The 44463-nt window shown below is 71.7% G+C and carries 40 protein-coding genes and 1 riboswitch; of the genes, 15 read left to right on the top strand and 25 right to left on the bottom strand.

Annotated features, from left to right (window positions below):
- Positions 1–226: 226 nt before the first annotated feature.
- From AB0912_RS22630 to AB0912_RS22610, 5 genes are all read right to left on the bottom strand, one after another.
- A complete protein-coding gene (locus tag AB0912_RS22630; protein WP_366702489.1) occupies positions 227–1426 on the bottom strand; it encodes a hypothetical protein in 1200 nt (399 codons plus the stop codon).
- Positions 1427–1558: 132 nt separating this feature from the next.
- Entirely contained in the window at positions 1559–2581 is a 1023-nt protein-coding gene (locus tag AB0912_RS22625) for an NlpC/P60 family protein (RefSeq protein ID WP_366702487.1), read from the bottom strand.
- Between the two features lie 240 nt (positions 2582–2821).
- Entirely contained in the window at positions 2822–3856 is a 1035-nt protein-coding gene (locus tag AB0912_RS22620; protein ID WP_366702485.1) for an NlpC/P60 family protein, read from the bottom strand.
- Positions 3857–4176: 320 nt separating this feature from the next.
- A complete protein-coding gene (locus tag AB0912_RS22615) occupies positions 4177–5526 on the bottom strand; it encodes an NYN domain-containing protein (RefSeq protein WP_366702483.1) in 1350 nt (449 codons plus the stop codon).
- Between the two features lie 34 nt (positions 5527–5560).
- Positions 5561–5800, bottom strand: a complete 240-nt coding sequence (locus tag AB0912_RS22610; RefSeq protein WP_366702481.1) for a hypothetical protein — start codon at positions 5798–5800, stop codon at positions 5561–5563.
- Positions 5801–5950: 150 nt separating this feature from the next.
- Here AB0912_RS22610 and AB0912_RS22605 point away from each other — a divergent pair, with 150 nt between their 5' ends.
- Entirely contained in the window at positions 5951–6706 is a 756-nt protein-coding gene (locus AB0912_RS22605; protein ID WP_366702479.1) for a rhomboid family intramembrane serine protease, read from the top strand.
- A 43-nt stretch (positions 6707–6749) separates the two neighbouring features.
- Positions 6750–7031 (top strand): Lrp/AsnC ligand binding domain-containing protein, encoded by a 282-nt coding sequence (locus AB0912_RS22600; protein ID WP_366702477.1) that lies wholly within the window; start codon positions 6750–6752, stop codon positions 7029–7031.
- 45 nt (positions 7032–7076) lie between these two features.
- Here AB0912_RS22600 and AB0912_RS22595 read toward each other — a convergent pair whose 3' ends face one another.
- The 6 genes from AB0912_RS22595 to AB0912_RS22570 form a co-directional block, all read right to left on the bottom strand.
- Positions 7077–8441 carry an aminotransferase class V-fold PLP-dependent enzyme gene (locus AB0912_RS22595; RefSeq protein WP_366702475.1) on the bottom strand — a complete coding sequence of 455 codons (1365 nt, stop codon included), beginning with the start codon at positions 8439–8441 and terminating at the stop codon, positions 7077–7079.
- A 188-nt stretch (positions 8442–8629) separates the two neighbouring features.
- Positions 8630–8746, bottom strand: a riboswitch (SAM riboswitch).
- 84 nt (positions 8747–8830) lie between these two features.
- Positions 8831–9895 carry an anthranilate phosphoribosyltransferase gene (gene trpD / locus AB0912_RS22590; protein ID WP_366702473.1) on the bottom strand — a complete coding sequence of 355 codons (1065 nt, stop codon included), beginning with the start codon at positions 9893–9895 and terminating at the stop codon, positions 8831–8833.
- 150 nt (positions 9896–10045) lie between these two features.
- Positions 10046–11683, bottom strand: coding sequence for a ubiquinol-cytochrome c reductase cytochrome b subunit (locus AB0912_RS22585; protein WP_366702471.1), 1638 nt, complete (start codon positions 11681–11683; stop codon positions 10046–10048).
- Positions 11680–12756, bottom strand: a complete 1077-nt coding sequence (locus AB0912_RS22580; protein WP_366702469.1) for a Rieske 2Fe-2S domain-containing protein — start codon at positions 12754–12756, stop codon at positions 11680–11682. Before AB0912_RS22580 ends, AB0912_RS22585 begins: the two co-directional genes overlap by 4 nt.
- Positions 12753–13562: a cytochrome c gene (locus tag AB0912_RS22575; RefSeq protein ID WP_366702467.1), complete on the bottom strand. Its 810-nt coding sequence runs from the start codon at positions 13560–13562 to the stop codon at positions 12753–12755. Before AB0912_RS22575 ends, AB0912_RS22580 begins: the two co-directional genes overlap by 4 nt.
- A gap of 64 nt (positions 13563–13626) precedes the next feature.
- Complete coding sequence (locus AB0912_RS22570) at positions 13627–14247, bottom strand: heme-copper oxidase subunit III (RefSeq protein WP_081216795.1); 621 nt, start codon at positions 14245–14247, stop codon at positions 13627–13629.
- A gap of 202 nt (positions 14248–14449) precedes the next feature.
- Between AB0912_RS22570 and AB0912_RS22565 the strand changes: the two genes are divergently transcribed.
- Positions 14450–14851: a hypothetical protein gene (locus AB0912_RS22565; protein WP_366702465.1), complete on the top strand. Its 402-nt coding sequence runs from the start codon at positions 14450–14452 to the stop codon at positions 14849–14851.
- A gap of 28 nt (positions 14852–14879) precedes the next feature.
- On the opposite strand, the gene AB0912_RS22560 is transcribed toward AB0912_RS22565, so the two are convergent.
- The 4 genes from AB0912_RS22560 to coxB form a co-directional block, all read right to left on the bottom strand.
- The gene (locus AB0912_RS22560; protein WP_366702463.1) at positions 14880–16151 is read right to left on the bottom strand and encodes an Ig-like domain-containing protein; all 1272 of its coding nucleotides are present in this window, start codon (positions 16149–16151) and stop codon (positions 14880–14882) included.
- A gap of 130 nt (positions 16152–16281) precedes the next feature.
- Complete coding sequence (locus AB0912_RS22555; protein ID WP_366702461.1) at positions 16282–16680, bottom strand: cytochrome c oxidase subunit 4; 399 nt, start codon at positions 16678–16680, stop codon at positions 16282–16284.
- Entirely contained in the window at positions 16677–18413 is a 1737-nt protein-coding gene (gene ctaD, locus AB0912_RS22550; protein WP_366702460.1) for a cytochrome c oxidase subunit I, read from the bottom strand. The genes AB0912_RS22555 and ctaD overlap by 4 nt, the downstream gene beginning before the upstream one ends.
- Complete coding sequence (coxB, locus tag AB0912_RS22545; protein ID WP_366702585.1) at positions 18410–19336, bottom strand: cytochrome c oxidase subunit II; 927 nt, start codon at positions 19334–19336, stop codon at positions 18410–18412. Before coxB ends, ctaD begins: the two co-directional genes overlap by 4 nt.
- Before the next feature lie 342 nt (positions 19337–19678).
- Between coxB and AB0912_RS22540 the strand changes: the two genes are divergently transcribed.
- Positions 19679–21076: an aminotransferase class V-fold PLP-dependent enzyme gene (locus AB0912_RS22540; protein ID WP_366702458.1), complete on the top strand. Its 1398-nt coding sequence runs from the start codon at positions 19679–19681 to the stop codon at positions 21074–21076.
- Positions 21077–21085: 9 nt separating this feature from the next.
- Here the strand turns inward: AB0912_RS22540 and AB0912_RS22535 are convergent, their stop codons facing one another.
- Entirely contained in the window at positions 21086–22060 is a 975-nt protein-coding gene (locus AB0912_RS22535; RefSeq protein ID WP_366702456.1) for a carbohydrate kinase family protein, read from the bottom strand.
- 133 nt (positions 22061–22193) lie between these two features.
- On the opposite strand from AB0912_RS22535, the gene AB0912_RS22530 reads away from it, so the two are divergent.
- Complete coding sequence (locus AB0912_RS22530) at positions 22194–22415, top strand: hypothetical protein (protein ID WP_366702454.1); 222 nt, start codon at positions 22194–22196, stop codon at positions 22413–22415.
- A 428-nt stretch (positions 22416–22843) separates the two neighbouring features.
- Positions 22844–24328 carry a hypothetical protein gene (locus AB0912_RS22525; protein ID WP_366702583.1) on the top strand — a complete coding sequence of 495 codons (1485 nt, stop codon included), beginning with the start codon at positions 22844–22846 and terminating at the stop codon, positions 24326–24328.
- Positions 24329–24602: 274 nt separating this feature from the next.
- Here AB0912_RS22525 and AB0912_RS22520 read toward each other — a convergent pair whose 3' ends face one another.
- Positions 24603–24959 carry an iron-sulfur cluster assembly accessory protein gene (locus AB0912_RS22520; protein WP_161305473.1) on the bottom strand — a complete coding sequence of 119 codons (357 nt, stop codon included), beginning with the start codon at positions 24957–24959 and terminating at the stop codon, positions 24603–24605.
- Between the two features lie 337 nt (positions 24960–25296).
- On the opposite strand from AB0912_RS22520, the gene nadA reads away from it, so the two are divergent.
- Positions 25297–26481, top strand: a complete 1185-nt coding sequence (gene nadA / locus AB0912_RS22515) for a quinolinate synthase NadA (protein WP_366702452.1) — start codon at positions 25297–25299, stop codon at positions 26479–26481.
- Between the two features lie 124 nt (positions 26482–26605).
- Here nadA and AB0912_RS22510 read toward each other — a convergent pair whose 3' ends face one another.
- The 5 genes from AB0912_RS22510 to AB0912_RS22490 form a co-directional block, all read right to left on the bottom strand.
- Positions 26606–29737 carry an efflux RND transporter permease subunit gene (locus AB0912_RS22510; protein WP_366702450.1) on the bottom strand — a complete coding sequence of 1044 codons (3132 nt, stop codon included), beginning with the start codon at positions 29735–29737 and terminating at the stop codon, positions 26606–26608.
- A gap of 154 nt (positions 29738–29891) precedes the next feature.
- Entirely contained in the window at positions 29892–30575 is a 684-nt protein-coding gene (locus AB0912_RS22505; protein ID WP_366702448.1) for a response regulator transcription factor, read from the bottom strand.
- Positions 30572–31792 (bottom strand): sensor histidine kinase, encoded by a 1221-nt coding sequence (locus AB0912_RS22500; protein ID WP_366702445.1) that lies wholly within the window; start codon positions 31790–31792, stop codon positions 30572–30574. Before AB0912_RS22500 ends, AB0912_RS22505 begins: the two co-directional genes overlap by 4 nt.
- Before the next feature lie 278 nt (positions 31793–32070).
- Complete coding sequence (locus AB0912_RS22495; RefSeq protein ID WP_366702444.1) at positions 32071–32349, bottom strand: hypothetical protein; 279 nt, start codon at positions 32347–32349, stop codon at positions 32071–32073.
- Positions 32350–32379: 30 nt separating this feature from the next.
- A complete protein-coding gene (locus tag AB0912_RS22490; RefSeq protein WP_366702442.1) occupies positions 32380–33177 on the bottom strand; it encodes a PspA/IM30 family protein in 798 nt (265 codons plus the stop codon).
- Between the two features lie 266 nt (positions 33178–33443).
- Here AB0912_RS22490 and AB0912_RS22485 point away from each other — a divergent pair, with 266 nt between their 5' ends.
- The 3 genes from AB0912_RS22485 (at position 33444) to AB0912_RS22475 (ending at position 36228) form a co-directional block, all read left to right on the top strand.
- On the top strand, positions 33444–34070 hold the full coding sequence (locus AB0912_RS22485; protein WP_366702440.1) for a DUF3043 domain-containing protein: 627 nt from the start codon (positions 33444–33446) through the stop codon (positions 34068–34070).
- Positions 34071–34153: 83 nt separating this feature from the next.
- Entirely contained in the window at positions 34154–34855 is a 702-nt protein-coding gene (locus AB0912_RS22480; protein WP_366702438.1) for a methyltransferase domain-containing protein, read from the top strand.
- 236 nt (positions 34856–35091) lie between these two features.
- Positions 35092–36228, top strand: coding sequence for a trypsin-like peptidase domain-containing protein (locus AB0912_RS22475; RefSeq protein WP_366702436.1), 1137 nt, complete (start codon positions 35092–35094; stop codon positions 36226–36228).
- 97 nt (positions 36229–36325) lie between these two features.
- Here AB0912_RS22475 and AB0912_RS22470 read toward each other — a convergent pair whose 3' ends face one another.
- Entirely contained in the window at positions 36326–36538 is a 213-nt protein-coding gene (locus tag AB0912_RS22470; RefSeq protein ID WP_366702434.1) for a hypothetical protein, read from the bottom strand.
- Between the two features lie 113 nt (positions 36539–36651).
- Between AB0912_RS22470 and AB0912_RS22465 the strand changes: the two genes are divergently transcribed.
- Positions 36652–37851 carry a bifunctional adenosylcobinamide kinase/adenosylcobinamide-phosphate guanylyltransferase gene (locus tag AB0912_RS22465; protein ID WP_366702432.1) on the top strand — a complete coding sequence of 400 codons (1200 nt, stop codon included), beginning with the start codon at positions 36652–36654 and terminating at the stop codon, positions 37849–37851.
- Positions 37852–38006: 155 nt separating this feature from the next.
- On the opposite strand, the gene AB0912_RS22460 is transcribed toward AB0912_RS22465, so the two are convergent.
- Positions 38007–39074 carry a class I SAM-dependent methyltransferase gene (locus AB0912_RS22460; RefSeq protein WP_366702430.1) on the bottom strand — a complete coding sequence of 356 codons (1068 nt, stop codon included), beginning with the start codon at positions 39072–39074 and terminating at the stop codon, positions 38007–38009.
- A 122-nt stretch (positions 39075–39196) separates the two neighbouring features.
- Here AB0912_RS22460 and cobT point away from each other — a divergent pair, with 122 nt between their 5' ends.
- The 3 genes from cobT to AB0912_RS22445 all read left to right on the top strand — a co-directional run bounded on the left by cobT (position 39197) and on the right by AB0912_RS22445 (position 43153).
- Positions 39197–40327 (top strand): nicotinate-nucleotide--dimethylbenzimidazole phosphoribosyltransferase, encoded by a 1131-nt coding sequence (gene cobT, locus AB0912_RS22455; RefSeq protein WP_366702428.1) that lies wholly within the window; start codon positions 39197–39199, stop codon positions 40325–40327.
- A 284-nt stretch (positions 40328–40611) separates the two neighbouring features.
- A complete protein-coding gene (locus tag AB0912_RS22450; RefSeq protein WP_366702426.1) occupies positions 40612–42408 on the top strand; it encodes a phosphatidylglycerol lysyltransferase domain-containing protein in 1797 nt (598 codons plus the stop codon).
- A gap of 43 nt (positions 42409–42451) precedes the next feature.
- Positions 42452–43153, top strand: coding sequence for a hypothetical protein (locus tag AB0912_RS22445; RefSeq protein ID WP_366702424.1), 702 nt, complete (start codon positions 42452–42454; stop codon positions 43151–43153).
- On the opposite strand, the gene AB0912_RS22440 is transcribed toward AB0912_RS22445, so the two are convergent.
- The gene (locus AB0912_RS22440; protein ID WP_366702422.1) at positions 43090–43857 is read right to left on the bottom strand and encodes a hypothetical protein; all 768 of its coding nucleotides are present in this window, start codon (positions 43855–43857) and stop codon (positions 43090–43092) included. The two genes, AB0912_RS22445 and AB0912_RS22440, sit on opposite strands and share 64 nt — an antisense overlap.
- Positions 43858–43938: 81 nt before the next feature.
- Between AB0912_RS22440 and AB0912_RS22435 the strand changes: the two genes are divergently transcribed.
- Positions 43939–44463, top strand: a 525-nt coding sequence (locus tag AB0912_RS22435; RefSeq protein ID WP_366702420.1) for an adenosylcobinamide-GDP ribazoletransferase, incomplete at its 3' end; no start/stop codon positions are given.

Genomic DNA, 44463 nt, shown 5'->3' with positions numbered 1-44463 from the left:
CGGCCCTCTGAGCGGGTCGACACGTCGCCCGCCGAGCCGGTCAGCCCAGTTGACCGCGTCGACCCCCTGAGCCGGTCGACCCGTCGGCTCCCGAGCCGGTCAGCCCAGTCGCCCCGTCGCCCCCGACCCGGCCAGCCCAGTCGCCCCGTCGCCCCCGACCCGGCCAGCCCAGTCGACCCGTCGCCCCTGACCCCGCTCAGCTCGCCCCCCTCAACCCCCGCCCCCCTCACCCCAGTTGCTCCCTGAGGTAGTCCCGCCACCGTTCGGTGAACTTCTCCGGCGTCGTGTGCAGCACGTCCCGCAGCGCCTCCTCGACGGCGCCGGGCCGTTCGCGGTGGTCGCCGACGGCCCGGTAGAAGGCGTTCAGCCGGTCCTCGCCCCAGTGCCCCGCGATCAGCCGGCAGGCCAGCCAGCCGCTCTCGTAGGCCTGCGCCAGCGCGGTCGCGTCGCCGGTGAACCCGAAGTCCTTGTCGTCGGGCAGCGCGGCCGGCACCTGGCCGTCGGCCACGGCGCGCCGGAGTTCGGAGGCGATCTGTCCGGGCGCCCGGCCGCCGCCCCGGTAGCCGACCCAGTCCGCGTACCCCTCGGAGAGCCACAGGGGCGTGGCGGCCGTGGTGTGGGCGCGGGTCGCGACATGGGTGCTCTCGTGGGTGAGCACCACCTGTTTGCCGAAGTCCCCGAGGACGCCGTACGCGTCGGGGTTGACGATGATCCGGTCCGCGGGCGCCTTCGCCGAACCGCCCACCTCCCCGGTGGTGACCGCGGCGATCCCCCGGTACCCGGCCGCCGGCGCCCCGAGCAGCCCCGCCATCCCCTCCAGCGAATTCGGTACGAGGACGACGACGTGCCCGGGCCAGTCCGTGCCCCAGGCCCGCGTCACGGCGGGCACCGCGTGGTCCGCGAGGGCGGCGAAGGACCGCAGCCGCTCCCCCGGCTGCCCGACCCCGAGAACGAGGCTGTGCCGCCCCCGTACGACGGTGACGGCGCCCTGTTCCCAGAGCTGGTGCGCGCCGGTGCCGGCGGGCTCGTCCGAGGTCACCCGCCAGCTCCCGGCGGTGCGGGTCAGGCCCACGGTGCGGTCGGCGGTGACCGGCGCGGTGTCGTAGCCCTCTACGCGGTAGCGCAACCGGACCCGGGCGGTGGCCCGGTCGCCGGAGACGGTCAGCCGGTCCAGGCGGTAGGCCCAGTCCGCGAGCGGCACCTCGCGCAGGTTGGCGAACTCGTCGGAGGCGGCGGCCGGGTCGCCGGTGGCGCGGTACGCGGACACGTCCCGGTGCAGGACGGCGGCGGCGCGCCGGTCCAGGACGCGGCGGACCTCGGCCGAGGACGCGGTGCCGGAGGACGGGCCGCCGGAGCAGCCGACGAGCACGGCGAGCAGCAGCACCAGAACGAGCCCCGCCCGCGACACACGCCTTCGACCAGCCACGTTCACGATCGTACGGTGCGCGGGCCGGTCGGCCGGAGGTCCGTGCCGGCGGCCGGCTCCGGGCGGCGTCCTCGGAGTTCCTCGGAGCCCCTTGGCCTTCCCGGGAGTTCCCCGGAGTGCGCCGCGCGGCCGTCAGGGCCGGGTGACGGAGGAGATCGGCATCATCCCGACGGGGTCGTAGCGCACCGGGGCCCCGGGGTAGGGGGCGTGGATCACCTGGCCGTTGCCCACGTACATGGCGACATGGCTGGCGTCGGACCGGTAGGTGACCAGGTCGCCGGGGCGTGCCTGGGAGAGCGGAATCCGCCGGCCCGCGTACCGCTGGGCCTGCGAGGTGCGCGGCAGGCCGACGCCGGCATGCGCGTAGGACCACTGCATGAGGCCCGAACAGTCGAAGCCGCCGGGCCCGTTGGCGCCCCAGACGTAGGGGCGGCCGAGGGCGGAGCGGGCGGCGGCGACGGCCGCGGCGGCGCGGCCCGAGGCGGGCACGTCGCTGCCGAAGTCGGGCAGGTCCCCGCGGGCCGAGCGCGAGGCGCGGTCGTAGGCGGCGCGGTCGGCGGCGGGCAGCGAGTTGAGCAGGTGGCGGGCCTTGGCGAGTTTGCGCTCGACGGCGCGCTTGTTCCGGGCGACCGCCTTGCGGCTGCTCTCCAGCTCGGCGAGTTTCCCGGTCGCCTCCTCGCGCTTCTGGGAGAGGTCGCGCAGGGCGAGCTGGAGGTCGCGGAGTTCACCGGCCTGGTGCGCGGTGATGCGGTCCAGGGCGGCGGCCTTGTCGAGGTAGTCGGCCGGGTCGTCGGAGAAGAGCAGCGCGAGGGAGGGGTCGATGCCGCCGGAGCGGTACTGGGCGCCGGCGAGTGAACCGAGCGTCTCCCGCATGGTGTTGACGCGCTCCTGCTGGCGGGCGATCTCGTCCTGCGCGGTGCCGACCTGCCGGCGCAGCGTGTCGGCGCGCTCGTCGGCCTTGTTGTACGCCTCGGTCGCCTTCTCCGCCTGCGTGTACAGGCGGTCCACCTCGGCCCGGGTGTCCTCCCGCGGTGCCGCGGAGGCGGGCAGCGTGCCGAGCGCGGCTGCCGCGGCGGACATCACGCAGGCGGCGATGCCGAAGGCGCCGGCGCCCCGGTCGAAGCCGGTCGGTGCAAGGCGGCGATGGAACCCCACGAGTGGCCGCTCCCTTCCGCTGACGGTCCCCCGCCGTCGGGGGGAAACGCGGCAGACAGTAGCCGTGCGACCAGGCACCGGCCAAAGACCTCCGCGGGCACGCACAGTGACGCCCCGCCGGAGACGCAGGTCACCGACGGGGCGTGGGGTCAGCGGGAGTTGTCGCAATTCGCCCGTTTGGGCGGCGTGGCGGACGGTCCCCTCAGGCGGCGGAGCGAGGCTCCGCGACGCCGGTCCGGATCAGATCCGGACGCCGAACTGGAAGGGCATGTTGCCGATCGACTCGTAGCGGACGACGGCGCCGGTGTGCGGGGCGTGCAGCACCTGGCCGTTGCCCGCGTAGAGACCGACGTGGTGGAAGTCGCCGTAGAAGATGACCAGGTCGCCGACCTGGAGGCCGCTCTGCGAGTAGATCCGGGTGCCGGCGTTGGCCTGCGCCTCGGAGGTGCGCGGTATGGAGACGCCGGCCTGGGCGTAGGCCCAGGAGGTGAGGCCGGAGCAGTCGAAGGAGCTGGGGCCGGAGGCGCCGTAGACGTACGGCGATCCGATGGCGCGCTGGGCGGCGGCGAACGCGGCGCCGGCGCGGCCGGAGGCGGCCTTGGTGGTGCCGAGGTCGACGCGCTCGCTGGCGCGGGTGGCGCGCTCCTGCTCCTTGGCGGCGAGCGCGGCCTTCTCCTTGGCGGTCAGCGAGTTCAGGAGCCGCTGGGCCTCGCCCAGCTTGCCCTGGACTTCCTTCTTCTTCTTGGCCAGTTCGGCCCGGGTGTCGGCGAGGTCCTTGAGCTTCTCGGAGGCCTCGGCGCGCTGCTGGGCGAGCGAACGCTGCTTCTCCTGGACCTTCTTGAGCGACTCGACCTGCTGGGCGCTGAGCTGGTCCATGGCCGAGGCCTTGTCCAGGTAGCTGTCCGGGTCGGAGGAGAGGAAGAGCGCCACGGACGGGTCGATGCCGCCGGTGCGGTACTGGGCGCTGGCCATCGAACCGAGGCCGTCCCGCAGGTCGTTCAGCTCTTCCTGGCCGCGGGCGACGTTGTCCTGGAGGGAGCTGATCTCCTTCTGGAGCTTCTGCTGCTTCTCCTTGGCGCCGTCGAGCTTCTCCGTGGCCTGCTCGGCCTGCTCGTAGAGCTTGTCGACCTTGGCCTTGACCTCGTCCTTGCCGGGCTTCTCGGACGGCGCGGCATTGGCGACGTTGGCACTGAGGGCAACGGCGGCAGCGGCTGCGGTGGTGAGCACGGTCACGCGGGTGCGGCTCGGCTGCTTGGGTCGACGGTGGGACGCCACGAAGGCGAGCTCCTTCTTCCTCCAGCCGCCTGCCGCTTGACGCCGACGGGCGGTGCCCCTCCACCGTCACTCCCGATGAGTGATCACCCTAGTTGGAGGTTCGAGCCCTGACCCTAGTGACCTTCTTGTGATCAGTTCAAATCCAAACCTGAAAATTCTTTGTCACGGAGCGCATTCTTTGCACTCAACTCACGTGCAGTGATGTCCGCTTGACACTACGTCGCGTGAACACCGGGCCAATTCGGGCATCAGGCCCAGAGGTTACGCATGGTGCGTAGGTTGCCGATGCGACGTACGGCCCAGATCGCCGGGGCGCGGACTCAGCCGCGGGTGAAGCGCTTGAGGAGGACGGCGGAGGCCACCGGGCGGGCGCCCGCCTTGGCGATGCCGTCGGCCACCTCGCGGTCGGTCGAGGCGACGATGACCGGCCGGCCCGGCGGTTCGGCGCGCACGAGCTGGCGGATCAGCTCGTCCGCGGTGACCCCGGGCTTGGAGAACAGCACCCGCACCCCGCGCGGGGGTGCGAGCAGCACCGGCGCGGCCAGCTCGGCCCCGTCGAAGACACAGGTGACCTCGGCGCCGGTCTGCGCGGCGAGCTGGGAGAGCTGCCCGAGCAGCCGGAGCCGCTGCTTCTCCAGGGGCATCTGGGGATAGCCGGTCTTGGTGACGTTGTAGCCGTCGACGACCAGATGCGCCTGGGGCAGCGCGAGGAGTTGGTCCAGGATCGCGGGGTCGTTCTCCGACAGGGCGCGAGCGGCGATGTCCTTGGGCGTCATCCGGCCGGGTTCGACCGCCTCCACGGTCTCCGCGGGCCGCACCGAGACGGGCGGCAGCGCCAGCTCGCGGCGCAGCCCCTGAGCCGCGTCCAGAACGGTGTCCAGGAGCAGGCGCACCCGCATGTCCTCGACGCTGCGGCCCTCGCGGGCGGCCTTGCGGGAGGCCTCCAGGGCCGCTTCCGCCTCGGCCAGGCGCGCCTTGAGGCGGCGGCTCTCGCTCTCGGCGGCGGAGACCTGGGCCTGGCTCTCCGCCCGCACCACGTCCGTCTCGCCCTGCAGCTTGCGCAGCGCGGCCTCGCCGCGCTTCACGTCACTGAGGGCCCCGCGCAGCTTGCGGTGAAGCGATTCCGCCTCCTTGCGCGCCGCGTCCAGTTCGGTGCGCAGCCGCTCGGTCTCGGACCGGACCTGACCGCGCGCCGCCGCGAGTTCCGCGCGCAGCCGCTCCAGCTCGGCCCGGTTCTCCTCCTCGGCGCGCTCGGCGTCCGCCCGCTGCGCCTCCTCGCCGGCGGCGGTCACCAGCTTCACCCAGCCCGCGGGGCGCAGTACGTAGGCCGCGGCCGCCACATCGAGCGGGTCCGCGGCCGGGGGCGGCGTCGCCGAGTCGAGGGCGCCGCTGAGCTCGGGCTGCGTCTCTCTCAGCTTCTCGGCGATGCGCTGTCTGAACAGCGGGTCCGTCTCCAGCGCGGCGGCCATGGCGTTGCCGGCGAACTTGGCCCGCCGGTTCGGCGCGAAGCGCGCGTACTGCCGTAGCTGCGTGGGCAGTTCGGCCACCGTCAGGCCGCCGAAGCCGTCCGAGACGATCTGCACCACGCGCCGGCGCACGCCGTCGGGCAGCGGACGATCGAGCAGCTCGGCGGTGCCGTCGTCCGGCTCCCCGCCCGCGGTCTCCATCATCCGTCACCCCAATATCCGTGCGGGGCCCGCTCCCTCAGGAGCCGGCACCCGGCCTGTCCACGAGTTCGACCTGATCCACCGCGTTGCACCAGCGGCACCGCACCGACTCGATGGTCTCACTGACCACCTCGCGCTCCTCGACCTTCGGGTCACCGGCGAGGTCGAGGTGCACGTACTCGACGACCTTCGACGAGCGCGTCACGTCGAACCGCGTGAGGTTGCCGCAGAGCGAGCAGCGCCAGCGGGTCTTGGCGTCCGGCAGGGGAACCGTCATGTGGCAGTCGCTTTCCTTCTAGTGTCCGTCCGGCACCGGTCCCGGTGCATGTGGCTCGTAACCCTACGGCCTGGCGGGTAGTCGACGCTCGGCCGTCCACGGCGGCGAGGCTGTCCGTACCGATCCGTCCGGTACGTCATGCTCTGTACCATGATCGGCAATTGGAGTACGGCAGTCGGCAGAGCGGTGCGGTCCCAGGCGGCACCGGTGACGTACGGGCTGCTCGTCCTGTGCTGTCTGGTCTTCGTGATCGGCCCGGCCTCGGGCCTCAGTCCCGCGTACGGGACGGGGGACGAGCTGCTGGCGGTCCAGCGGGCGTACTTCCGGCGCTGGGGCGTGGTGCCGGCCGATCTGTTCGACGGGCCGGCGCGCGAGGTGCTCACCCCGGCGACGGCCCTGTTCATCCACGGAAGCTGGCTCCACCTCCTGGGCAACATGCTCTTCTTCTACGTCTTCGGGCTGCTGACCGAGGAGCGCATGGGCCATGTGGAGTTCTGCCTGTTCTACCTGGGCTGCGGCTACCTGGCCCTGCTCGGCTACGCGGCGGCCAACGCGTCCTCGGAACAGTCCCTGGTCGGGGCGTCCGGGGCGATCTCCGCGGTGCTCGGCGCGTTCCTGTACCTGTTCCCCAAGGCCAGGGTGACCAGTCTCTTCCCGTTCCTGTTCTTCCTGCCGCTCAGGTTCCCGGCCTGGGTGGTGCTGCCGTTCTGGTTCACCCTCCAGTGGCTGGCGGCGGGCCAGAGCGAGTCCGGCCCCGGGGTGGCCTATCTGGCGCATCTGGTCGGCTTCTCGCTGGGCTTCCTCTACGCGTGGGCGCGGTTCGGCCGGCGCGGCGCTCCCGCGCCCCTCGCGGGGGCACCGGACCGGGGCCCGTCCGAGAGCCGGCGGCCGGCGGAGCGCGAGTAGGGTGAGATCCCCCAGCAGTGGCCCCCGAGGGAGAGAACCAGCCGTGATCACCGCGATCGTCCTCATCAAGACCAGCGTGGACCGGATCCCCGAGATCGCCGAGTCGATCGCGTCGCTGGAGAGCGTCAGCGAGGTCTTCTCCGTCACCGGCACCTACGACCTGATCGCGATGGTCCGGGTGCGGGCCCACGACGACCTCGCGGACGTCATCCCCGGCAAGATCAGCAAGATCCCGGGCGTCGAGGCGACGGACACGCACGTGGCGTTCCGTACGTACTCCCAGCACGACCTGGAGGCGGCGTTCGCGATCGGTCTCGACTCCTGACCGACCCGAACACCGCCTCCCGGCTCACCGCTGTGGCGGGCCGGCTCACACCGCCGGCACGCAGCGCCCGTCCTGGGTGCGGTACTGCCAGCGCGCGCCGTCCCGGACCAGCTCGCGCACCGCGCGGACGAACCGCTCGACGTGCTCGTCGGGAGTGCCGGCGCCGAAGCTGACACGGATGGCGTTGAGGGACTTCTCGCCGGGCGCCGCCTCCGGGGCGCCGCACTCCCCCTGGGTCTCGGGGTCGCTGCCGAGCAGCGTGCGGACGAGCGGGTGGGCGCAGAACAGGCCGTCGCGGACGCCGATGCCGTACTCGGCGGAGAGCGCGGCGGCGAAGTGCGAGCTGTTCCAGCCCTCGACGACGAAGGAGAGCACGCCGACTCGCGGGGCGTCGTCGCCGAAGAGGGACAGCACGCGCACCTCCGGGACCTCGGCGAGGCCGGCGCGGACGGTGCGGATCAGGTGCCGCTCCCGGGCGACGAGGTTGTCGAAGCCCTCCTCGGTGAGCGCCTTGCAGGCCGAGGCGATGGAGTAGGCGCCGATGACGTTCGGCGAGCCGGCCTCGTGCCGGGCCGCGCTGTCGTGCCACTCGACGTCCACCCCGCCGTCCGCGCGCCGGGTGACCTTGCGGCTGGCGCCGCCGCCCGCCAGGTACGGGTCGGCCGCGCGCAGCCAGTCGGAGCGGCCGGCGAGGACGCCGGAGCCGAACGGCGCGTAGAGCTTGTGCCCGGAGAAGGCGACCCAGTCGACGTCGAGGTCCTGGACGGAGACGGGGTGGTGCGGGGCGAGCTGGGCGGCGTCGAGGACGATCCGAGCGCCGTGGGCGTGCGCGGCGGCGGCCAGTTCCCGCACCGGCCACAGCTCCCCGGTGACGTTCGAGGCACCGGTGACGCAGACGAGGGCCGGGCCGTGCGGGTCGCGGGCGGCGAGGGCGCGCTCCAGGGTCGTGACGGCCTCGTCGGGGGTGCGCGGGGCGTTCAGGTAGGTCACCCGGGCGTCGCGCCAGGGCAGCAGCGAGGCGTGGTGCTCGGTCTCGAAGACGAAGACCTGGCAGCCGGCCGGGAGCGCGGCGGCGAGCAGGTTGAGCGAGTCGGTGGTGGAGCGGGTGAAGACGAGCTGGTCGTCGGCGCGGCAGTCGAGGAACTCGGCGACGGTCCGGCGGGCGTTCTCGAAGAGGTCGGTGGAGAGCTGCGAGAGGTAGCCGGCGCCGCGGTGCACGCTGCCGTAGTACGGGGCGTACGCGGCGACGTCGTCCCACACCCGCTGGAGGGCGGGGGCGCTCGCGGCGTAGTCGAGGGCCGCGTAGGCGACCTCGCCGCCGGTGACGAGCGGAACGGTGACGTCCCGGCCCAGCACGGGCAGCGGGGCACAGACGGACGAGTCGGCGGCGGTGGCGGTGACGACGGACATGGCGGACTCCTGTGAGGCAGGCGGGATCACCGCGCGAGCCGGCCGCCCGAAAGCGGCGCTCAGCGCGGGAGAAGGGGAAAAAGGGTGTGCGGAGGCGGGGCTCGACGCCCTATCGCATTCGCTTGCTCACAGAAGGCTCCCTCGAACGACCAGGACCCCTGGTTGCATCCACTCGAAAGAGTGCGAGGGGTCCGCGCTTGCCGTAGACCTCGCTGCCTACGGCCTGGTCTTCACCCGGGGCACCCCGCCACGGACGGAGGGTTGCCGGACAGCCGGCCGGGGCCTGATGGCTGTCGCTCATGACCTGGTACAGCATTTTGCCAGAAGATCTTCGCGGCGCAAGACGCGGTCCGGATTGTGGACCGCGCCCCGCGTCACATCCGCGTCGGTCAGGCGTTGCTGGCCGCCACCCACCGGTCGAGGGTGCGCCTGGCCGCGCCGGAGTCGATCGCCTCGGCGGCCTTCGCCATCCCGGCGCGGAGCTGGTCCGCGAGGGGCGCGTCGGCCGGCTCCAGGGCCACCAGGGCGGCCGCCGAGTTCAGCAGCACCGCGTCGCGCACCGGCCCCGTCTCGCCGTCCAGCAGCCGCCGGGCGACCTCCGCGTTGTACGCCGCGTCGGCGCCGCGCAGCGCCTCCACCGGGACCACGTCGAGGCCGACGTCCCGGGGGTGGAAGTGCTCCTCGGTGACCTTGCCGTCGCGGACCACCCAGACCCGGGAGCCGGCGGTCGTGGTCAGCTCGTCCAGGCCGTCGTCGCCGCGGAAGACGAGCGAGGAGTTGCCGCGCTCGGCGAAGACGCCCGCCACGATGGGCGCCATCCGGGGGTCGGCGACCCCGACCGCCTGGGCCTTGACCCGGGCCGGGTTGGTGAGCGGGCCCAGCACGTTGAAGGTCGTGCGGATGCCGAGCTGTCCGCGCGCCGCCGCCACGTGCCGCAGCGCCGGATGGAACTTCACCGCGAAGCAGAAGGTGATGCCGGCCTCCTCGGCCACCCGCGCGACCCGGTCCACCGTGAGCTGGAGATTGACGCCGAGCTTCTCCAGGACGTCCGAGGAGCCGGAGGCGGAGGACGCGGCGCGGTTGCCGTGCTTGACGACCTTGGCGCCGGTGCCGGCCACCACGATCGAGGACATCGTGGAGATGTTGACGGTCTTCGCGCCGTCGCCGCCGGTGCCGACGATGTCGACGGTCCGGCCGGGCACCTCGATCACGTTGGCGTGCTCGTACATCGCCCGGACGAGTCCGGAGATCTCCTGGACGGTCTCGCCCTTGGCCCGCAGCGCCACCACGAAACCGGCGATCTGCGCGTCGGTCGCCTCGCCGCGCATGATGCGGTCCATCGCCCAGGCCGTGTCGTCCGCGCTCTGGTCGCGGCCTTCGAGGAGACCGTTCAGCACCTCGGGCCAGGACCGGCCCGCCGCGGTGTCGCCTCCAGCGGGGTGCACAGCGCTCATGGTCGCTCCTGGGTTCCTGGGTCACACGGGTGGGAGCCCCCGCGTCACGGGGGTGAGTCCACCCTATCCAGCCCCGCAGACGGCGAAGAGCCCCGTCCGTGGACGGGGCTCTCGCCGTGGCGAACTGCCGGCGCGGGGTGCTGCCGGGGATCAGTGGTGGCCGTGGCCGCTCGTGATCTCCTTGTACTCCTCGACGGTGGGCTTGGGGATCTGGTTGTCCTCCCCGTAGTAGCCCTGGCTCAGCTTGGCGCGCAGCTTCTGCGGGCCGGAGACCTTGCGCTCGACACCGTTCTCGTCGACCGTCGGGCCGATCTCGGCCGGCTTGTACTGCTCGTGCGCGGTGAGCGTGTGCAGCGCGTCCTGGCTGAGCGGCTCGTGCACCTCGATGAACTCACCGTGCGGCAGGCGCTTGATGATGCCCGACTCGCGGCCGTGCAGGACCTTGTCCCGGTCCCGGCGCTGGAGGCCGAGGCAGATCCGCTTGGTGGCGAGGAAGGTGAGCACCGGCACGACGAAGAAGGCGATCCGCACGAACCAGGTGATCGCGTTGATCGACAGGTGGAAGTGCGTGGCCCAGATGTCGTTGCCGCCGCCGACGAGCAGCACGAAGTACCAGCTGATCCAGGCGGCGCCGAACGCGGTCCGGGTCGGGACGTTGCGCGGGCGGTCCAGGATGTGGTGCTCGCGCTTGTCGCCGGTGACCCAGGACTCGATGAACGGGTAGACCGCGATCGCGACCAGGACCAGCGGGAAGATGATCAGCGGGATGAACACGCCCAGGACGAGCGTGTGACCCCACAGGTTGATCTCCCAGCCGGGCATGACACGGATCAGGCCCTCGGAGAAGCCCATGTACCAGTCGGGCTGGGCGCCCGTGGACACCTGGTCGGGGCGGTAGGGGCCCATCGACCAGATCGGGTTGATCGAGGCGATCGCCGCGATGGCCGCGATGACACCGAAGACCAGGAAGAAGAAGCCTCCGGCCTTGGCCATGTAGACCGGCAGCAGCGGCATGCCGACGACGTTGTTGTTCGTCTTGCCGGGACCCGCGAACTGGGTGTGCTTGTGGTAGAAGACCAGGATCAGGTGGCCGACGACCAGGCCGAGCATGATGCCCGGCAGCAGCAGCACGTGCACCGAGTAGAAGCGGGCCACGAAGTCGCCGCCCGGGAACTCGCCGCCGAACAGGAAGAACGACAGGTACGTGCCGACGATCGGCACGGACAGGACCGCGCCCTCCATGAAGCGGACACCGGTGCCGGAGAGCAGGTCGTCCGGGAGCGAGTAACCGGTGAAGCCGGTGAACATGCCGAGGACGAACAGCAGGAATCCGAAGACCCAGTTGACCTCACGGGGCTTGCGGAACGCACCCGTGAAGAACACGCGCATCATGTGCACGAACATGCCGGCGAGGAAGATCAGCGCGGCCCAGTGGTGGATCTGACGGATCAGCAGACCACCGCGCACATCGAAGGAGATGTGCATGGTCGAGTTGAACGCCTCGGACATGAGCTGTCCCTGCAGCGGGACATAGCTGCCGTGGTACTCCACCTCGTTCATCGACGGGTGGAAGAACAGCGTCAGGTACACACCCGTGAGGATGATGATGATGAAGCTGTAGAGGCAGACCTCACCCAGCATGAACGACCAGTGGTCGGGGAAGATCTTGCGCATGTTGGCCTTGGCCAGGGAGTAGATCCCCAGGCGGCCGTCGGCCCAGTCGGCCACCCGCTCACCGGCGGGCGCCTTCTCGCGCGAGCGCGAGTCGGAGGTGGTGGTAGTGCTCATCCGCGCTCCCAGAATGCAGGACCGACGGGCACTTCGAAGTCGCCGAGCGCTTCGAGGTAACCCTCATCGTTCACGCCGATGCGCAGCTGCGGCAGCGGGTGACCGGCCGGGCCGAAGATGACTCGGGCACCGTCGGAGAGGTCGAAGGTGGACTGGTGGCACGGGCACAGCGCGTGGTGCGTCTGCTGCTCGTACAGCGAGATCGGGCAGCCGACGTGGGTGCAGATCTTCGAGTACGCGACGATGCCCTGGTAGGACCACTCGAGTTCCTGCTTGTCCTTGATGTTGTCCGGCTGCAGCCGGATGATCATCAGGGCCGACTTGGCGATCTCCTTCTGGAAGTCCTCGTCGTGCTCCTCCAGGCCCTCGGGCTTGACGAAGGTGAGCGAACCGACGGCCACGTCCGAGGGACGGAGCGGCTCGTTGGTGTTCATGTTGACGAGGAGCTTGCCCTTGGACCACAGGGTGTGGCGGAGCTTCGTGCCGGGCAGCGGACCGAGGTCGCGCAGCAGCATGACGCCGGAGAGCGGGAACAGGGCCAGCGCGCCGAACATCGTGTTGCGGATGAGCTTGCGGCGGCCGAGCGCGGACTCCTTGGCACCCTGCTTGAAGTCGGCCAGGACCTTGGCCTTGACCTCGGGCTCCGCCTCGATCGGGTGACGCTCGTCGGCGATCTCCACGTCGGACATCAGGGTGCGGGCCCAGTGGACCGCGCCCGCGCCGATCGAGAACAGCGCCACGCCGAGCGTCAGGCCCAGCGCGAAGTTCAGCGCGCTGATGTGCCCGAGCGGGAAGACGTAGATCGACTTGTCGTTGGGGATCGCCACGTACGCGGCGATGAAGGCGACCGTCGCCAGCATCGACAGCACGAACAGCAGGGCGACCAGGCGCTCGGACCGCTTGGCGGCCCGCTCGTCGATGTCCTGGATGCGGTGCTCGTGGGGCGGCAGCCCCGGGTCCGCGAACGGGTTCTGCTCGTCCGCGACGGCGACCGAGGTGTGACCGTGACCGGCGTGGTCGTCGGTGGCCCGCTCAGCGGGCACGTTCTCTTCTGGAATGTCTTGGCTACTCATGACTTCTTGGCCTTTGCGGTCCGAGCGGCGACCCAGACGGCGACGGCGACCAGGGTGCCAAGTCCGAAGATCCAGCCGAACAGGCCCTCGCTGACCGGCCCGAGGCCACCCAGTTCGAGACCGCCGGGGCTCTCGGTGTTGTCACCGTTGACCGCGTCGAGGTACGCGATGATGTCCTTCTTGTTCTTCTCCGTCAGCGTGGTGTCGGGGAAGGACGGCATGTTCTGCGGGCCCGTCTGCATGGCCTCGTAGATGTGCTTCGGTTCGACACCCTCAAGGCTCGGCGCGAACTTGCCGTGGGTCAGCGCGCCGCCCTTGCCGGTGAAGTTGTGGCACTGGGCGCAGTTGGTGCGGAACAGTTCGCCACCCTTGGCGATGTCCGCGCCCTCGGGGCTGACCTGGCTCTTCGTCGGGACCGAGGGGCCGGCGCCGAGCGAGGCGATGTACGCCGCGAGCTGGTCGATCTCGGCCTGCGAGTAGATGACCTTCTTCTTCGGGATCTGCGCGCCGGGCTGCTGGGCCGGCATACGGCCGGTGCCGACCTGGAAGTCGACCGCCGCGGCGCCCACTCCCACCAGGCTCGGCCCGTCGGAGGTGCCCTGACCGCCGGTTCCGTGGCAGCTTGCGCAGCCCACGGCGTACAGCTTCTTGCCCTCGGTGATGGCGAGGGACTGGGCGGTTTCATCGGCCTGCGCCTTGCCCGCGGGTGCGAACGCGGCGTACAGCCCCCCGGTGGCCGCCAGCGCGAGGAGTAGGACGACGACCGCCGCCAGCGGATGGCGTCGTCGTGCGGAGAGCTTTTTCACGGATTACCCCGGTGTCAGGATCTTCTGCGTCGGTGCTTCTGGATGTTTCGGGCGCCGGGCCCGATTACTTGATCAGGTAGATCGTGGCGAAGAGGCCGATCCAGACGACATCGACGAAGTGCCAGTAGTAGGACACGACGATGGCGGCGGTTGCCTGCTCGTGAGTGAATCTCCGAGCCGCGTAGGTGCGACCAAGGACCAGCAGGAAGGCGATGAGCCCGCCCGTCACGTGCAGTCCGTGGAAGCCGGTGGTCAGGTAGAACACCGAGCCGTACGGGTCCGAGGAGAGCGAGAGCCCGTCCTTCTTGACCAGTTCGGTGTACTCGAAGACCTGACCGCCGATGAAGATCGCACCCATGATGAAGGTGACGGTGAACCACATCCTGAGCTTCTTCACGTCCCCGCGCTCGGCGGCGAACACGCCGAGCTGGCAGGTCAGGGAGGAGAGCACCAGGATCGTGGTGTTCGTCGCCGAGAACGGAAGGTTGAGGCTGGACGCCATTTCCTTCCAGTGATCCGGCCCGGTCACCGATCGCAGGGTGAAGTACATCGCGAAGAGGGCCGCGAAGAACATCAGCTCGGAACTCAGCCAGATGATGGTTCCGACGCTGGTGAGGTTCGGCCGATTGACCGACGGGTGCGCGTGCCCGGTTTCTACTGTCGTTGCTGTCGCCACGACCGACATTATGTCGGTCGCTTATCCCGCCCTCACGCCGGGGGGTGCCGTTCGGGGTGTTGACGGGGTGTGTCCAGCCCGTATGGCCCATCGAAGCCCTGTCCGAACCGGTGTTGACGAGGAGTCCGAGGGAGTAGCATCCGCGCATCGGGCAGGCTCCGGCCGGCCCGGCAGCTTCAGGTCCGTACGACGACGACGTCCCGGAGGAAGAATGCAGCCGACCGCCACGGTGCTGGTCTACAGCGACGACTCCAACACCCGCGCGCAGGTGCGGCTCGCCACCGGGCGCAGGCCCGCTCCGGACGTCCCCCTGGTGGAGTTCGTGGAGTGCGCGACGCCGGCCGCCGTCGTCAAGGAGCTGGACAAGGGCGGCATCGACGTCTGTGTGCTGGACGGCGAGGCGGTTCCGATGGGCGGCATGGGCCTGTGCCGGCAGATCAAGGACGAGATCTTCGACTGCCCGCCCGCGCTCGTCCTGATCGGCCGCCCGCAGGACGCCTGGCTGGCCACCTGGAGCCGCGCGGACGCCGCGGTCACCCTTCCGGTCGACCCGGTGGAGTTCGCCGGCTCCCTGGCCGCCCTGCTGCGCCGCAGGAACCTGCAGGGCGTCTGAGGACCCGCGCCCCGCGAGGGGCGCGGTCTCACACACTCTCGGGGCGAAGCCTCGCGCGTTCGGCGGGAGTCGGGGCGTCGGGGGATCCGGCGGTGAGCGCGCTGCCCTCGCGCCAGTTCTTCCAGTCGAGGTTCCAGTCGCCGAAGCCGTTTCCGAACGCGTCCATCATGTCGCCGTCCGAGTTGACGACCTTGACGACGTCACCCTCGTTGAAGGTGTCGAAGAACCACTCGGCGTTGCTGGTGCTCATGCCGGTGCAGCCGTGGCTGACGTTGGCGGACCCCTGGGAGCCGGTCGACCAGGGCGCGGCGTGCACGTACTCGCCGCTCCAGGTGACCCGGGTGGCGTAGTACACGGGCAGGTCGTAGGAGTCGGAGCTGCCCTCGGCGATGCCGATGCTGGTACCGCGCATCCGTACGAAGTACTCCTTGCCCAGCACGACCTTGACGCCGTTGCGGGTCTCGAAGCCGGGCTTGCCGGTGGTGACGGGGATCTCGTTGATCTGTTCGCCGTTGCGGTAGACCGTCATCTCGTGCGAGGCGGCGTCGGTGACGGCGATGAGCCGGTCCCCCGTGGTGAGCTTCAGGGTCTTGGCGTCGCCGCCCCAGAGCCGGTCGCCGATCTTGATGCCGGCGAGGTTGCTGTGCGCCGTGATGGTGGCGTGGGTGGGCCAGTACTCCTTGGGGCGGTAGTGGAGCGTCTTGTCGTCCACCCAGTGCCAGGCGCCCTCCACGGCGGGGCTGGAGTCGACCTTGAGGGCCCGCTCCACGACCGCGCGGGCCGCCTTGTCCTTGACGGGGGCGCTCAGTTCGGCGGTGACGGGCTGGCCCACCCCGTACTTGCCGGCCTTGGGGCCGAAGGTGACGTCGAGCGTCTTCTTGGTCTTGGGCGTGCTGGTGTCGAAGCCGAGGACCTTGCGGCCGGGGGCGCCGTCCTCGTCCTCGGTGCTCACCCGGACCGTGTAGTGGGCTCCTGCGGCCAGCGGGGAGGTGCTGTGCCAGCGGCTGCCGTCGGCGGAGAGTTCGCCCGCCACATAGCGTCCTGAGGCGTCGGTGGCCGTCACGTCGGTGATGCGCCCGTCGTCACCCTCGGAGGTGATCTCGAGCGGCTTGTCGGGGTCGACCTTGCCGGGCTTCCTGCTCTCGCCGACGGGGCCGTTGAACGAGATCTGTCCCGCCGCGTCGTACGGCTTCGCCGAGAGCGGATGGCCGTCGGAGCCGCAGGCGGTGGCGCCCGCTCCGAGGGCGACCACCAGCGCGGTGCAGCTGACGACCGTGCGGATTCGCGGTGAGTGGCTCATGCGCTCACGCTATGAACGCCTGTCGCGGTCGGCGCGCCGGGTGGGCCGAGTGAGGGACGGAAGGCGTGGCAAACGGGGGAGCCCGGACGCTCCTGACGGAGTGTCCGGGCTCCCCGGGGTTCAGCGCGTGCTACTGCGTGCGGTTCTCACCGTGGTAGTACTCGAAGACCCAGCCCCACAGGCCGATCGCGATGATCGGGGCCGAGAAGTAGAGCAGCCACCAGCCGAAGACGACGCCCATGAAGGCCAGGGCGCCACCGACGCCGAGCGCGAGCGGCTGCCAGCTGTGCGGGCTGAAGAAGCCCAGCTCGCCGGCCTCGTCCGCGACGTCGGCCTCCTTGTTGTCCTGCGCGAGCTGGTCGACCCGCCGGGCCGTGAAGGCCAGGTAGTAGCCGATCATCACGCTCAGGCCGAAGCCCATGAAGAGGGCCGTGGTGCCGGCCGGCTCCTTGGACCACACGCCGTAGACGATCCCCATGATGAGGATGAACACGGCGAGCCACAGGAACATCTTGCCTTGGACCTTCACTTGCCGGCCTCCTTGCCACCAGCCAGAGCCGACGAACCGCTACCGGCGTGCTCGAGCTGGTCGAGCGCGGCGATCTCGGGGTGGTGCAGGTCGAACGCCGGGGATTCACTGCGGATCCGCGGCAGGGTGAGGAAGTTGTGCCGCGGCGGCGGGCACGAGGTGGCCCACTCCAGCGAACGGCCGTAACCCCACGGGTCGTCGACCTCGACCTTCTTGCCGTACTTGGCCGTCTTCCACACGTTGTAGAGGAACGGCAGGATCGACAGGCCGAGCAGGAACGAGCTGATCGTCGAGATCGTGTTCAGCGCGGTGAAGCCGTCGGCCGCGAGGTAGTCCGCGTAACGCCGCGGCATGCCCTCGGCGCCGAGCCAGTGCTGCACCAGGAACGTGCCGTGGAAGCCGACGAACAGCGTCCAGAAGGTGATCTTGCCGAGCCGCTCGTCGAGCATCTTGCCCGTCATCTTCGGCCACCAGAAGTGGAAGCCGGAGAACATCGCGAACACCACGGTGCCGAACACCACGTAGTGGAAGTGCGCCACCACGAAGTACGAGTCGGAGACGTGGAAGTCCATCGGCGGCGAGGCCAGGATGACGCCGGTCAGACCACCGAAGGTGAAGGTGATGAGGAAGCCGACCGCCCAGAGCATCGGTGTCTCGAAGGACAGCGAGCCCTTCCACATCGTTCCGATCCAGTTGAAGAACTTCACGCCGGTCGGTACGGCGATGAGGAACGTCATGAAGGAGAAGAACGGGAGCAGTACGCCGCCGGTGACGTACATGTGGTGCGCCCACACGGTCACGGACAGACCGGCGATGGCGATCGTCGCGCCGATGAGGCCCATGTAGCCGAACATCGGCTTACGGGAGAACACCGGGATGACCTCGGAGATGATCCCGAAGAACGGCAGGGCGATGATGTACACCTCTGGGTGTCCGAAGAACCAGAAGAGGTGTTGCCACAGCAGGGCGCCGCCGTTGGCCGCGTCGAAGACGTGTGCCCCGAATTTTCGATCCGCCTCCAGGGCGAACAGGGCCGCCGCGAGCACGGGGAAGGCCAGCAGCACCAGTACGGCGGTGAGCAGGACGTTCCAGACGAAGATCGGCATGCGGAACATCGTCATGCCGGGCGCGCGCATGCAGATGATCGTGGTGATGAAGTTGACCGCGCCGAGGATGGTGCCGAAGCCGGAGAAGGCCAGACCCATGATCCACATGTCGGCGCCGACGCCCGGCGAGCGGACCGCGTCGGACAGCGGGCTGTAGGCGAACCAGCCGAAGTCGGCCGCGCCCTGCGGAGTGAGGAAGCCGCCGACCGCGATGGTCGAGCCGAACAGGTAGAGCCAGTAGGCGAACATGTTCAGCCGCGGGAACGCCACGTCGGGCGCGCCGATCTGCAGCGGCATGATCCAGTTCGTGAAACCGGCGAACAGCGGCGTCGCGAACATCAGCAGCATGATCGTGCCGTGCATCGTGAACGCCTGGTTGAACTGCTCGTTCGACATGATCTGCAGTCCGGGGCGCGCCAGTTCGGCGCGCATGAGCAGCGCCATGACGCCGCCGATGCAGAAGAACGCGAACGACGTGACCAGATACAGCGTGCCGATCGTCTTGTGGTCCGTGGTGGTGAGCCACTTGATCACGACACTGCCGGGCTGCTTGCGCCGAACCGGCAGCTCGCTCTCGTACGAGTCTTCGGCTGCGTCGGCACCCTGGGGTTCGTTGAGGATGCTCACAGGTTGTTCGTCTCCCGGTTCTTCTCGTGGCCCGTCTGCTCAATGCCGGCCGGGACGTAACCGGTCTGTCCCTTCGCCGCGAGCTCCTTGAGGTGGGCCTCGTAGCGCTCGGGGGAGACGACCTTCACGTTGAAGAGCATCCGGGAGTGGTCGACGCCGCACAGCTCGGCGCACTTGCCCAGGAAGGTGCCCTCGTGGTTCGGGGTCACCTGGAAGGAGTTGGTGTGCCCCGGGATGACGTCCTGCTTCATGAGGAACGGCACCACCCAGAAGGAGTGGATGACGTCACGCGAAGTGAGGACGAAGCGGACCGTCTTGCCCTTGGGGAGCCAGAGGGTCGGACCCGGGTTGTGGGTCTGCGGGTTCCGCGTGCCGGGCGTGCCGACGTCGTAGACCCCGCCGGCGTTCGCCGGGAAGTCCTTCTTGAACCGGTCCGGAATGGCCGCCAGGTTCGGGTCCGTCTTGGCGTTCCCGGAGGAGCCGGGGACGTTCTCGACGTAGTTGAAGCCCCAGCTCCACTGGAAGCCGACCACGTTGACCGTGACGTCGGGCTTCTTGTCGAGGCTGAGCAGCTTCGTCTCGTCGCGGGCGGTGAAGTAGAACAGCACCGAGACGATGATGAGCGGGACCACGGTGTACAGCGCCTCGATGGGCATGTTGTACCGGGTCTGCTGAGGAACTTCTACCTTGGTCCGGCTACGCCGGTGGAAGACGACGCTCCACAGGATCAGGCCCCAGACCAGCACGCCCGTGGCGAGCGCGGCCGCCCACGAGCCCTGCCAGAGGGAGAGGATCCGCGGAGCCTCATCCGTCACCGGGGTGGGCATACCAAGGCGGGGGAAGTCTTCCCAGTTGTACGAGCAACCAGTGGCTGTCGCCAGGACCAGGCCCGCAGTCATTGCCTGCAGCAGCTTCCGCCGCATCGGGCGCCGCGGCGTGGGGGTACCGCCCGCGCCCCCCAGGGCGTGGGGGAGGTCGGAGCCGTTGGGACTCACGTAGCGCCTTCCCGAGAGTCTCGCCCGCGCTGTTGGCTGCGGCCTTCTCGCTGGTCGGTCGCCGCCCTGCGTCGGGCAGGGGTTTGGATGTTTATGCGGACCAAACCCTACTGGACGCTATTTGGGGTCGCGCGGGGAGGGTGCCCAACGCGCCGCCCGACTCCCCGAAGGAGTGCCGATTCGACTGGAAGGCGCTCCCCGTCCTGCCGGAATGCCCCACTCCGGATGCCTTCTGACGGTCTCTTCGCCGGCACGGACTAGCGTGGTGGCGTGTCCTACTTCGACGCCGCTTCCGCGGCTCCGCTGCACCCCGTCGCCCGGCAGGCCCTGGGGGCCTCGCTCGACGAGGGGTGGGCCGATCCCGCCCGGCTGTACCGGGAGGGGCGGCGGGCCCGGCTGCTGCTCGACGCCGCGCGGGAGGCGGCGGCCGAGGCGGTGGGCTGCCGTCCGGACGAGCTGGCCTTCACCGCCTCCGGCACACGCGCGGTGCACTCCGGGATCGCGGGCGCCCTGGCGGGCCGGCGGCGGATCGGCGGCCACCTGATCGTGTCAGCCGTCGAACATTCGTCGGTACTCCATTCGGCGGAGCTGCACGAGGCGTCGGGCGGCACGTCGGCGCTGATCCCGGTGGACCGGACGGGCAGGGTCTCCCCTTCCTCGTACGCGGACGCCCTGCGCGTCGACACCGCGCTGGCCTGTCTGCAGTCGGCCAACCACGAGGTGGGCACGGAGCAGCCGGTGGCCGAGGTGGCACAGGTGTGCCGGGGGGCGGGTGTGCCGCTCCTGGTGGACGCGGCGCAGTCGCTGGGCTGGGGCCGGGTGGCGGGCGACTGGTCCCTGCTGACGGCGAGCGCCCACAAATGGGGCGGTCCCTCCGGTGTCGGACTGCTCGTCGTGCGCAAGGGGGTGCGGTTCGCTCCCCAAGGGCCCGCGGACGAGCGGGAGTCGGGGCGGGCGGCCGGGTTCGAGAACATCCCGGCGATCGTGGCGGCGGCGGCCTCGCTGCGCGCGGTCCAGGCGGAGGCGGCGCGGGAGGCGGCGCGGCTGCGGGAACTGACGGAGCGGATCCGGGCACGGGTGCCCGGTCTGGTCCCGGATGTCGAGGTGGTCGGCGACGCGGTCCGCCGGCTGCCGGGGATCGTCACCTTCTCCTGTCTCTATGTCGACGGGGAGACACTCCTGCACGAGCTGGACCGGGTGGGCTTCTCGGTCTCCTCGGGCTCCTCGTGCACGAGCAGCACACTCACCCCGAGCCATGTCCTGAAGGCGATGGGGGTGCTGAGCGAGGGCAATGTGCGGGTGTCGCTGCCGCCGGGGACGCCGGAGGAGGACGTCGAGCGGTTCCTGTCGGTCCTGCCGGGGACGGTGGCGGCGGTGCGCGAGAAGCTCGGGGCGCCGACGGCGGCGGTGGCGGAAGCGGGGGCGGCGGTGCCGGCTCCGGCCGACGCGCTGGTGGTCGACGCGCTGGGCCGGCGCTGCCCGATCCCCGTCATCGAGCTGGCCAAGGTCATCGGGGACGTCCCGGTCGGCGGAGTCGTCCGGGTCCTCGCCGACGACGAGGCGGCCCGCCTCGACATCCCGGCGTGGTGCGAGATGCGGGGGCAGGAGTACGTCGGCGAGGAGCCGGCGGACCAGGGCTCGGCCTATCTGGTCCGCCGGGTGTCCTGACGCGCCCGGTCAGGCGAGGTGCTTCTGGACCTCGGCGGCGGCCTCGTCGCCGTACGCCTTGGTGAAGCGGTCCATGAAGTGGGCGCGGCGGAGCTGGTACTCCTGGGTGCCGACCGTCTCGATGACGAGGGTGGCGAGCATGCAGCCGACCTGGGCGGCGCGCTCGTGGGAGACGCCCCAGGCGAGACCGGAGAGGAAACCGGCCCGGAACGCGTCGCCGACGCCGGTCGGGTCCGCCTTCAGCTCCTCCTCCGGGCAGCCGACCTCGATCGGGTCCTCGCCGACGCGCTCGATGCGGACACCGCGCGCGCCGAGGGTGGTCACCCGGTGGCCGACCTTGGCGAGGATCTCCGCGTCGGTCCAGCCGGTCTTGGACTCGATGAGGCCCTTCTCGTACTCGTTGGAGAAGAGGTAGGTCGCGCCGTCCAGCAGTATGCGGATCTCGTCGCCGTTCATCCGGGCGATCTGCTGGGAGAAGTCCGCGGCGAACGGGATCGAGCGGGAGCGGCACTCCTCGGTGTGGCGGAGCATCCCCTCGGGGTCGTCCGCGCCGATCAGGACGAGGTCGAGACCGCCGACCCGGTCCGCGACGGACTTCAGCTCGATGAGCCGGGCCTCGCTCATCGCGCCCGTGTAGAAGGAGCCGATCTGGTTGTGGTCGGCGTCCGTGGTGCACACGAAGCGCGCGGTGTGCAGCACCTCGGAGATACGGACGGAGTCGGTGTCGACGCCGTGCCGGTCCAGCCAGGCGCGGTAGTCCTCGAAGTCGGAGCCGGCCGCCCCGACGAGGATGGGCCGGGTGCCGAGCTGTCCCATGCCGAACGCGATGTTCGCGCCGACCCCGCCCCGGCGGACGTCGAGGTTGTCGACCAGGAAGGAGAGGGAGACCGTGTGCAACTGGTCCGCGACCAACTGGTCGGAGAAACGGCCGGGGAAGGTCATGAGGTGGTCGGTGGCGATGGAGCCGGTGACTGCGATACGCACGGCGAGGACACGCTCCTGCGGGGGAAGGGATTGACAGTTAACGCTACCGGGTCGGCACCCGGCCGCTGAAGCGGGCAAAACTACCCGATAGTAGATCTTTCTTCGTGGCGGCAAGCGTGCCTACGGTGCCGGTATGACGAACTTCGAGGTCCCCGGCACCGCTCCGCTCGGCCCGGCAGGCGACCTGGACGGTGATCTGGCGGCGCTGCGCGGCGACTGTGCCCGGATGGCCGGGAACTGGGCGGCGCCCGCCGAGGTCTCCGCCCTCCCCGTCTCCCCCTCCCTCATCCACGGGGTGACCGTCGATCCCGCCTCCGCGCGGATGCTGGACGGAATGTCCGAGTACGGCGACTGACGGCCACCGCCGGACCGGTGCCGCCGTACGGGTGAGGACCCGGCGGCGGCGTTCGGGTGAACCGCGCCGAGCGCCCGGCGGGAACCGCGCGCTCCCCCGCTGCGTCCCATCGCCGTCCCCTGTGAGGGGGATGCGGTGTACGACCCTGCGGAGCCCGTCTTCGGCAGGGCCCGGCCCGGGGACAGCAGTGGAGCCGAAGGAGCGATGCGGTGAGCAGCGAGCAACCCGCCGACGGCGCGGACGACGCGACCGATCCCGTCGAGGGTGACGCCAGGGGTCCTGTCGAGGACGCCGCGGACGGTACGGACAGCACGGACGCCACGGACGCCACGGCCGGCGCGGACACCGCGGCCGGCAGGGGCGGCGGCACCGGTGCGGGGTCCGCCGACGCGGACGGTGCGGCGCCGGCGCGGCGCCGGCCCACCGCCGTGATCGTCGCGGTCGCCGCGGCGGTGCTGCTCGTCGGGGGCGGCGGGGCGTACGTCGCCACGAGCGCGGCCGGCGGCGGTTCGGCGGGGACGCCCGGCGGGGACGGCACTCCCCCGCCGCTCGCCCTGGACGGCTACTCCGAGACCACGACGAGCACCGGCCCGGCCGACGGCTCGCACGGCATCGCGCCCGGCGAGCCCGACCCCTACGGCACGACCTACCGCGTCGGGGGGAAGCTGCCCGAGGGTCCCCGCTCCGCGCCGGTCCACTGGGCCGAGGGCAGGGTGACCCGGGCGGAGGTGGAACGGCTGGCGAAGGCGCTGGACCTGGCCGGGACGCCCCGGCTGAGCGGGGACGCCTGGACGGTCGGCGCGGTGAAGGACGGCGCGGAGCCCAATCTTCGGGTGAACGTGGACGCGCCGGGGACCTGGACCTTCGGCTACTCGGTGCCGGGGACCGACAACTGCCCCCGGGGCAAGCCCTGCCGGCCCGGCGGCCCCGGTGGCGCGTCCGGGGCGGGACCGGGCCCGGTGAGCGAGGCGGCGGCGAAGAAGGCGGCGGCTCCCGTGCTGAGGGCGGTCGGGCAGGACGACGCGAAGCTCGACGCGCGCCAGCTCATGGACCGGGTGCGGGTGGTGAACGCCGACCCGGTGGTGGGCCAACTGCCGACCTACGGGTGGACGACCGGACTCCAGATCGACGGCGAGGGCCATGTCATCGGCGGCAGCGGCCAGTTGAAGACACCGGTGAAGGGCGACACGTACCCGGTGGTCGGCGCGCGGCGGACGCTGGACCTGATGAACGGCGCGTCCTCGGGTGCCTCGTCCTCGGGTGTCTCGCCGTCGGGCGGCCGGCGCATGGGGATCGGGGGCTGCGCCAGTCCCGTACCGCTGAAGGACCGGGACGAGATGCCCTGCGAGCATCCGACCGCGGCGGCACGGCGGCAGACGGTGACCGTGGAGAAGGCGGTCTTCGGGCTCGCGGCGCACCGGGCGAACGGGCGGCAGGCGCTGGTGCCGTCGTGGCTGTTCGAGGTGCGGGCGCCGGGCGGCGGTGACACCTACACGGTGACGCGTCCGGCGGTCGACCCGGAGTTCCTGGCCGCGCCCGAGTCGCCGGGTCAGCCGACTCCGGCCCCTACCTCGCCGGGCGAGGAGCCGTCCCCGTCGGCGACCACGCGGGATGTGCGCGTCCAGGGCTGGACCGCGCGCGGCCGGGAGCTGACGGTCTCCTTCACCGGCGGGGTGTGCGCCGACTACACGGTCGCGGCGAAGGAGACCGCGGACACCGTGACCGTCACCGTCACGGAGAAACCCGAGCGGGGCAAGGTCTGCATCCTGATCGCCAAGGTGTACGAGCGGACGGTACGGCTGGACGCGCCGCCGGCCGACCGGACGGTGGTCGGAAGCGACGGCCGGCGCATCGCGCACAGGCGGGTCACCGTCCCGAAGGCGTCGGGGACCACCGAGCCGGGGCCGCGGTAGGCAGGTAGGCGGGCAGAGGCGGGCAAGGGCTGTGCCGGCCCCGCAAGGGGGCGGCTCTTCCCGCCGGTCCGGGATCGAAGGCTGGTTTCGGACACGCGAAGGCGGCGTCCCCTCACAGGGGACGCCGCCTTCGTTCGTACGCGGGATGCCGGGCGCGCCGGCCCGGACGGCCGGGGCCCATGGTCGCGGGCTCGGCTCGACCCCGGTGGCAGTCGGCACCGGCGAGCCCGGGCCCGGTCGGTACCGGGCCCGGCCGGGCCATGCCGCGCGGGTCCTAGCTGAAGGAGTCGCCGCAGGCGCAGGAGCCCGTCGCGTTCGGGTTGTCGATCGTGAAGCCCTGCTTCTCGATGGTGTCGACGAAGTCGATCGAGGCGCCGCCCAGGTACGGGGCGCTCATGCGGTCGGTGACGACCTTGACGCCGCCGAAGTCCTTCACGACGTCGCCGTCGAGGGAGCGCTCGTCGAAGAAGAGCTGGTACCGCAGGCCGGAGCAGCCGCCGGGCTGAACGGCGACGCGCAGCGCCAGGTCCTCGCGGCCTTCCTGGTCGAGCAGGGCCTTGACCTTGGCCGCGGCGGCGTCGGACAGGATGATGCCGTCGCTCACGGTGGTGGTCTCGTCCGATACGGACATCTGCTTCTCTCCCGGGTTGTACGGAGACTGCTTGCCGACGGTTGCAACCGGCGGGGCCGCGGATTCATTCCGGGCCGTGTGCGTGTCTTTGCCTTCTTCGTTCATGCTCGCACACCCGCCTCCACACCGGCCACGGCCTGTGGACAACCCCACGGCCGCCCGGCCGCCATCCGCCGGAGCGGCGACCGGGATTCACGTCACATGGACGCTATGGACATCGTCAACGTGACGTGAAGCGGTTATGATAGATAACGTCAATTAGACGAAAAGGCATCGTTCCGCCGGGCTCGCCCCGCAAGGGGGCCCGGCGAGCCGCGGAACAGAAAGGGTGCGTGTCGTGACCACCGCCCAGACCCAGGATCTCGACGTACAGCCGACGCCCCTCGCCCTGCTGCTCCTCGGCCGCGAGGCCGACCCGAGGAGCGAGCGTGGCGTCGAGTGCCCCGGCGACCTGCCCTCGCCGTCCGACCCGGACCTGGTCGAGCGCGCCCGCGCGGCGAAGGAGAAGCTCGGCGACAAGGTCTTCGTGCTCGGCCACCACTACCAGCGCGACGAGGTCATCCAGTTCGCGGACGTGACCGGTGACTCCTTCAAGCTGGCCCGGGACGCGGCGGCCCGCCCGGAGGCCGAGTACATCGTGTTCTGCGGTGTGCACTTCATGGCGGAGTCCGCGGACATCCTCACCGGCGACGACCAGAAGGTCGTCCTGCCGGACCTCGCCGCGGGCTGCTCGATGGCGGACATGGCCACCGCCGAGCAGGTCGCCGAGTGCTGGGACGTGCTGACCGAGGCCGGCATAGCCGAGCAGGTCGTGCCCGTGTCGTACATGAACTCGTCCGCGGACATCAAGGCGTTCACGGGCAAGCACGGCGGCACGATCTGCACGTCCTCGAACGCCGAGCGGGCCCTGGAGTGGGCCTTCGAGCAGGGTTCGAAGGTGCTCTTCCTGCCCGACCAGCACCTCGGCCGCAACACCGCCGTCCGCGACATGGGGATGTCGCTGGAGGACTGCGTGCTCTACAACCCGCACAAGCCGAACGGCGGGCTCACCACCGAGCAGCTCCGTGACGCCAAGATGATCCTGTGGCGCGGCCACTGCTCGGTGCACGGCCGGTTCAGCCTGGACTCGGTGAACGACGTCCGCGAGCGCATCCCCGGTGTCAACGTCCTGGTGCACCCCGAGTGCCGGCACGAGGTCGTCGCCGCGGCCGACTACGTCGGTTCCACGGAGTACATCATCAAGGCCCTGGAGGCGGCCCCGGCCGGCTCGAAGTGGGCGATCGGCACCGAGCTGAACCTCGTGCGGCGGCTCGCGAAGCGCTTCGCGCCCGAGGGCAAGGAGATCGTCTTCCTCGACAAGACGGTCTGCTTCTGCTCGACCATGAACCGCATCGACCTGCCGCACCTGGTGTGGACGCTGGAATCCCTCGCCGAGGGCAACCTCGTCAACCGGATCGAGGTCGACAAGGAGACCGAGGCGTTCGCCAAGCTGGCGCTGGAGCGGATGCTGGCGCTGCCGTAGTCCGTACGTCGTGCGCGGGCCGTCGCACCGCACCGAGCGGCGGCACCTGGTCGGCTACGAGCAGTACGAGGGCCCCCGTCCCGGCGCGTGAACGCCGGGACGGGGGCCCTCGTGCTGAGCCGGGTCAGACTCCGGCGGGCTCCGGGGACTTGTCCCGGTCCTCGTCACCGGCCGTGTCCGTACCGGACTTGGCCGCCCGCTTCGCCGCCTTCTTCTTCGCGCGGCGCTCCTTGCGGAGTTCGACCATCGCGTAGAGCGTCGGCACGAGCAGCAGGGTCAGCAGGGTCGAGGTGACGAGGCCGCCGATCACGACCACCGCGAGCGGCTGCGCGATGAAGCCGCCCTCGCCGGTCACGCCCAGCGCCATCGGCAGCAGCGCGAAGATCGTCGCCAGTGCCGTCATCAGGATCGGGCGGAGCCGGTGCCGGCCGCCCTCGACCACGGCCTCGACGACGCCGTACCCCTGTCCGCGGTACTGGTTGATCAGGTCGATCAGCACGATCGCGTTGGTGACCACGATGCCGATGAGCATCAGCATGCCGATCATCGCCGGGACGCCCATCGGGGTGCCGGTGACGACGAGCAGGCCGATCGCGCCGGTCGCCGCGAACGGGATCGACACCAGCAGGATCAGCGGCTGGACGAGCGAGCGGAACGTCGCCACCAGCAGCATGAAGACGATCGCGATCGCGGCCAGCATCGCGAGGCCCAGCTTTCCGAACGCGTCGTCCTGGTCCGCGGAGACACCGCCGATCGACGCCGTGGCGCCCGCGGGCAGCTTCAGCTTGTCGAGCCTCGCCGTGAGGTCCGCGCTGACCGCGCCCGTGTTGTCGCCGGTCGGCTTTGCGGTGATGGTCGCGGCGCGCTGGCCGTCGATCCGGGTCATCGAGACCGGCCCGTCGACCAGCTTCACGGTCGCGATGTCGCCGAGCTTCACCGCGCCGAGCCGCAGCCCGCGCAACTCGGCGAGCGTGGTGGCCGGTTCGGCGGAGCGGATGACGATGTCCCGCTCGGTGTCGTCCAGGATCGCCTTGCCGCTGGTCGTGCCGCGGACCGCCTCACCGACGGCCGCGCCGAGCGTGGCCTCGCTGTAACCGGCCGCCGCCGCCTTGGAGTTGGCCTTGACCGAGATGCGCGGCACGCTCTGCGCGAGGTCACTGGTGACGTCGGTGACGTCGTCCAGCTTGGCGACCTCGTCGCGGACTTGGCCGGCCGCCTCGCGCAGCACCTTGCCGTCGGCCGCCTTGACGACGACGCTGAGGTCCTGGCTGCCGAAGCCGTCACCGGCGGACACCGTGGTGGTGCCGATGCCGGAGAGCTTGCCGAGCCCCTTCTCGATGCTGTCCTGGACGTCGTCGTACGCGGCCGCGTCGTCCAGCATGACCTGGTAGGACGCCTGGTTGGTGTCCGTGCCGCCGCCGAAGGCCGCCATGAAGCCGGAGGAGCCGATGGTGACCTGGTAGTCCTTGACGCCCTTGATGCCGCCGAGCAGCTTCTCGACCTTCCTCGCCTGCGCGTCGGTCGCTGCCAGACTGGTGCCGGGCTTCAACTCCTGCTTGACGGTGAGGACTTCCTGGTCGCCCTGGTCGAAGAAGTTCGTCTTCAGCAGGGGCGCCATGCCGAACGTGCCGATCAGGACGGCGGCCGCGATCAGCACGCTGGTGAGCCGGCGGCGCGTCGCGAAGCGCAGGACGGGGACGTAGAAGCGCTGGAGACGGCTGCGCTCCTCCTTCTCCTCGGCCTTCAGGCGAGCCTGTTCGGCGTCCGCGGGCGTGCCCTTGGGCGCGCGCAGGAACCAGTAGGACAGCACCGGGACGACGGTCAGCGAGACGAGCAGGGAGGCGAGGAGCGCCGCCGTGACCGTCAGGCTGAAGGAGCCGAACAGTTCGCCGACCATGCCGCCGGTCAGACCGATCGGCAGGAACACGGCGACCGTGGTGAGGGTCGAGGAGGTGACCGCACCGGCCACCTCGCGGACCGCGGCGAGGATCGCCGCCTCGCGCTCCTCCCCGTAGGACAGGTGCCGCTTGATGTTCTCCAGGACGACGATCGAGTCGTCCACGACGCGGCCGATCGCGATGGTGAGCGCGCCCAGCGTCAGCATGTTGAGCGAGAGGTCGCGGGTCCACAGGACGATCAGGGCCAGCACCACGGAGAGCGGGATGGACACCGCGGTGACCAGCGTCGAGCGGACCGACGCGAGGAACAGCAGGATGACCAGGACCGCGAAGAGGAGGCCGAGGGCGCCCTCGGTGGTCAGTCCGTGGATGGACTTCGAGACCGCCGGGCCCTGGTCGCTGACCACGGTGATCGTCGCGCCGGCGCCGAGGTCCTCGCGCAGGCCGGGGAGCTTGTCCTTGACGGCGTCGGAGATGGCGACCGCGCTGCCGTCGTGGTCCATGGTGACGCTCACCGACAGGCTCGGGCGGCCGTCGGTGCGCGTGATGGAGTCGGCCGGCGCCTGCTCCTGCCGCACGGCCGCGACGCTGCCGAGGCGCACCGGCTTCCCGCCCGGAGCGCCGGAGACCATCAGGTCCCGGATCTGCCGGAGCGAGGTGAAGCCGCCGCCGACCTGGACGGTGCGGTTGCCGCCGTCCTCGTCGAAGGAGCCGGCCGGGACGGTCGCGCCGCCGGCCTGGAGCGCCTGGCCGAGGGCGGCGGGGGTGAGCTTGGCCTTCGCCATCTCGCGGTCGTCGGGGGTGACGGTGACCTGGAGGTCGCGCACGCCGGCGACGGTGACCCGGCCGACGCCGTCGATGCCCTCCAGGGACGGTACGAGGGTGCGGTCGAGGCGGTCGGCCAGGGCCTGCTGGTCCTTGGGTGAGGTGACGGCGAGGACGACGGTCGGCATGTCGTCGGTCGAGCCGGCGATGACCTGCGGGTCCACGCTGTCCGGGAGCTGGGCGCGGGCCCGGTTCACGGCCTGCTGGACGTCGGCGACGAGCTGCTTGGTGTCGTTGCCGTAGTCGAAGGACGCCATGATCACGGCGTTGCCCTCGGCTGCGGTGGAGGTGACGCCGGTGATGCCGTCGACGGCTTCGAGGTTGTCCTCGATGGGTTCGACGACCTGCTTCTCGACCACATCCGGAGAGGCACCCTGGTACGGCGCGAGCACGGACACCATGGGCAGTTCGATGGTGGGCAGCAACTGCTGCTTGAGCTGGGGGATCGCTATCGCCCCGAAGGCGAGGGCGATGATCGACATCAGCCCGATGAGGGCCCGCTGCGCGAGGCTGAATCTGGACAGCCAGGACATGGGTGGTGGGTCTCTCTTCTGTGGTTCGAGCGGAAGGCGGGGAGCGTGTGTACCCCACGTCACACCCTGGGCCACGAACGGGCGGCGTTCGGTAGCCCCAGGGTCCATTTCCTTACGCGGAACCTACTCCAGGCGCAGTACGCCCGGGTGAACCTCAGTCCACCCGTGGACGGACCAGGCCCGACTCGTACGCGATGACGACCAGTTGGGCCCGGTCGCGGGCGCCGAGCTTGGCCATGGCCCGGTTGACGTGCGTCTTCACCGTGAGCGGGCTGACTTCGAGGCGTTCGGCGATCTCGTCGTTGGAGTGCCCTCCGGCGACCTGGACGAGGACCTCGCGCTCGCGTCCGGTGAGCGCGGCGAGCCGGGCGGTGCCGGCCGCGCCCGGTCCGTCCTGTGAACTGCCGCCCTGCGCGAGGAACTTGGCGATCAGTCCCTTGGTCGCCGCCGGGGACAGCAGGGCCTCGCCGCCGGCCGCGATCCGGATGGCGTTCAGCAGTTCCTCGGGTTCGGCGCCCTTGCCGAGGAAGCCGGAGGCGCCGGCCCGCAGCGACTGCACCACGTACTCGTCGACCTCGAAGGTCGTCAGCATCACGACCCGGACATGGGCCAGGTCCGGGTCGGCGGTGATCAGCCGGGTGGCGGCGAGACCGTCCGTGCCGGGCATGCGGATGTCCATCAGCACGACGTCGGCCCGCTCGGCGCGGGTCAGTTCGACGGCCGCGGCGCCGTCGGAGGCCTCCCCCACGACCTCCATGTCCGGCTCGGAGTCGACCAGCACACGGAACGCGCTGCGCAGCAGGGCCTGGTCGTCGGCGAGCACGACACGGATCGTCATACGGGGTCCCCCAGGGCAGGTGTGCGGTTCTCGACCGGAAGGATCGCATGGACGCGGAAGCCGCCTCCGTAGCGGGGACCGGCCGTGCAGGTGCCGCCGATCGCGGTGACCCGCTCCCGCATGCCGAGCAGGCCGTGGCCGCCGCCCTCCTGGGGGCCGAGGTCGTGTCCCGGCCCGTTGTCGAGGACGGTCACCTCGACGTTGGCCCCGACGCGTACGACGCTGACCTCGGCCTTCGCCTCCGGGCCCGCGTGTTTGCGCACGTTGGTCAGGGCTTCCTGGATCACCCGGTAGGCGGCGAGGTCGACGGCGGCGGGCAGGGTGGTGCCGTGGTCGGCGCGGGCCACCTCGACGGGCAGGCCCGCGTTGCGGAAGGTGTCGGCGAGTTCGTCGAGCCGGGCCAGGCCGGGGGCGGGTTCGGTGGGGGCCTCGGGGTCGCCGCTCTGGCGCAGCAGGCCCACGGTGGCGCGCAGTTCGTTGAGCGCGGACCGGCTGGCCTCCCGTACGTGGGCGAGGGCCTCCTTGGCCTGGTCGGGCCGCTTGTCCATGACGTGGGAGGCGACGCCGGCCTGCACGTTGACCAGGGCGATGTGGTGGGCGACGACGTCGTGCAGGTCGCGGGCGATCCGCAGCCGCTCCTCGGCGACACGGCGGCGCGCCTCCTCCTCGCGGGTGCGTTCGGCGCGTTCGGCGCGTTCCCGGATGGCGTGCACGAAGGCGCGCCTGCTGCGGACCGCGTCGCCCGCGGCGGCGGCCATGCCCGTCCAGGCGAAGATGCCGAGGTTTTCCTGCGCGTACCAGGGCAGGGGGCCGGCGAGCATGGCGACGGCGGTCAACGCGGTCATGGTGACCAGTCCGACCCGCCAGGCGGTCGGGCGGTCGGTGGTCGAGGCGACGGTGTACAGCGCGACCACGGCGGACATCACCACGGGGGCGCGGGGGTCGCCGGTGACCAGCTCCACGAGGGAGAAGGCGACGGTCGCCGCGAGGACCCGCAGGGGCGCCCGGCGCCGGAAGACGAGCGCCCCGGCGCCGAGCACCATGAGGACGAGGCTGAGGGCGTCGGGGGTGCGGGCGCTCCAGGTGGTGCCGTTGTCGCCGTGCGGATCGACGAAGGAGCCGGCCGCCATACAGGTGAGAACACCGGCGGCAAGCCCCGCGTCCAGGGCAAGCGGATGCCCCCGCAACCAGTCCTTCGCCCGCTCCAGGGTGCTCACCCCGCCAACGGTACGGTGCGCGCCCGATTACGGAGCCGGGCGGTCGACGGAGCCGGGCGGTCGACGGCGCCGGCCGTCCCGCCGGGCATGCCGCCCGCTCGCGGCGGGCCGCTCTGCGCACCTCGCCGGGGTTCCGTCGGGCTTCGCGGCCGGGTGCCGTGCGGTCCGGTGACCGGCTTCGGGCGGGGTGCCCTGCGGAGCCGCACCTCCTGTGCCGTCCGGCTCGCGGGCGGTGGCCGGCCACGGGCCGGGGTGACGTCCGGCGGGGCGGAGTTGGTTCAGCCTGGGATCAGGCCGTCGTCCTGGAGCATGTCCCGGACCTCTTCGAGGGTGGCGTCCGGGGACGGGAGGATGAGTTCCGACGGCTCGAGGGAGTCGTCGGGAAGCGGCGCTCCCGCGGCGCGGACCGCCTCCAGGAGTGCCCCCAGCGTGCGGCGGAAGCCGGGCTCGTCACCGCGCCGCACCTCGGCGAGCAGCTCGTCGTCCAGCTTGTTCAGCTCGGTGAGGCGGGCGTCGTCCAGCCTCACCTGCCCCTCCCCCATGATCCGTACGATCATGTCGCCCTCCTCAGGCGTGGGCCCGGTCGGTCACTGCTTGTCGAAACGGGGTGTGTCCTGGGGCTGCGACGACGGCTGGGCCTGGCCCTGACCGCCCTCGATCGCCTGCTGCGACGCCGAGGTGCCTCCGGCCAGCTCGGCTTTCATGCGCTGAAGCTCCAGCTCCACATCCGTGCCGCCGGAGAGGCGGTCCAGCTCGCTCTGGATGTCGTCCTTGGCGAGTCCGGACTGGTCGTCGAGCGCGCCGGAGGCGAGCAGTTCGTCGATCGCGCCGGCCCGCGCCTGCAGCTGCGCGGTCTTGTCCTCGGCCCGCTGGATGGCCATCCCGACGTCGCCCATCTCCTCGGAGATGCCGGAGAATGCCTCCCCGATCCGGGTCTGCGCCTGGGCCGCCGTGTACGTGGCCTTGATCGTCTCCTTCTTGGTGCGGAAGGCGTCGACCTTGGCCTGGAGGCGCTGGGCCGCGAGGGTGAGCTTCTCCTCCTCGCCCTGGAGCGTCTGGTGCTGGGTCTCCAGGTCGGTGACCTGCTGCTGGAGCGCGGCCCGGCGGGACAGCGCCTCGCGGGCGAGGTCCTCCCGGCCGAGCGCGAGCGCCTTGCGGCCCTGGTCCTCCAGCTTGCTGGACTGGCCCTGGAGCTGGTTGAGCTGAAGCTCCAGGCGCTTGCGGCTGGTCGCCACGTCGGCGACACCGCGGCGCACCTTCTGGAGCAGCTCAAGCTGCTTCTGGTACGAGTAATCGAGGGTTTCGCGCGGGTCCTCGGCCCGGTCAAGGGCTTTGTTCGCCTTCGCGCGGAAGATCATCCCCATACGCTTCATGACACCGCTCATGGGCTTCGCGCGCCCCCTTCTGACGGACTCCAGCTCCAGGTACTACAACAGAACCAACAGTACGGGCCCTGCATCCATTACCGCACTGTTCGGGGACGGATGCGCTCATCCCCAAGGACGACTGCGAGCGGCACCACTCCGGCGTAGGGAGTAGGTGACACCCGGGGTCACCGGGCGTGACACCCTCTCCGACCCCCTACGACATCCCCCCTGTGCCCCTACAGACGCACGGTGTTGCCGGATCGTTCCCCACTCGAACGACGTCCATGCCCGCGAACCCCGTACCCTTGGGTTTTGTGTTCCGAAGCCGTGCGAAGGAAGAGAAGGCCCCCGCCGACAAGGCGCCGGTGACCGACTCCAAAGTGACCCGTGACCCGCAGGCCCCCAAGGGCCGCCCCACGCCGAAGCGCAGTGAGGCCCAGACCCAGCGCCGCAGCGTCGCCCAGACGCCGACGACGCGCAAGGAGGCGGCCAAGCGGCAGCGCGACGAGCGCCGTACCCAGATGGAGCGCCAGCGCCAGGCGCTGGCCAGCGGCGACGAGCGCTATCTGCCCGTGCGCGACAAGGGCCCGGTGCGCCGCTTCGCACGCGACTACGTGGACTCGCGGTTCTGCGTCGCCGAGTTCTTCCTGCCGCTGGCCGTGGTCATCCTCGTCATGAGCATGCTGCGTGTCGGCGCGCTCCAGAACATCGCGCTGCTGCTGTGGCTGGTCGTCATCGTGCTGATCGTGATCGACTCGGTCGTCATCGCGATCCGGCTGCGCAAGCAGCTCGCCCAGCGCTTCCCCGGCCAGCCCACCAAGGGCGCGGTCCGCTACGCGCTGATGCGCACCCTCCAGATGCGTCGACTCCGGCTGCCGAAGCCGCAGGTCAAGCGCGGAGAGCGGCCCTGAGCACGACATCTTTCTCCGGGGGCGCGGCGGATGCCTGGCTGAGCAAGCTGGGCGGGCTGCGTGATGTCGTACGGCAGGAGCTGGTGGCCCGGCAGCTCGACGAGCAGATAGTGGGCCGCTACCCGGTGGGGCAGCGGCTGCGCGTCCTCGACGTGGGCATGGGCCAGGGCACCCAGGCGCTGCGGCTGGCCCGCGCGGGCCACCAGGTGACCGGGCTCGAACAGGACGCGACGATGCTGTCCGTCGCCCGGGAGGCGCTGGCCGCCGAGCCCGAGGGCATCCGGGGCCGGGTCCGCTTCGTCGAGGGCGACGGGCGCGAGACCGGGGTGCACTTCCTGCCGGGCAGTTTCGACGTGGTGCTGTGCCACGGCGTCCTGATGTACATCGAGGAGCCGGACGCGCTCCTCGCGGGCCTCGCCCGGATGCTGGCCCCCGGCGGGCTGCTCTCGCTGCTGGTGCGCAACGCGGACGCGCTGGCCATGCGGCCCGGTCTGCAGAGCGACTGGGCGGCGACGCTGGCCGCGTTCGACACCACCGCGTACACCAACCGGCTCGGGCTCGACGTCCGCGCCGACCGGCTCTCCGCGCTGACCGCCGCGCTCGCCGGGATCGGGGCGCCGCTGCACGCCTGGTACGGGGTGCGGGTCTTCACGGACACGGCACCCGACGGGGCCGCCGTTCCCGAGGACGTCCAGACCCTGCTGGCCGCCGAGGAACGGGCCGGGCGCACCGACCCGTACCGGCAGGTCGCGGCGCTGCTGCACCTGTGCGGCGTACGGGGCTGACCGGCGGGCGGGCTTGACGCGCGTACGAGGCTGATCTGCGGGCGGGCTTGACGGGCGTACGGGCTGACCGGCGGGCGGTACCGGGGCGGTGCGCCTCGCCGGCCGCCGGGCGGTGAACCCGCGCCAACGCCGGGTACGGTCGCCGAAGCCGGTGAGCGCGGGACCGGCGCGGACGGTCGACCCGTTCGGGTGAGCACCGGAGGCACCGGCACCCCCGGGAAAGCGACACTTCGGACATGGCTGTCTCCCGTGCCCTCGCCCGCGCCCGCGTTCATCCCCCGCGCGTTCATCCCCAGCGCGTTCGCCCCCGCCTCCTCCGCGCGTCGCTCGCCCTGCTGGCCGGCGCGGCCGTGCTGGTGTCCGGCTGCTCGGCGGGCGGCACCTCCTCGGGCTCGGGCCCCGGCCGCGCGAAGGACACGACGACCACGCAGGCGGCGGCGCCCGCGGCGGCCGACGACCTCCAGAACGACTATCTGAAGGTGATCAAGAACGTCCTGCCGTCGGTCGTACAGATCCAGGCGGGCGACGCGCTCGGCTCCGGGGTCGTGTACGACGACTCGGGGCGGATCGTCACCAACGCGCATGTGGTCGGCGACGAGAAGAAGTTCAAGGTCACGACGGCCGGCGACGAGGGCGAGCTGTCGGCGAGCCTGGTCTACGCGTACCCGGAGCAGGACCTCGCGGTGATCAAGCTGGACAAGCCGCCGCAGGGGATGAGGGCGGCGGTCTTCGGGGATTCCTCGAAGGTGGAGGTCGGGCACATCGTGCTCGCGATGGGCTCCCCGCTCGGTCTGTCCTCCAGCGTGACCCAGGGCATCGTGTCGGCGACCGGACGCACCGTCAGCGAGGGCGGCTCCGGCGGCGGTACGGGCGCCACGATCGCCAACATGGTGCAGACCTCGGCGGCGATCAACCCGGGCAACAGCGGGGGCGCGCTGGTGAACCTCGACGGCCAGGTCATCGGCATCCCGACCCTCGCCGCCACCGACCCCGAACTCGGCAACAGCGCGGCGCCCGGCATCGGTTTCGCGATCCCCGCGTCCATGGTGAAGACGGTCGCGGACCAGATCGTCAAGAACGGGCGGGTCACCGACTCGGGCCGGGCGGCGCTCGGCATCACCGGGCGGACGGTGGTGGACGCGCGGTCGCAGCCCGCCGGTGTCGCCGTGGCGCAGGTGAAGAGCGGCGGCGCGGCCGACCGGGCGGGCATCGAGCCCGGGGACGTCATCGTGGGGCTCGACGGCACGGCGATCACCAGCATCACGTCGCTCTCCGAGGCGCTGGCCGCGGACAAGCCGGGCGACAAGGCCAAGGTGACGTACACCCGCGACGGGAATCGCAGGACGGCCGAGGTGACGCTGGGCGAGATCTAGGACGGGCGCCGGCGGACGATCCCCCCGTCCCGGCTCCACGGGTGCGGGGCTGCCGGGGCCGGGGCCGCGCCCAGGCGACCCCGGCAGCCCCGACGGGCTACTCCGGTTCGGCGTGCAGGCTCATCGGACCGTAGATCCCCGTGCTGTCCTCGAACAGGAACACCTGGTCCGCGCCGCCCGCCAGCAGGTCCTTCCACACCTCGCCGATCCACGACTCGGCGTCGCCCTGCGTGGTGAACTCCTCGGGCTGCACCGCGGGTTGGACCTCTGTCCCGTCGGACTTCTCGAACCGCCACGTCCATGCCGCCATGTACGCCTCCAGGGTGTGAGCACACTGCACAGCGCGAGCCGGACAAGATCCGGCTCCCGTCAGAAGCCTAGCCGGACGCGCAAGACCTGCGGGGACACGGGAAAATCGTCGGTGTGGAACTGACTCTGCTCGGCACCGGTGCCCCGGCGGGCCTGCCCCGCCCCGACTGTCCCTGCGCGGCCTGCGCGGCCTCGCTCGGCGAGGGGGCGCGGGCGGCGACCGCGCTGCTCGTCGACGGCACGCTGCTGCTCGACCTGACCCCCGGCGCCGCCTTCGCCGCGGCGCGCGCCGGACAGTCGCTGGGCGGCGTACGGCAGGTGCTGCTCTCGCATCCGCACGACGGGCCCGCCGTGGAGGTGCCGGCCGGTCTGCCGCAGCCCGGCCGGGTGCCGGACGGGCGGGAGTTGGCGCTGCTGACCGGGCACCGGGTGCGGGCGGTGCCGATGGACGCGCCGGGCACCGGCTACGCGGTGACCGGCCCCGCCGGGCTGCGGCTGCTGTATCTCCCGCCGGGCGGGGCGCCCGCGGGGCTGGAGGAGAACGGCGACTCGTACGACATGGTGCTCGCGGACGTGGTGGGGCGGCCGGACGCGCTGGCGAAGCTGCGGGCGGTCGGCGCCGTCGGCCCGACGACGGACGTGATCGCGGTGCACCTCGACCACGACGTGCCGCCGGGACCCGAACTGCGGCGGCGGCTCGCGGCGGCGGGCGCCCGGGCGGTGCCCGACGGGACGACGCTGGACATCGGCGTCTACGAGGACGTACCGGACGTGCCGCGCAGGACGCTCGTGCTCGGCGGCGCGCGGTCGGGCAAGTCGGTGGAGGCGGAACGGCGGCTGGAGGCCTTCCCGGACGTCCTGTACGTCGCCACGGGCGGCACCCGCGACGGGGACTTCGAGTGGGCCGCGCGGGTCGGCGCCCACCGTGAGCGGCGGCCCGGTTCCTGGCGGACCGTCGAGACCTGCGACCTGGTCCCGCTCCTCGCGGAGGACGGCCCGCCGCTGCTGGTGGACTGCCTCTCGCTGTGGCTGACGGACGCCATGGACAAGGTGAACGCGTGGGACGACGCCGAGTGGGCCGGCGGCGGCGAACGCGCCCTGCGCGCCCGTACCGGGGAACTGGTCGCCGCGGTCCGCGCCACCCGCCGTACGGTCGTCGCCGTCTCGAACGAGGTCGGCTCGGGCATCGTCCCGGCCACCGCCTCCGGACGCCGCTACCGCGACGAACTCGGCCGTCTGAACGCGCGGTTCGCCGACGAGTGCGAACACGTGCTGCTGCTGGTGGCGGGGCAGGCGCTGCGGCTGCGGGGTTGAGGGGGCAGCGCAAGGCGCCGGTGCAGGGGGCCGGTGCAGGGGGCCGGTTCAAGGCACCGGTGCAGGGGGCCGGTGCAGGGGGCGGCGAGTTCAACGCTCGGGTCCACGACTCCCGCTCACGGCTCCGGTTCACGGCTCCCGCTCAGGGCTCCCGCTCAGGGTTCCCGGCGGGCGATGACGCGGTAGGCGTTCGAGAAGCGGCTGCGGCGCACCAGCGGGGCCATCAGGTGGTCCAGCGCGGCGGCGGAGGCGAGGAGCGGGGCGGACGCCCGGGTCAGGCCGGTCCGCAGGCCGCGCCGGAGGGGGGTGGGGGGCGCGGGGCGCCAGGGGGCGTCGAGGCCGGGGAGGGCGCGGCCGAGGGCCAGGGCGACGGCGCCCGAGAGGTCGTAGGGGACGTGCGGCGCGCGGCGGTCCGTCACGACGATCGCGCAGCCGAGGGACTCCAGTTCGCCGAGCAGGTTCGGCAGCGGCAGCAGATGGAGGTGGCGCGGCTGCCCGTAGGCCACCCACCACTTGCCGAGCAGCAGGCCGAACGCGCTGTCCGGGTCGGGGAGTTCGACCAGCAGGTGGCCGCCGGGGCGCAGCACCTCCAGGGCGGCGCGCAGTTCCTCGCGCGGGTCGGGGGTGTGCTCCAGATGGTGGAACATGCTCACGACGTCGTAGCGGCCGCGCAGCCGCTCGGCGATCCGCGGGTCGGTGAGCCGGCCGACATGGGCCTCCTCCACGCGTCCGGCGGCCCGCGCCCGCTCGACGCGGCGTGTCGTGTCGAGCCCGTCGAAGGCGGTGTACGGGTGGATCTCGCGGGCCGTCTCCGGGAAGTGCCCGAGCCCGGTGCCGACGTCGAGCCAGCTCTCCGGTTCGGGGAAGGGCAGCAGGGCGCGGGCGGCGGCGCGGTGGCGGCGGGTGCCGCCGCGCGCGGCGAGCAGCCGGTCGGCGAGCCCCTCGTGGGCCTCCTCCTTGCCGTCCCGCCGGTAGAAGGCCTGTCCCTCGGCGGTGAGCCGGGGGTTCTGGAAGACGTGCGCGCAGTCCCCGCACTCGTCCACGACGAACGTCCCCGGTTTGCGCTGGAGCAGGTCGGGCGTCCGCAGCCGGGTGCGCAGGCGCCGCGAGCCGCACCAGGGGCAGTCGGCGCGCCGCGGTTCGTGGAACCGGCCGGTGCCCTGGGCGAGTTCGGCCGCGTAGGCGGCCCGGCGTTCGGCGGTCGGCAGCGGGGTGGGGGGCATGGGCGCTCCTGTCGGGGACGAGCCGTACGACAATCCGACACAAACGGTACGTATGCGGGCGCGATCCAGGGCGCAACGACGTGGCGCGGACGTGTTCGATCGGGGCCGGTACTGTTCGGCGAATGAGCTCGCTTAATCTCGACGACTTCACCGATCTGATCGAGCGCCCCGACGGCGGCGTACGACGTGACGCCGAGGCGCGCAGGGAGCGCCAGTCCGTTCCGCCCGGGGCCCTGGGCCGCCTGGACGACCTGGGCGAATGGCTGGCGGCGGCGCAGTCGGCGGTGCCGGTGCGGCCGATCGAGCACCCGCGGGTCCTGCTGTTCGCGGGCGACCACGGGATCGCCGCCCTGGGCGTGTCGGCGCGGCCGGCGGGCAGCGCCGCCCGGCTGGTCCGGTCGGTCCTGGAGGGCGCGAGCCCCGCGGCGGTGCTGGCCCGCCGGCTCGGTGTGCCGGTGCGGGTGATCGACATGGCGCTGGAGGCCGACCCCGAGGGGCTGCCCGACGAGGTGGTGCGGCACCGGGTCCGGCGCGGTTCGGGGCGGATCGACGTCGAGGACGCGATGACCCTGGAGGAGGCCGAGGCGGCGTTCCGTACCGGGGTGGCCCTCGCGGACGAGGAGGCGGACTCGGGTACGGATCTGGTGGTGCTCGGTGACATCAGTGTCGGCGGGACCACGGCGGCGGCCGTGCTGGTCGCGGCGCTGTGCGGCACGGACGCGTCGGTGGTGACCGGGCGGGGCGGCGAGGCGATCGACGACCTGACCTGGATGCGCAAGTGCGCCGCCGTGCGGGACGCGCTGCGGCGGGCCCGGCCGGTGCTCGGCGACCAGTTGCAGTTGCTGGCGACCGTCGGCGGCGCCGATCTCGCGGCGATGACCGGGTTCCTGCTGCAGAGCGCGGCCCGGAAGATGCCGGTCATCCTCGACGGTGTCGTGTCGGCGGCGTGCGCGCTGGTCGGCCAGCGGGTCGCGTTCCGCGCCCCCGACTGGTGGCTGGCCGGACAGAGCAGCGGGGAGCCGGCGCAGGCGAAGGCGCTGGACCGGATGGCCCTCGAACCGCTCCTCGACCACGGGGTGACGGTGGGCGAGGGCGCGGGCGCGCTGCTGGCGCTGCCGCTGGTCCAGGCGGCGGCCGGCCTCGCGGCGGACCTCCCGGAGACCCCCTCCCCCGAAGCGACCACGCCCCCCGACTCCAAGCCGGACCCGGATCTGGACCCCGAGCAGATCTCCGAGCCCGGCGCCGACACCTGAGCGCGTCCCGGACGGCTTCCTGACCGGCCCCTGCCGCCCGCCCGGCCGCGAGGGGCCGGTCGCGGTGCCCACGACCGCCCGTCCGCGCCGGCCCGTCGCCGGCCCGTCCACCCGGGCCGGCGGGCGCCCCCGCCGGGCCCGACCCGGCGCTCCCCGCCGCGCCGCGCGGCGACGGCCGGCCGTGTCCGGAGCGGCGCGGTCCCGTTCGGCACGGGCGTCCGGGGTGCATCGTGGGTCCCGCCCCTCCCCCGTCACGGCCGTCGCGACCCATATCATCGGCGTTTATGGGAGATGCCCGAATTGCCGCTGATGAGGAACGGGCGTCGGCCCGCCGGAGCGACGGGGACCGGCGGTCCACGCCCGCCTCACGGCGGGCCGCGTCCTTCGCCGTCTGGTATCTGCGCGCGGTCACGTTCATCAACTTTCTGAGCGCCGCGTGGGTCTCGCTCGGCCAGGACGTACGACGGCACAACACGGAGAACTACTTCACGCCGTACCTGCTGACCGCGGGCTTCGCGTCCGGGGTGTTCACCATGTTCCTGGCCATCACGATGCGGCGGCGCAAACGGGCCGCCTGGATCCTCAACTCCGTGCTCAGCGGCCCGTTCCTGCTGCTCTTCGCGGTGGCGATGGCGTTCCCCGAGATCCGCCAGTACGCGCAGAACTGGGTCTCGCTCGCGCTGACCGCGGGCTTCGTGGCCGCCCTCGCCGTCGGCCGGCGGGAGTTCTACGCCAAGGGCGACCGGTCGAACCCGAAGCTGGCCGCGGCGGTCGCGGTCGGCGGGCTGCTGGTCGCCTCGCTGTGCGCCGCGCTGCTGGTGACGGTCACCAACACCGCGGCGGACGCGCACCGTTCGACGTTCCTGGAGCGCTGGCGCTACGGCACCCTGCGGCTCGTGTCGGTCGCCGCCGACGAGTCGCACTACCCCGGGATCGCTACGCCGAACTGGGTCAACGTCACCGTCAACGTGCTCAGCACCCTGCTGGTCCTCGCCGTGCTCTACGCCGCGTTCCGCTCCCGGCGCGCCGTCGACCCGTTCACCGAGGAGGACGAGAAACGGCTGCGGGCGCTGCTCGAACGCCACGGCGACCGGGACTCGCTGGGCTACTTCGCGCTGCGCCGGGAGAAGAGCGTGGTGTGGTCCCCGACCGGCAAGGCGGCGGTCGCGTACCGCGTGGTGGGCGGGGTCTCGCTGGCCGCCGGCGACCCGCTCGGCGACCCCGAGGCCTGGCCCGGCGCGATCGAGCCCTGGCTCGCCGAGGCGCGCGAGCACGGCTGGATCCCGGCGGTGATGGGCGCGAGCGAGGAGGCCGGCACGATCTACGCCCGGCACGGCCTCGACGCGCTGGAACTGGGCGACGAAGCCCTCGTCGAGACCGCCGAGTTCACCCTCGAAGGGCGGGCCATGCGCACCGTCCGGCAGGCCTACAACCGGGTCAGGCGGGCGGGGTACCGGGTGCGGATCCGGCGGCACGAGGAGATCCCGGCCGACGAGATGGCGTATCTGCTGCGCCGTGCGGACGACTGGCGCGACGGGGCCACCGAGCGCGGGTTCAGCATGGCGCTCGGCCGGCTCGGCGACCCGGACGACGGGCGCTGCGTGATGCTCGAATGCACGGACGCCGAGGGCGAGTTGAGGGCGATCCTGTCGTTCGTGCCGTGGGGGCCGCGCGGCCTGTCGCTGGATCTGATGCGGCGTGACCGGGACGCGGACAACGGGCTGATGGAGTTCATGGTGATCGAACTCCTGCGGCGCGCCGAGGAGATCAAGATCACTCAGGTCTCACTGAACTTCGCCATGTTCCGTTCGGTCTTCGAACGTGGCGCGCGCCTCGGCGCGGGACCGGTGCTGCGGCTGTGGCGCTCGCTGCTCAGCTTCTTCTCCCGCTGGTGGCAGATCGAGTCGCTGTACCGGGCCAACGCCAAGTACCGGCCCATCTGGGAGCCGCGGTTCCTGCTCTTCGAGAAGAGCGCGGACCTGCTGCGCATCGGTGTCGCGTCCGCGCGCGCCGAAGGGTTCCTGGAGGCGCCGGGCCTGCCGAAGTGGCTGCACCGCAAGCATTTGGAGTCGCACAGATGAGACCGACGGGGACCGGCGCGGGGCGAGCCGCCGGATCGCGCGGATGAGCCGGATCGCCGGCTGGGCCCGCGCCGAGTGGGGCCCGCTGTACCGCGCCGTGCGCCGGGGTCTGGCGCGGCGGCGGTGGCGGGCGGTGCCGGTGACGCTCGGCGCGGTGTGCCTGACGGCGGTCCTGCAGTTCGTCCAGAACCAATCGTGGGGTTTCCAGGCCGTGCAGGACCTCGGCTCGGTGCGGGCGGAGGAGCCGCTGTGGCTCGCCCTGCTGCGCACCCCGCTCTCCCTGTTCGTACCGGCCCTGGACCTGCCGGTGTGGGGCGCGCTCGCGCAGATCCTGCTCGTCTTCGGCATCGCCGAGATCTGTCTCGGCTGGTGGCGCACCCTCGTCATCGCCTACGTCGCCACGCTGGCCGGGACCCTCTACGCGCGGGCCGGCATCGCGCTCGGCCCGCACCATCCGCTGGGGCTGCCCGGGACGGACGCGCAGATCGTGGACACCGGTCCGTCGGCGGCGGTGGTCGGGCTCGCGGTGTTCCTCGGCTGGCGCTACCGGGCGTATGTGACGGCGGGCCTGGTCATCGCGGCGATGGTGGTCGAGGTGCTGTGCAAGGACAACCTGGCCGGCAAGGAGCATCTGGCGGCCATCGTGGCGGTGCTGGTGATGTGCGGTGTCTCCGCGGCGCGTCACCGCCGCTCGGGCAGGGCGCGGGCGGGTTCGGGGTCGGGTTTGCCGCCGATCCAGTCCTGAACCCTGCGGCTGGGGGCCGCCCAGCGGCGGTCGTGCCGGTAGGCGCGCAGCCGGGATCTGGCCCGGGCGCGCGGCCGGCTCCGGTAGAAGCGTCTGGCCCAGGGCGAACCGGGTTTGGCCAGCCGGATCATGCCGATGAGCGCGACGAACGGCACGATGACGCCGAAGATCGCCATGCGCGCCTTGCCCTTGCTGAGGGCGAGCAGGGCGAAGCCGAAGTTCAGCACGACGGTCACGATCGCGCTCGTGCGGTCCTGGAGTTCCTGGTCGTTGACGTCGTTGACACCGAACGGCGAGAAGCCGCCGAGGACCAGCCCGACGAGGGCCGCGGTGACGACCACCACCTCGACGCTCTTGCGTCCCTCCTCGGTCCAGTAGACGTCGTCGAGGTGCAGGATCAGCGCGAACTCGTCGAGCACGAGGCCGGTGCCGATGCCGAACACGACGGCGAACGCGGACGCCCCGAACCCGTAGCGGCCGCTGCTCACCGCGCCGAAACCGCCGATCACCGTGAGCACGATGCCGGGGACCACGTGGTGGATGTGCAGGTCGCCCGCCTTGACGTTGCCGAAGGGGCCCTTGCCGGCCCGGATCATCCGCACGATGACGCGGGTCACGACGAAGGTCACGACGAACGAGGCCAGCGCCAGCAGCAGGGGGAGCTTGCCGGGTTCGACGATGTTCCGGTACAGCCAATGACCCATATGCGAACTTTATCCACGGGTGTCGTCTCCGCGTCCACCGGCGCCGTATCGGCCCTCCGGGCGTCCGGATAGCCTGCGCCGGTGTCCAGGACCGCTTCCTCCCCCTCCCTCGCCGACGGCCTCCGCTTCGCCTTCGGCACCCTCACCGTGCTCCCCGTGACCGTGACCCGCTGGGACCGGGACGCGGCGCGCGCCGGCATGCTGTGCGCTCCGTGGGCCGGTCTCGTGGTCGGCGCGGGCGCGGCGTCGGCCGGGGTGGCGCTGCTGGCCATGGGGGCGGGGCCGCTGCTCGCGGCGGTCGCGACGGCGGCGGTTCCGGCGGCGCTGACCCGGGGACTGCATCTGGACGGCCTCGCGGACACGGCGGACGGGCTGGGCAGCGGCAAGCCCGCCGAGGACGCGCTGCGGATCATGAAGCAGTCGGACATCGGGCCGTTCGGGGTGATCACCCTGCTGTTCGTGCTGCTGGCCCAGGTGGCCGCGCTCGCCGAGGCCTACGGCGCCTCGTGGGGCCGGGGTGCCCTCGCGGCCGTCGTCTCGGCGGTCGCCGCCCGCCTCGCGCTGACGCTCGCCGCCCGCGCCGGGGTGCCGCCGGCCCGTCCCGAG

The sequence above is a fragment of the Streptomyces sp. NPDC007084 genome, assembly GCF_040703595.1.
Taxonomy (GTDB): Bacteria; Actinomycetota; Actinomycetes; order Streptomycetales; family Streptomycetaceae; genus Streptomyces.
This window is presented reverse-complemented; position numbering and strand designations above follow the sequence as displayed.

What these genes read in the sequence shown, in the direction of transcription:
- AB0912_RS22450 (WP_366702426.1), top strand. Translation starts at nt 40,612, where the DNA reads ATGGGAGATGCCCGAATTGCCGCTGATGAGGAACGGGCGTCGGCCCGC.
- AB0912_RS22560 (WP_366702463.1), bottom strand. Translation starts at nt 16,151, where the DNA reads ATGAGCCACTCACCGCGAATCCGCACGGTCGTCAGCTGCACCGCGCTG.
- AB0912_RS22615 (WP_366702483.1), bottom strand. Translation starts at nt 5,526, where the DNA reads ATGATGGAGACCGCGGGCGGGGAGCCGGACGACGGCACCGCCGAGCTG.
- AB0912_RS22475 (WP_366702436.1), top strand. Translation starts at nt 35,092, where the DNA reads ATGGCTGTCTCCCGTGCCCTCGCCCGCGCCCGCGTTCATCCCCCGCGC.
- coxB (WP_366702585.1), bottom strand. Translation starts at nt 19,336, where the DNA reads ATGCGGCGGAAGCTGCTGCAGGCAATGACTGCGGGCCTGGTCCTGGCG.
- AB0912_RS22505 (WP_366702448.1), bottom strand. Translation starts at nt 30,575, where the DNA reads ATGACGATCCGTGTCGTGCTCGCCGACGACCAGGCCCTGCTGCGCAGC.
- AB0912_RS22570 (WP_081216795.1), bottom strand. Translation starts at nt 14,247, where the DNA reads ATGTCGGTCGTGGCGACAGCAACGACAGTAGAAACCGGGCACGCGCAC.
- AB0912_RS22580 (WP_366702469.1), bottom strand. Translation starts at nt 12,756, where the DNA reads ATGAGTAGCCAAGACATTCCAGAAGAGAACGTGCCCGCTGAGCGGGCC.
- AB0912_RS22445 (WP_366702424.1), top strand. Translation starts at nt 42,452, where the DNA reads ATGAGCCGGATCGCCGGCTGGGCCCGCGCCGAGTGGGGCCCGCTGTAC.
- cobT (WP_366702428.1), top strand. Translation starts at nt 39,197, where the DNA reads ATGAGCTCGCTTAATCTCGACGACTTCACCGATCTGATCGAGCGCCCC.
- AB0912_RS22470 (WP_366702434.1), bottom strand. Translation starts at nt 36,538, where the DNA reads ATGGCGGCATGGACGTGGCGGTTCGAGAAGTCCGACGGGACAGAGGTC.
- AB0912_RS22610 (WP_366702481.1), bottom strand. Translation starts at nt 5,800, where the DNA reads ATGACGGTTCCCCTGCCGGACGCCAAGACCCGCTGGCGCTGCTCGCTC.
- AB0912_RS22585 (WP_366702471.1), bottom strand. Translation starts at nt 11,683, where the DNA reads ATGAGCACTACCACCACCTCCGACTCGCGCTCGCGCGAGAAGGCGCCC.
- AB0912_RS22510 (WP_366702450.1), bottom strand. Translation starts at nt 29,737, where the DNA reads ATGTCCTGGCTGTCCAGATTCAGCCTCGCGCAGCGGGCCCTCATCGGG.
- AB0912_RS22520 (WP_161305473.1), bottom strand. Translation starts at nt 24,959, where the DNA reads ATGTCCGTATCGGACGAGACCACCACCGTGAGCGACGGCATCATCCTG.
- AB0912_RS22605 (WP_366702479.1), top strand. Translation starts at nt 5,951, where the DNA reads ATGATCGGCAATTGGAGTACGGCAGTCGGCAGAGCGGTGCGGTCCCAG.
- AB0912_RS22490 (WP_366702442.1), bottom strand. Translation starts at nt 33,177, where the DNA reads ATGAGCGGTGTCATGAAGCGTATGGGGATGATCTTCCGCGCGAAGGCG.
- AB0912_RS22460 (WP_366702430.1), bottom strand. Translation starts at nt 39,074, where the DNA reads ATGCCCCCCACCCCGCTGCCGACCGCCGAACGCCGGGCCGCCTACGCG.
- AB0912_RS22565 (WP_366702465.1), top strand. Translation starts at nt 14,450, where the DNA reads ATGCAGCCGACCGCCACGGTGCTGGTCTACAGCGACGACTCCAACACC.
- AB0912_RS22485 (WP_366702440.1), top strand. Translation starts at nt 33,444, where the DNA reads ATGCCCGCGAACCCCGTACCCTTGGGTTTTGTGTTCCGAAGCCGTGCG.
- AB0912_RS22595 (WP_366702475.1), bottom strand. Translation starts at nt 8,441, where the DNA reads ATGTCCGTCGTCACCGCCACCGCCGCCGACTCGTCCGTCTGTGCCCCG.
- AB0912_RS22440 (WP_366702422.1), bottom strand. Translation starts at nt 43,857, where the DNA reads ATGGGTCATTGGCTGTACCGGAACATCGTCGAACCCGGCAAGCTCCCC.
- AB0912_RS22530 (WP_366702454.1), top strand. Translation starts at nt 22,194, where the DNA reads ATGACGAACTTCGAGGTCCCCGGCACCGCTCCGCTCGGCCCGGCAGGC.
- trpD (WP_366702473.1), bottom strand. Translation starts at nt 9,895, where the DNA reads ATGAGCGCTGTGCACCCCGCTGGAGGCGACACCGCGGCGGGCCGGTCC.
- AB0912_RS22495 (WP_366702444.1), bottom strand. Translation starts at nt 32,349, where the DNA reads ATGATCGTACGGATCATGGGGGAGGGGCAGGTGAGGCTGGACGACGCC.